This window comes from Bartonella tribocorum (assembly GCF_002778015.1).
Taxonomy (GTDB): domain Bacteria; phylum Pseudomonadota; class Alphaproteobacteria; order Rhizobiales; family Rhizobiaceae; genus Bartonella; species Bartonella tribocorum_B.
In genome coordinates, this window is sequence record NZ_NJPP01000004.1 from 1 (window position 1) to 57,671 (window position 57,671).

General features: G+C 38.9%; 42 protein-coding genes, 1 other RNA gene and 1 pseudogene (1 of these 44 running past the window's edge). 15 read left to right on the forward strand and 29 right to left on the reverse strand.

From position 1 onward, the window contains the following. Positions 1-285: 285 nt before the first annotated feature. The gene (locus tag CEV08_RS02450; protein ID WP_100130209.1) at positions 286-1,677 is read left to right on the forward strand and encodes an amino acid permease; all 1,392 of its coding nucleotides are present in this window, start codon (positions 286-288) and stop codon (positions 1,675-1,677) included. Between the two features lie 124 nt (positions 1,678-1,801). Here CEV08_RS02450 and ilvC read toward each other — a convergent pair whose 3' ends face one another. The 3 genes from ilvC to CEV08_RS02465 form a co-directional block, all read right to left on the reverse strand. Next, entirely contained in the window at positions 1,802-2,821 is a 1,020-nt protein-coding gene (ilvC, locus tag CEV08_RS02455; RefSeq protein ID WP_100130210.1) for a ketol-acid reductoisomerase, read from the reverse strand. 1,281 nt (positions 2,822-4,102) lie between these two features. Continuing rightward, positions 4,103-4,837, reverse strand: a complete 735-nt coding sequence (locus CEV08_RS02460) for a pyridoxine 5'-phosphate synthase (RefSeq protein ID WP_100130211.1) — start codon at positions 4,835-4,837, stop codon at positions 4,103-4,105. An 84-nt stretch (positions 4,838-4,921) separates the two neighbouring features. Further along, entirely contained in the window at positions 4,922-6,043 is a 1,122-nt protein-coding gene (locus CEV08_RS02465) for an ATP-dependent DNA helicase (RefSeq protein ID WP_100130212.1), read from the reverse strand. Between the two features lie 1,031 nt (positions 6,044-7,074). Between CEV08_RS02465 and CEV08_RS02470 the strand changes: the two genes are divergently transcribed. The 3 genes from CEV08_RS02470 to CEV08_RS09790 all read left to right on the forward strand — a co-directional run bounded on the left by CEV08_RS02470 (position 7,075) and on the right by CEV08_RS09790 (position 10,420). Further along, positions 7,075-8,001, forward strand: coding sequence for a D-2-hydroxyacid dehydrogenase family protein (locus CEV08_RS02470; protein ID WP_100130213.1), 927 nt, complete (start codon positions 7,075-7,077; stop codon positions 7,999-8,001). Between the two features lie 230 nt (positions 8,002-8,231). After that, a complete protein-coding gene (locus CEV08_RS09785) occupies positions 8,232-8,777 on the forward strand; it encodes an MFS transporter (RefSeq protein WP_245407015.1) in 546 nt (181 codons plus the stop codon). 1,370 nt (positions 8,778-10,147) lie between these two features. Further along, a complete protein-coding gene (locus tag CEV08_RS09790; RefSeq protein WP_245407016.1) occupies positions 10,148-10,420 on the forward strand; it encodes a TauD/TfdA family dioxygenase in 273 nt (90 codons plus the stop codon). A gap of 617 nt (positions 10,421-11,037) precedes the next feature. Here the strand turns inward: CEV08_RS09790 and CEV08_RS02485 are convergent. The 7 genes from CEV08_RS02485 to CEV08_RS02515 all read right to left on the reverse strand — a co-directional run bounded on the left by CEV08_RS02485 (position 11,038) and on the right by CEV08_RS02515 (position 20,155). Beyond that, positions 11,038-12,840, reverse strand: coding sequence for an acetolactate synthase 3 large subunit (locus CEV08_RS02485; protein ID WP_100130290.1), 1,803 nt, complete (start codon positions 12,838-12,840; stop codon positions 11,038-11,040). Between the two features lie 235 nt (positions 12,841-13,075). Further along, the gene (gene miaA, locus CEV08_RS02490) at positions 13,076-13,948 is read right to left on the reverse strand and encodes a tRNA (adenosine(37)-N6)-dimethylallyltransferase MiaA (protein ID WP_100130214.1); all 873 of its coding nucleotides are present in this window, start codon (positions 13,946-13,948) and stop codon (positions 13,076-13,078) included. A 984-nt stretch (positions 13,949-14,932) separates the two neighbouring features. Continuing rightward, positions 14,933-16,465 (reverse strand): Do family serine endopeptidase, encoded by a 1,533-nt coding sequence (locus tag CEV08_RS02495; protein WP_100130215.1) that lies wholly within the window; start codon positions 16,463-16,465, stop codon positions 14,933-14,935. Between the two features lie 190 nt (positions 16,466-16,655). Continuing rightward, positions 16,656-17,591 (reverse strand): protease modulator HflC, encoded by a 936-nt coding sequence (gene hflC, locus CEV08_RS02500; RefSeq protein ID WP_100130216.1) that lies wholly within the window; start codon positions 17,589-17,591, stop codon positions 16,656-16,658. A 2-nt stretch (positions 17,592-17,593) separates the two neighbouring features. Next, positions 17,594-18,739 (reverse strand): FtsH protease activity modulator HflK, encoded by a 1,146-nt coding sequence (hflK, locus tag CEV08_RS02505; protein ID WP_100130217.1) that lies wholly within the window; start codon positions 18,737-18,739, stop codon positions 17,594-17,596. A 115-nt stretch (positions 18,740-18,854) separates the two neighbouring features. Continuing rightward, positions 18,855-19,364 carry a dihydrofolate reductase gene (locus tag CEV08_RS02510; RefSeq protein ID WP_100130218.1) on the reverse strand — a complete coding sequence of 170 codons (510 nt, stop codon included), beginning with the start codon at positions 19,362-19,364 and terminating at the stop codon, positions 18,855-18,857. Then, on the reverse strand, positions 19,361-20,155 hold the full coding sequence (locus tag CEV08_RS02515) for a thymidylate synthase (protein WP_100130219.1): 795 nt from the start codon (positions 20,153-20,155) through the stop codon (positions 19,361-19,363). Before CEV08_RS02515 ends, CEV08_RS02510 begins: the two co-directional genes overlap by 4 nt. A gap of 223 nt (positions 20,156-20,378) precedes the next feature. On the opposite strand from CEV08_RS02515, the gene CEV08_RS02520 reads away from it, so the two are divergent. The 3 genes from CEV08_RS02520 (at position 20,379) to CEV08_RS02530 (ending at position 26,361) form a co-directional block, all read left to right on the forward strand. Then, on the forward strand, positions 20,379-21,686 hold the full coding sequence (locus tag CEV08_RS02520; protein WP_100130220.1) for an MFS family transporter: 1,308 nt from the start codon (positions 20,379-20,381) through the stop codon (positions 21,684-21,686). A gap of 1,338 nt (positions 21,687-23,024) precedes the next feature. Further along, the gene (locus tag CEV08_RS02525; protein WP_100130221.1) at positions 23,025-24,341 is read left to right on the forward strand and encodes an MFS family transporter; all 1,317 of its coding nucleotides are present in this window, start codon (positions 23,025-23,027) and stop codon (positions 24,339-24,341) included. Between the two features lie 712 nt (positions 24,342-25,053). Then, on the forward strand, positions 25,054-26,361 hold the full coding sequence (locus CEV08_RS02530) for an MFS transporter (protein WP_100130222.1): 1,308 nt from the start codon (positions 25,054-25,056) through the stop codon (positions 26,359-26,361). A gap of 69 nt (positions 26,362-26,430) precedes the next feature. Here CEV08_RS02530 and CEV08_RS02535 read toward each other — a convergent pair whose 3' ends face one another. Next, positions 26,431-26,736 carry a DUF2853 family protein gene (locus tag CEV08_RS02535; RefSeq protein ID WP_100130223.1) on the reverse strand — a complete coding sequence of 102 codons (306 nt, stop codon included), beginning with the start codon at positions 26,734-26,736 and terminating at the stop codon, positions 26,431-26,433. A 97-nt stretch (positions 26,737-26,833) separates the two neighbouring features. On the opposite strand from CEV08_RS02535, the gene ssrA reads away from it, so the two are divergent. The 5 genes from ssrA (at position 26,834) to CEV08_RS02560 (ending at position 30,813) form a co-directional block, all read left to right on the forward strand. Beyond that, positions 26,834-27,190: a transfer-messenger RNA gene (ssrA, locus tag CEV08_RS02540) on the forward strand. A 172-nt stretch (positions 27,191-27,362) separates the two neighbouring features. Continuing rightward, a complete protein-coding gene (locus CEV08_RS02545) occupies positions 27,363-27,908 on the forward strand; it encodes an SspB family protein (RefSeq protein WP_100130224.1) in 546 nt (181 codons plus the stop codon). An 8-nt stretch (positions 27,909-27,916) separates the two neighbouring features. Further along, entirely contained in the window at positions 27,917-28,099 is a 183-nt protein-coding gene (locus CEV08_RS02550) for a DUF4169 family protein (RefSeq protein WP_100130225.1), read from the forward strand. Between the two features lie 13 nt (positions 28,100-28,112). Continuing rightward, positions 28,113-28,364 carry a ribbon-helix-helix domain-containing protein gene (locus tag CEV08_RS02555; protein ID WP_100130226.1) on the forward strand — a complete coding sequence of 84 codons (252 nt, stop codon included), beginning with the start codon at positions 28,113-28,115 and terminating at the stop codon, positions 28,362-28,364. 112 nt (positions 28,365-28,476) lie between these two features. After that, the gene (locus tag CEV08_RS02560) at positions 28,477-30,813 is read left to right on the forward strand and encodes an ATP-dependent helicase (protein WP_100130227.1); all 2,337 of its coding nucleotides are present in this window, start codon (positions 28,477-28,479) and stop codon (positions 30,811-30,813) included. Positions 30,814-30,864: 51 nt separating this feature from the next. Here CEV08_RS02560 and CEV08_RS02565 read toward each other — a convergent pair whose 3' ends face one another. After that, complete coding sequence (locus tag CEV08_RS02565; RefSeq protein WP_100130228.1) at positions 30,865-31,506, reverse strand: DapH/DapD/GlmU-related protein; 642 nt, start codon at positions 31,504-31,506, stop codon at positions 30,865-30,867. A gap of 142 nt (positions 31,507-31,648) precedes the next feature. Between CEV08_RS02565 and CEV08_RS02570 the strand changes: the two genes are divergently transcribed. The 3 genes and pseudogenes from CEV08_RS02570 (at position 31,649) to CEV08_RS02580 (ending at position 34,970) form a co-directional block, all read left to right on the forward strand. After that, on the forward strand, positions 31,649-32,230 hold the full coding sequence (locus tag CEV08_RS02570) for an SCO family protein (RefSeq protein ID WP_100130229.1): 582 nt from the start codon (positions 31,649-31,651) through the stop codon (positions 32,228-32,230). A gap of 27 nt (positions 32,231-32,257) precedes the next feature. Continuing rightward, positions 32,258-33,126: pseudogene (locus tag CEV08_RS02575) on the forward strand (50S ribosomal protein L11 methyltransferase). Positions 33,127-33,143: 17 nt separating this feature from the next. Continuing rightward, entirely contained in the window at positions 33,144-34,970 is a 1,827-nt protein-coding gene (locus CEV08_RS02580; protein ID WP_100130230.1) for an aminopeptidase P family protein, read from the forward strand. 1,058 nt (positions 34,971-36,028) lie between these two features. Here CEV08_RS02580 and ligA read toward each other — a convergent pair. From ligA to CEV08_RS02665, 17 genes are all read right to left on the reverse strand, one after another. Further along, the gene (gene ligA, locus CEV08_RS02585; protein ID WP_100130231.1) at positions 36,029-38,188 is read right to left on the reverse strand and encodes an NAD-dependent DNA ligase LigA; all 2,160 of its coding nucleotides are present in this window, start codon (positions 38,186-38,188) and stop codon (positions 36,029-36,031) included. Between the two features lie 134 nt (positions 38,189-38,322). Further along, positions 38,323-39,984, reverse strand: coding sequence for a DNA repair protein RecN (gene recN, locus CEV08_RS02590; RefSeq protein ID WP_100130232.1), 1,662 nt, complete (start codon positions 39,982-39,984; stop codon positions 38,323-38,325). A 6-nt stretch (positions 39,985-39,990) separates the two neighbouring features. Beyond that, positions 39,991-40,884 (reverse strand): outer membrane protein assembly factor BamD, encoded by an 894-nt coding sequence (locus CEV08_RS02595; RefSeq protein ID WP_100130233.1) that lies wholly within the window; start codon positions 40,882-40,884, stop codon positions 39,991-39,993. Positions 40,885-41,045: 161 nt separating this feature from the next. Further along, a complete protein-coding gene (gene lpxC / locus CEV08_RS02600) occupies positions 41,046-41,930 on the reverse strand; it encodes a UDP-3-O-acyl-N-acetylglucosamine deacetylase (protein ID WP_100130234.1) in 885 nt (294 codons plus the stop codon). A 233-nt stretch (positions 41,931-42,163) separates the two neighbouring features. Further along, on the reverse strand, positions 42,164-43,936 hold the full coding sequence (ftsZ, locus tag CEV08_RS02605; protein WP_100130235.1) for a cell division protein FtsZ: 1,773 nt from the start codon (positions 43,934-43,936) through the stop codon (positions 42,164-42,166). A 63-nt stretch (positions 43,937-43,999) separates the two neighbouring features. Further along, on the reverse strand, positions 44,000-45,301 hold the full coding sequence (gene ftsA / locus CEV08_RS02610; RefSeq protein WP_100130236.1) for a cell division protein FtsA: 1,302 nt from the start codon (positions 45,299-45,301) through the stop codon (positions 44,000-44,002). Next, on the reverse strand, positions 45,298-46,209 hold the full coding sequence (locus tag CEV08_RS02615) for a cell division protein FtsQ/DivIB (RefSeq protein WP_100130237.1): 912 nt from the start codon (positions 46,207-46,209) through the stop codon (positions 45,298-45,300). The genes ftsA and CEV08_RS02615 overlap by 4 nt, the downstream gene beginning before the upstream one ends. Continuing rightward, positions 46,197-47,117, reverse strand: a complete 921-nt coding sequence (locus CEV08_RS02620; protein WP_100130238.1) for a D-alanine--D-alanine ligase — start codon at positions 47,115-47,117, stop codon at positions 46,197-46,199. The genes CEV08_RS02615 and CEV08_RS02620 overlap by 13 nt, the downstream gene beginning before the upstream one ends. 237 nt (positions 47,118-47,354) lie before the next feature. After that, positions 47,355-48,332 carry a UDP-N-acetylmuramate dehydrogenase gene (gene murB / locus CEV08_RS02625; RefSeq protein WP_100130239.1) on the reverse strand — a complete coding sequence of 326 codons (978 nt, stop codon included), beginning with the start codon at positions 48,330-48,332 and terminating at the stop codon, positions 47,355-47,357. Beyond that, positions 48,310-49,734 (reverse strand): UDP-N-acetylmuramate--L-alanine ligase, encoded by a 1,425-nt coding sequence (gene murC, locus CEV08_RS02630; RefSeq protein ID WP_100130240.1) that lies wholly within the window; start codon positions 49,732-49,734, stop codon positions 48,310-48,312. Before murC ends, murB begins: the two co-directional genes overlap by 23 nt. Beyond that, complete coding sequence (murG, locus tag CEV08_RS02635) at positions 49,718-50,854, reverse strand: undecaprenyldiphospho-muramoylpentapeptide beta-N-acetylglucosaminyltransferase (protein ID WP_100130241.1); 1,137 nt, start codon at positions 50,852-50,854, stop codon at positions 49,718-49,720. Before murG ends, murC begins: the two co-directional genes overlap by 17 nt. Continuing rightward, the gene (locus CEV08_RS02640; protein WP_100130242.1) at positions 50,847-51,998 is read right to left on the reverse strand and encodes an FtsW/RodA/SpoVE family cell cycle protein; all 1,152 of its coding nucleotides are present in this window, start codon (positions 51,996-51,998) and stop codon (positions 50,847-50,849) included. The genes murG and CEV08_RS02640 overlap by 8 nt, the downstream gene beginning before the upstream one ends. Before the next feature lie 144 nt (positions 51,999-52,142). After that, positions 52,143-53,537, reverse strand: coding sequence for a UDP-N-acetylmuramoyl-L-alanine--D-glutamate ligase (gene murD / locus CEV08_RS02645; protein ID WP_100130243.1), 1,395 nt, complete (start codon positions 53,535-53,537; stop codon positions 52,143-52,145). A 4-nt stretch (positions 53,538-53,541) separates the two neighbouring features. After that, positions 53,542-54,612: a phospho-N-acetylmuramoyl-pentapeptide-transferase gene (gene mraY, locus CEV08_RS02650; protein WP_100130244.1), complete on the reverse strand. Its 1,071-nt coding sequence runs from the start codon at positions 54,610-54,612 to the stop codon at positions 53,542-53,544. A 15-nt stretch (positions 54,613-54,627) separates the two neighbouring features. Beyond that, complete coding sequence (locus tag CEV08_RS02655) at positions 54,628-56,055, reverse strand: UDP-N-acetylmuramoylalanyl-D-glutamyl-2,6-diaminopimelate--D-alanyl-D-alanine ligase (RefSeq protein WP_100130245.1); 1,428 nt, start codon at positions 56,053-56,055, stop codon at positions 54,628-54,630. Further along, positions 56,052-57,503, reverse strand: a complete 1,452-nt coding sequence (locus tag CEV08_RS02660) for a UDP-N-acetylmuramoyl-L-alanyl-D-glutamate--2,6-diaminopimelate ligase (protein ID WP_100130246.1) — start codon at positions 57,501-57,503, stop codon at positions 56,052-56,054. Before CEV08_RS02660 ends, CEV08_RS02655 begins: the two co-directional genes overlap by 4 nt. A gap of 23 nt (positions 57,504-57,526) precedes the next feature. Beyond that, positions 57,527-57,671: the final stretch of a peptidoglycan D,D-transpeptidase FtsI family protein gene (locus CEV08_RS02665; protein ID WP_100130247.1), read on the reverse strand. The gene runs 1,598 nt beyond the window's last position; only the last 145 of its 1,743 coding nucleotides appear in the window; the start codon falls outside the window, past its right edge; it ends in the stop codon at positions 57,527-57,529.

Consider the following 57,671-nt stretch of genomic DNA (forward strand, 5'->3'; position numbering starts at 1 on the left):
AATCTTAGATTTATTTTATAAAAATATTATATTGTTAAAGTAATAATAGTATAAGTTTTTTGTTATTATATGTATAAAAATATAAAATTTTAATTTTTGTAATAAAGTTTATATTAATTGATTTTAAAATGAAATAACTATATCAGTTATTAATAATTTTTTCTTTTTTATATAAAATAATAGAAAAAAATTCCTTTACTCATGAACCATATCGTGTTCCGATGGAAGAGATTACCTTTTTTAGGGTAATTTTATCTTAAAATAACTAAAGGGAACTTCCCCAAAATGAATAAACAAAATTTAGAAAAAAAGCCTAAGAAGAAATTGCAACGTGGACTACATAACCGCCATATACAACTTATAGCCCTTGGTGGAGCAATTGGAACAGGTCTCTTCATGGGATCAGGAAAAACAATCAGTGTAGCAGGTCCCTCAATCCTCCTCGTTTATGCGATTATTGGTTGTGCTCTATACTTTGTCATGCGTGCTATGGGAGAATTATTGCTTTCAAATACCCAATACCGATCTTTTATTGACTTCTCGACCGATCTTCTAGGGCCATGTGCTGGATTCTTTATCGGATGGACATATTGGTTGTGCTGGATTGTTACTGGAACTGCTGAAGTTATTGCTATTGTCACTTACACACACTTTTGGTGGCCTGAACTCAATCCATGGATTCCTGTTATCATTGGTCTTATGTCCTTTTTAATTCTTAATCTCGTTGCCGTAAAACTCTTTGGCGAACTTGAGTTTTGGTTTGGTTTTATTAAAATCGCAGCAATTTTAGTCTTAATTGTTGTGGGATTTTATATGATCCTCACCGGTTTTGTCTCTCCAAATGGCACAGTTGCTTCCCTTAGCAATATATGGAATGGTGGAAATCTTTTTCCACGGGGGATTTCTGGCTTTTTTGCTGGATTTCAAATTGTTATTTTTGCTTTTGTTGGCATTGAGCTCGCAGGAACAGCGGCCGCTGAAGTAAAAGAGCCTCAAAAAGCCTTACCACAAGCTGTCAATTCAATACCAATCCGTATTGTATTCTTTTATATTTTCTCTCTTCTTGTGATTATGTCTGTGACACCTTGGGATCAAATCAGTCCAGAAAAAAGCCCTTTTGTAACCATGTATGCACTTATTGGTATTCCAACTGCTGCTGGTTTGATGAACTTTGTTGTCCTCACAGCAGCTGCCTCTTCAGCAAATAGTGGAATTTTTTCTACCAGCCGTATTGTTTATGGGCTAGCAACACAAAAAGGAGCGCCTAAATTTTTAGCAAAACTTTCTCGTAACCACGTTCCAGCCAACGCATTATTCTTTTCATGTTTATGCATTTTATTAGGTTATGCAGTTGTATCATTATCTCAAACTCTCATAGCTGCCTTTACAATTGTTACAACGATTGCCGCAACGTTGTTTATATTTGTATGGTCGATTATTTTGATCAGCTATATCGTCTATCGTCGCAATCGTCCTCTCCAACATACTGTCTCTCCTTATAAAATGCCAGGAGGTGTTGTTATGTGTTGGGTGCTTCTCGTTTTCTTTGCATTCATTATTTATTTATTGTCATTAGAAGCAGATACTGCCATCGCTTTAAAATACACGCCAGCATGGTTTATATTTTTAAGCATTGTATATTTTCTTTTTGGAAGAAAAAATTATGCAAAAACTTAAAAAAATCTCTCCTCAAAAATAAAGCTTAGGCGAAAAAACATATAAAAAAGGGTAACTGTCAGTTACCCTTTTTTGATATTTGTCTATAAAATTGTAAACGTGACAAAATATCTCTTTAGAGACTTCAATTACGTTCTTTATCCACCAAAGCATTCGATTTTATCCAAGGCATCATAGAACGAAGTTTTTTACCAACCTCTTCAATAGGATGATTATCGTTTAAACGCCGCATACTTTTAAAATGAGCAGCACCTGCCTTATATTCTTGAATCCAATTCGATGTAAATTTACCCGTTTGAATATCTTTCAATATACGTTTCATTGCTGCTCGGGTTTCATCCGTAATCACACGTGGACCAGACATATATTCGCCCCATTCAGCGGTATTAGAAATCGAATAATTCATATTTGCAATGCCCCCTTCATACATAAGATCAACAATCAGTTTAACCTCATGTAAACACTCAAAATAAGCCATTTCTGGTGCATAACCTGCTTGTGTTAGTGTTTCATAACCTGCTCGGATCAATTCAACAAGGCCACCACACAAAACCGCTTGTTCACCAAAAAGATCAGTTTCACACTCTTCTTTAAATGTTGTTTCAATCACCCCAGCACGTCCACCACCAATTCCACATGCATAAGATAATGCAACACTATGGGCATGCCCCGAAGCATCTTGTGCCACCGCTATTAAGCAAGGAACACCACAACCCCGTTGATATTCATGACGAACTGTATGCCCTGGACCTTTAGGAGCAATCATCACAATATCAACGATTTTTTTAGGTTCAATCAAGCCAAAATGAATGCTCAAACCATGGGCAAAAGCAATGGCTGCCCCATCACGTAAATGGTCATGAATATGCTCTTTATAGATATCAGCTTGCAACTCATCTGGTGTTGCCATCATGATGATATCTGCCCATTTTGCTGCTTCAGCAACGCTCACCACTTCAAAACCATCGGCTGTAGCCTTTTTAACTGTTTCCGACCCTGAGCGCAAAGCAATTTGCACATTTTGGACACCAGAATCTTTCAAATTTAAAGCGTGCGCACGCCCTTGAGAACCATAACCAACAATAGCCACTTTTTTCCCTTTAATGAGATTCATATCCGCATCACGATCATAATAAACACGCATAAAAACACTTCCTTCTTTTTCTATTTAAACTGGATTTCAGATAATTTTTATTAAATAAGAAACATCATTTTCAGTGCATCACATACTCATAAAGACAAAAAATGCCGCTTATAAGAACACAACAATTGAATAATCTTTAAAGCTCACACATTGTACAGAAAAACCTGTGATCCCCAGACATTCCAAAAACATATACGGACCCCCAATAAACTTCAACCGCTGTCCTATAAAAATGGTACTTACAAAAAACAATATTTCTAAAGAAAATATATCTGCTAAGATTCTATTTTCTTATCGCACAACAAAACATTATATCCTAAAAATTAAGATACAATATATAATTTAACATGAACCAAATTAATATGGATAGCAAGAAAAATTACAAAATAACAAGTATTGCTTTAATACAACCTTCAAAAATATATACAACAATATCTTCAGAAGAATGAAAAAGACGCTTTTAATTTTTACATTCTTTAATATCCACGCCTCTCACGCAGAACAGAACATCCCCATACTGAGCTGATACTACCATTGTATTATTCATTTACGAGGCGCGCTATTATAAAAAAAATTTAATGCGCTCGAAATCTTTTCAAGAAGCCCCTATAATAATCTAAAATTTTTTAATAGCCTAAGATTTATTGCATCCATCCCTTTTTCCTTCATAAAGCTGTGAGACGATATCATCGTTTTATTTGCTTACTCCCAATGTCGCAACAGCTTTTATTGCTTTAAGCCTATTCATAAAAAGTATTTTCTGATTTTAAATCTATTCACGATAAAATCATCATCCCCTTTACACATCACAAGCAGCATTGCACATAGCGTTAACTTATATCTTTATGACGTAAAATGATGATGGCAATAATTTTATATTATCCATGAATGATTTGACGTTATACTATTTACAGGTAACCCGTAAAATGAACTCAAACATATTGAATAATATCTCTTTAAGCTCAAGAAAATTTTATACACTGATCCAGTAAAATCCTACGCACTCCTTTATCATGAAAACACTTTCAAGTCCTTCATTTTATTGCTTCAAAGAAATAATCGTAAAAAAGTTTTAAAACTTCCTCATAATAGATGCTACCAATACAAAACATCCCATAAACTCAAAAACAAAAGATAGAAAGAAATCAATAAACAAAACAACAATAGAATATTTATAATGCACGCTAATAATGCTATTTACCAAACATAGATTATGTTTTTAAGAGACATTGGCAAAGCTTTACAAAAATTGCTCTTCCCATTTTTATAGAGAGAAAAAAGTTACGATAATAACCGGATAAAACGCTGAACAGTCTCATGCATTCCATACTCCAATGCATCAGCAATAAGCCCATGACCAATAGAAACTTCATCAAGCCAAGGAATATTTTTGACCAGAGCAGGAAGATTCACAAGTGTCAGATCATGCCCTGCATTCATACCTAACTGTAACTCTTTCGCTCTTTTTGCAGCTAAAACAAGTTTATTGAGCTCTTGATCTTGTGTTGCTTTGTCCTGAAGTGCTCCACCATAAGGTCCAGTGTAAAATTCCACACGATCAGCTCCTATTGCTTTAGCAATATCAAGACCATCAATAGTAGGATTAGCAAAAAGTGATACGCGAATCTTTCTTTTTTTTAAATGCTGAATAATAGGCGCTAAAAATTCTGCATCATGAGCAAAATTCCAACCATGATCAGACGTTGACTGATCTGGATCATCCGGAACAAGAGTAATTTGGTCGGCATAGTTTTTAGCGATATCCAAAAATTTATCACTTGGATAACCTTCAATATTAAACTCAGCAGTAGGGAAAGTGTTCTTTATTAAACCGTATATATCTGGCAAATCCGCAAAACGAATATGCCTTTCATCAGGGCGTGGATGAACCGTCAAACCCGCTGCTCCAGCGGCAAGCGCTATATGCCCAATATTCTTGATACTTGGCCAGGGAAGGTTGCGTCGATTGCGCAAAACAGCAACAGCATTAAGATTAACTGAAAGTTTTACCGCCATGCCCATTTCCATTTTTCTACAGAGTGTAACAAGATAGAAAAATGGCATTTTCCATCTGAAATTCATATGATACACATATTTTCTCTATCGAACAATCGTTAAATACTCTGCTGCACGGGTAATTCCCGTATAAAGCCAGCGGGCATACATATCACGAAATGCAAAACTTTCATCAAACAAAACAACGTTATTCCATTGAGAACCTTGCGCTTTATGTACCGTCAATGCATACCCATAATCAAAATCATCATAGCGCTTTTTTAATTGCCATGAAATTTCCTGATCGGGGTTTTCAAACGCTGCTTTTAAAAGTTTAATCTTTGCTACCCCACGCTCACTTTCTTCTGGTTTTACAAGAAGATTAATGCTTGGTTTAACTGTCTCCTTCTGTGAAGTCATCACTTTCCATAAAGAGCCATTTAACAAACCTTTGGGAGGATCATTTCGCAAACACACAAGCTTATCTCCCGCTTGCGGATAATCTGCTGTAAATCCCTTTAACATACGTAACCGTTGATTATAAAGGTAGCGTGTACGATTAATCCCTACCAAAACCTGATCAGCATCCAAAACCAATTGTTGATTAACCTCTTTACGTGTAACAACGCGCGCCTCTCCATAGTCACCATAAGCAATATCGCGTCCTTCACGTACATCCATAGCAAGACGTATAATCGGATTATCTCGCGCTTGCCGATGAATTTCTGAGAGAAGAAAATCTGGTTCCCCATTCGAAAAAAAACCTCCACCTGATATAGGAGGCAATTGACCAGGATCACCAAGAACAAGAATTGGTGTCCGAAAGCTCATTAAATCACGTGCCAATTGTTCATCGACCATAGAGCATTCATCAACAACAATGAGTTTAGCCTGTGCCGCAGCACTTCTTCGATTTAATGCAAATGTTGGAGCAATAGACTTTTTTCCCGTAATTTCATCGGAAACTTCCTCTTCTCCACGCGGACAATAAATCAATGAATGAATCGTACAAGCATTGCTTGCACCTTTAGAACGTAAAACCTGCGCCGCCTTCCCTGTAAAAGCAGCAAACTGGACAGAACCATCAACTGTTTCTGCAAAATAGCGCGCAAGCGTTGTCTTACCCGTCCCCGCATAGCCAAAAAGGCGAAAAAGAGGAGAACGCCCTTCTTTCAACCACGCGGCAACAGCCTTCAATGCATTATCCTGTTCCAACGAAAATTGCATATTTTATCAAAATAAGATTCGCATAAAAAGAGCAAGCATTAAAAGCATGATCAAAAAACTGTCGTTAAGAATTTTTCACACATAAGCTCTCTAACAACTTTTGTAGCATGAGTTATCAATTATTTCCCCATTGCCTTTTCAAGATATTGGAACAATCTCAATTTATCTTTACATCAATCTTCAAGGTAAGACCTTATACCTATCAAATAAAATATCATTTTTTACAACAGTAACATCAACAATGGAGTATGCATATCTTAAATTTAAAATAACGCCTCTATACGCTTTTTCTAACCCAAATTTAGAATAAGAAAAAGAGCATCGCAATAACAAAACCATCGCTAGAAAATGCCCTTAACAGGATAAGAATAACGTAATTTTACGAATACTATTTTACACAATCAATGAGCTTTCTTGCTCATGAAAATAAAGTACATCCACTATGGCGAGATAATAATTAAATATATCAAAGACCTTTTGGCAGAAATAGAAAAAGCTCTCAACAAAACGACTTAATCCTATGATGATACACCTATAAAGTTCCTATCGCCCTCCTATCATAATTTTAATAAGTTTACTCTTCATGTTACAGATGAATTATATCTCAACGAATAAAGAGAAACATCACGCTTATATGAAGAACGCTTTATCTCCACAAATATATTGCTTTTTCTGTTTCGACAATAAAATCTGGTTCGCAAATATGGCCTTCTTGCTAGTCTATTATAAGAAAACAGGGACATGATTTCATGTCCAGCATAGCCCTTCAAGTTCGTCTTCCAGAATATGAGAAAAGCGCAATTCTCCATCTGCTAAGTCAAACTTTCTCTTTTCGTCACAATGTGTTAAAGTTTATAAAAACGAACTGATTAATACTATTCTTATTGCTAGAAATAACAATGAAATCAAGGAGGATAATTTATTAAGAGACTTGGCGTTATGTCAAAATATCAGCGCTGAGATTGCTTTTGGATTGTTTTAGAAATGAAATAATGAGCGCCAATATTGATGAATGAAATGGGAGGCTTAAATTGAAAATATTAATTCCAAATGACTATCAAAAAGCCACCCTAACATTACAGTCTATTGCAAAATTAATGAAATCGCATGAAGTGCTGGTTATCAATAATTTAGCTAAAGAATGTGATTTAGAAGATAAGCTCAAAGAGATCGATATTCTTATCTTAATCAGAGAGCGAACGATAATTGATAGAAATCTTCTCTTAAAACTACCAAATTTAAAATTAATCTGCCAAACGGGCCCTATAGGTTCACATATTGATATAGAAGCTTGTAGCGACTTAGGAATTGAAATATTCGATGGTGGTGGAGATGCAACTTCTGCTGCTGAATTTGCGTGGCTCTTAATGATGTCGGCGCGTAGAAAACTGTGTAAATCTGTATCTGATATGAAAAAAGGACGATGGCAAACAACATTTGGCAACCAAATGAAAGGAGCTACTCTTGGAATCTTCGGGTTTGGGCATATTGGTAAAATGGTTGCTCAATATGCTCAAGCTTTCGGCATATCCATTTTAGTTTATGGGAGTAAGCGTGTAACGCAAGAAGCAAAAAATTTAGGTTATCATTTTACGCATTCAAAAGATGAATTTTTTACACGTCCTGACATTATATCCATCCATTTACGTTTAAGCGAGAAAACCAGAGAAATCATAAAATTAGATGATCTATTGCGTATGAAACCTCATGCTATTTTTGTTAACACAGCACGTTCAGCTTTGGTTGAAAAAGGGGCGATAGAAAAAATACTAAGTTTGGAAAATTCAATTTATTTTGCACTGAATGTTTATGACAGCGAGCCAGTATATGAGAGCAAATTATTGCAATCAGATAGAGTTCTTTGCACACCGCATCTTGGCTATGTGACTGGAGAAAGCTTTGAAAATTATATTGAAAAAGCTTGCCAAAATATAGAGTCTTTTATGAAGAGCGCTTAATGCCGGCTGAGCTAATGTCTGTAAAATTTATCTTATAGCGCTAGCGTATCAAATTTGCACGACACATAATAGCTTATTTCCTTCAATTAGGCATATACCTTAGCTTTCATATTAATAATAATCGTATTGACAGATTTTTATGTAATCAGCATAAAATACTTAATTTATTGTCGCAATCATTATTTAAAAAGGCTATTTTATTAGGATACACTTTAATTGGAGGGGGCATAGTGAGCAATAATAAATTTATAGAAAAGAATTATTATAGATGGATTGTATTGCTTGTTGCCACTATCGTTCAAACATCAGCCTGCTTCTTTGTTCAAGGGCTTGGTCCTTTAGCTGAATTTTTTAAGAAGGATTTCTCGCTTAGTGACTCTCAGATAGGTTTGTTGTCTTCAGCAGCGCAGCTCCTACCTATTATTGGGTTACTTGTAGCTGGCGAATTACTAGACAAGTTTAACGAGCGCTATATTGTTGGAGCTGGTGCGATCGGTGTTTCTGTCGCTCTTTTGTTGGAAGCAGTCGCAGATAACTATATTTCCCTTTTGGTTTGTTTGCTCATTGTAGGGGGATTTTACAGTTCTGCTCAACCTGGTGGCGCTAAATCTGTTGCTTCATGGTTTCCACAATCGCAGCGTGGATTTGCAATGGGAATAAGTCAAGCAGGACTACCGTTAGGGTGGAGCATTAGCTGGAATAGTTCTTCCTGCTCGTGCGTTTGTCTATGGCATACAAGGTGCATTTTTGGTCGGTGCCATAGTTTCTTTTTTTAGGTGGCTGTCTATTTATTATTTTTTATCACTCACCAGCAAAAGTTGTAGCTATCGTTCCAGAAAGTAAGGCAAGAGCTTCGTTCTATGCAAATGTAAGATCTCGTCTTGCGATGTTGGCTGCGCCGCATATGAAGAATATTATTTTTTCAGGCGTTTCACTTGTGATCGTTCAATATGTATTAACCATTTTTATAACGATTTATTTTTATAGAATCTATTACCTATCTTTAGATAAAAGTGCTTATTTATTTTTTGTCTCACAAGCTGCTGGTGCCTTAAGAAGAATTATTTTAACAGCATGGAGTGATCATTATAGAAAAGGATAATTTTTTTCCTTCCTTGTTTTGCATGATTACAGTCGTTTTTGGATTTTTAATATTAATTTTGGGCATTAGTGGATCCATAATTTATTTAACTATTTTATCTGCTTGGTTAGGTTTTTTCGGATTGGGATGGTATGGCCCGTAAGTTGCTTATATTGTAGATACTTCGCCGAAAGAAAGCGTTGGCTTTTCTCTGGGTTTAGCCATGTCTGTAAATCAAATCGCAATTATTACGGCTCCATCATTATTTGGATTCATCCAAGATTTTACAGACACTTATTTACGAACATGGCTGATTTTACTTATTGTTTTTTCACTTTTCTTAATAAAAAAGTAGAAAGATATAATTGGGGAGGAAATTATCATGAACAATGAAAATACTTTTGAGTTGAGAAATGTCGAAAAAGACAAACTTTGGGAGGCTTTAGAGCATGTTATTTATAATCCGCACAGTATATTGAATATTCGCTTGAGCTCAAAAAAATAGCATTGTTGCTATTACCCCATAGAATATTGACAATTCTTATGAATCAAAAGATGCCTATTACCCCTAGAGCGTATTTAATCTTTGAAACCCTTCCAATTGATAGACAAATTAATACGTCACCTAATCCTTATAATTTAGATGCGTCTTGTAAAAGTAGCTATATTAGCGAAAATTTAATTATGATGTTTTCTTTATTAATCGGAGAGCTTTACTCAATTAAATATGAAAGCGAACATATCGTCGATAACCAAGTGCCCTTTAGAAGATAATAAAAAAGATTATACAGGATTAGGATCTGAAGTTGAGTTAGATTTTCATAGAGAAAATACTGCACTAAAATTTATAACGGGTTTAAATTTATCTCCCAAAGGGATTCTTTACCTAGTGTTCGCAATGATGTTGCTGGCCCGTTAACGAGAATATCTGATGCACATCTCGCTTTAAAACTTTTAAGCGAAGAGAATCTGAAGAGCTTAAATGAGGGGAACTTTACAAATAAAGTGCCCCTCATTCAAGGGGACAGTGAATTTCCAGATATCAGCGCTGTTTTTTATCCGGGCATGTTAGAGCCACAGTCAAAAAAAGCCAAGGAAGCTTTAGATCATTTTTATGAAGCTATTAAGGCTGTATCTTTTGGAATTGATGTACAACCAGGAAGATTATTATACATTGATAACAGAATGGCTCTACACTCTAGAGATAAATTTGGGGGATCATTTGATCATTATAAAAATCCAATGCGGTGGATTCAAAGAGTGTTTGTGTCTGCTGATTTATGGAATCATAGATATGTAGAACAAATAAAAGAAAGAGTATTTGATTTTCAATGTTAATACCTGATAATGATATGATGTTGAATATTATTCTGATTTACATATTGACAACACATCGCATATGTATAGATTTCCCCCGCATCATCAGGTAAGGTTACGACCTAATTATAAGCTATGCTGGCCAATTGATTTTCTATGGCTGCATTTGATCTTTGTTACTTTTGCTCTTCCTTTCAAGCCGCTAGGGGGATTCTCCGATCAAGCCCTTAAAAGAGCGATTTGAAGTCATTTCATAATGCTAAATCAAAACGTAGTGACAAACTTTTCTATTGTTTTCATAAGCATGACGGTTTGCATGGTTGCACCCTTCAAACACGGTGGCTTTTTTCTTGCACACATATATTATCTAAAAAATGCAACGAAATCGCTATTAATCTAAACATATGAATTAAAAAAACAAACATCGCGTACAAATAAATTCAAACATAATTGGGCATACGACTTATAACATTTTTGAGATGAAACAATAATAATACACCCCATGCCTTTAAACAAAGAATGAAAATCATAAAATAAGCTCTAGGAATAAGAGGAACCCTTCACAAAGAAGAGACGGAGATGAAGACTCCAAAGACGTCATCATCACCGTCCTACACTATTTTGTTAACACATTCATTTTATACAAGAATTTTCCCCTCAGAAGATACAGCATTGGCAACAGCTTCTTCGCTTGCCTCATCGGGTAATAACATCTCATTATGGGCACATCCCGATGGGATCATAGGAAAACAGTTTTCCAAATGATAAACACGACAATCAAAAAGAACAGGCTTATCACAGTCAATCATCTGCTGAATTTTATCATCAAGTTCATCGGGTTTTGAACAATGAATTCCCACAGCTCCATAAGCTTGTGCCAATTTAACAAAATCCGGCATAGATTCCGTATAAGAATGAGAAAGACGATTACCATGCAATAATTGCTGCCACTGGCGAACCATCCCCATGTACTGATTATTTAAAATGAAAATTTTCACAGGTGTGTCATGCTGAATGGCTGTTGCAAGTTCTTGAATATTCATCTGAATGGAAGCATCACCCGAAATACATACAACAAGTGCCTCAGGATGAGCTATTTGAACACCAATCGCGGCAGGCAGACCATACCCCATCGTTCCAAGACCACCAGAAGTCATCCAGTGTTTTGGTTCATCAAAGTGATAATACTGCGCTGCCCACATCTGATGCTGTCCAACATCTGTTGTAATATAAGCACGAGCATCTTTGGTCAAAGTATAAAGCCGTTCAAGAGCATGTTGTGGCATAATAACATCTTTTTTTTCCATATATGCCAATGACTTGCGCGATCTCCAGCGATTAATTTGCATCCACCATGTTTTACGACTTTCTTGATCAAACTTTGATTGATGCTCATGCAAATGTTGCATTATATCTGCCAAAACATGCGCTACATCACCAATAATTGGAACTTCCGCTTTGACAATTTTATTGATAGAAGAAGGATCAATATCAATATGAATAATACGTGCATGAGGTGCAAATGCATCAAGTCGCCCCGTAATACGATCATCAAACCGAGCTCCAACAGCTAACATGACATCACAATTATGCATGGCCATATTCGCCTCATAAGTGCCATGCATTCCAAGCATTCCAAGCCAATTTTTCCCAGAAGCAGGATAAGCACCAAGTCCCATAAGTGTTGAAGTAATCGGAAAATCTCCCAACTGAACTAAATTCCGCAAGAGCTGGACAGCCTCCCCTCCCGATGAAATGACACCACCACCAGAGTAAATAATAGGACGTTTTGCCTCAACTAAAAGAGAAACGGCAGATTCAATAGCCTCACGATTATCCCTTTTCAACGATGGTAAAGAATGTAAAGACTCCTGAACTTGAGGTACTCTATAAAATCCCGAAGCAAATTGAACATCCTTTGGAATATCAATCAAAACTGGTCCTGGACGCCCAGATTGAGCAAGAAAAAAAGCTTCATGAATAATGTCTGCAAGATCATTGACATCTTTAACCAGCCAATTACCTTTCGTACAAGGTTTTGTAATTCCAACTGTATCAGCCTCTTGAAAAGCATTTGTTCCAATCAGCGTTGTCGCTACCTGACCAGAAAAACAAACAAGAGGAATAGAATCCATGAGAGCATCTTGCAAAGGTGTAACCACATTCGTTGCCCCTGGACCAGAAGTTACAAGCATAACCCCTACCTTTCCAGTACTGCGTGCATAACCTTCAGCCGCATGGCCTGCGGCTTGTTCATGGCGCACCAAAATATGCCGGAGTGTATCTTGTTGATAAAGAACATCAAAAATAGGCAAAACAGCCCCACCAGGATAACCAAAAATATGTTCAACACCTTGATCTATAAGAACCTGAACCACTATTTCAGCCCCCGACATTATTTTTCCATCTAAACACTCTTTCTGTCTTGGATCATTTCTCATTTTTCCCACTCACCTATTTAATAGGACAATAAAAAAGCCCCTAACGGAGCCCATAAAAAAAAGACTCTCAAGGAGCCCTCTACACAACACATATTGTATAATCACCCCCCATTATTCCAACACACAAAATATATAAAAAATCCTTTATAGAAAAATCTCTAATTCCATTGATACCATTCGTCAATAAAAAATTAATATTTTCTAAAAAATTCTTCTTAAAGCTCCAGTTATTTCATCAAGAGACAAGCACCCACTCTTCATCAAATTGATGACGAAACCAAGTCATTTGTCTTTTTGCATATCTCCTCGTTTGAGTTTTTACCGCTTCTAGAGCATTTTCAAAGCTTCTGTGTCCATCCAAATAAGCCATAAATTCAGGTACACCAATCGCTTTCATCGCTGGCAACGAAGGAGAAAGCATAAGTTTCTTCATGGCCACCACCTCTTCTAAAGCGCCTCTTTCAATCATAGAGTCTAGGCGTTTATGAATACGTTCATAAAGAAGAGCACGAGGTTGCATCAGAAGAATTTTTTCAGAACAATGAGGCGCAATGAGAGGCGTTGTTTTTTGCTTCTGCCACCAACTAAGCTTCTCGCCAGTTGCATCATAAACTTCTAAAGCACGAACAATACGTTGTCCATCTTGCGAAGAAATTTTTTCAGCAACAACAGCATCAATCTGTAACAATTGACGATAAAGATTTTCAGCCCCCTCTTTATCAAGCAGCAAACGCCATTTCTGCCGCACAACATCTGAAACATGAGGGATTTGCGAAATCCCCTCCAAAAGAGCACGAAAATACAGTCCTGTTCCACCAACAAAAATAACGGATCTCGACGTAAAAGTAACCAACAGCTTTTCAACATCACACAACCATTGTCCTACTGAATAATTCAAAGTAGGACTCACATGACCATAAAGGTAGTGGGGAACAATCGCGGTATCAGCCTCTTGCGGTCGTGCTGTTAAAATATTTAAAACGTCATAAACCTGCATTGAATCAGTGTTAATAATGAGAGCATTTCTTTCTTGAGCCATTTGCAAAGCAAGTTCTGATTTCCCACTTGCTGTGGGTCCTGCTATCAATGTCATTGTTCTCTGGATCATGAAGAGCTATTCCTACCAATCAGCAACCTATTGCAACAGGCATGACTGCCCAAAAAGCTTCTGTATTTTTTCTCCATTATCATAAAGTAAAAACTTTAAACAAAAATACGAACAAAACTTCTCCTTCAAGATAAAGCTTCCCTTATGAAAATTATAAAAAAGAAACTCAATAACAACATCAAAGGAATTTCAAAGCATTTTTCGCTATCATAATTCAACCAAAAATCACAGTCCTTAATAATTCTGTCCGTTAAGCCATTTAAAATAGGCTCTTTGTCATCATTTATGAAAATAATACTGAGCGTAACCTATACAATCAAATAGCTTTTTCCCTATAAAAACAGCATGCAACTCTGATTGAGAATAAAAACCTTAGAAACTTTCTTCTTCATACTCTTTTTTATCATTATTTTTTCATCCATCACAAAGAAAGATCTCAATATACAGATAACTATTTGATTAAAATATAATTTTCTCTAATAGCTCTTTCAAACTAAAGAGAAAAACGCCCTCTACAGCATACAAAGTATAATCTCAAAGCGCTAAAAATCTCACGCACATAAAACATTATTTATAATAATAATTAAAAGCTTGATTTATAATCGTTGAGCGTTTTGCAATTTGCATGTGAGCCTCCATCAATCTCCTAAGATTTACTCATTTGGCTCCCTCTCTCAGGCATTATATCAATACCATTCACCTGCACAATCCAAAGATATCAAACTCACCGTAAGAAAGATGGAAAATATCTCACCCATAACATTTAAAAGAAAAAGCGATTACAATATTGAAAATCAGCAAAGACTATTCAACTTGTACTTTTATTGAGCGCAAAAATGAAACCGTCCAATGGATTTTATGTTAATAATCCATACTCTCCATCATGCAATCGGCTTTTAAAATACGAGATGTTTTACACAGCCAAGCGACCTAAATCCCCATATATTAAAGCTTATAAAAAACAAAAAACGAATTCTTCAAATATCAATCCATTGGGATCGTTACGAACCGTAACTCTCCATCTGGGCGCGCTACAATGAATAGAGCATTTTTGCGTCCAGCTTCCCGTAATTTATGAAGACGTTTTTTAGCCTCATCAATTGAGGTAACAGCACTCTGATTGATATCAACAATCACTTCACCAACGCGGATACGTTTTCTGTCCGCAGCACTATTTTGTACAACAGATGTCACCACGAGTCCTTGAAGTTTATCTGAAATTGAATAATGATGATGCAAATCCTCTGTCAATTCAGATAACGTCATGCCCATCAATTGCATTGTTACATTTTTCGGCAGATCATTATTTTTTTTATCATCGACTTCTTCTTCTGTCTCTTCATTGGTATTGGTATCGGTCTCAATCAAATGCCCAAGCTTAACTTTTACTGTTTTTTCTTGCCCATTCCGTAAAATAGTAACATCCACAACTTTCCCTTCTGAACTCTCCGCGACTAAACGTGGCAAATCGCGTGCATGCTTAATTTTAAAACTCCCAAAGGAAAGAATAACATCTCCTGTTTGCAACGCACTATTATCGACATCGCTTTCTTCTGTCTGTTCTATTTTACCAGCCACCAAGGCTCCTACAGCTTTGTCTAGTTTTAAACTTTTTGCAATATCCTCTGTCACCGGTTGAATACGAATCGCCAACCAACCACGTCTTACTTCTCCAAAATCACGCAATTGATTAATAATAGAAAGTGCCATATCCGATGGAATAGCAAACCCTATACCTATAGATCCTCCAGAAGGTGAAACAATGGCTGTATTAATGCCAATGACTTCACCCTTTCTATCAAATAATGGACCACCAGAATTTCCTCGATTAATCGCTGCATCTGTTTGAATAAAATTATCATAAGGACCAGCATTAAGATCACGGTTCCGTGCAGAAATAATACCAATCGTCACACTCCCACCAAAACCATAAGGGTTACCAATCGCCATAACCCAGTCACCAATTCGTGCTTTTTCTGAATCGCCAAACCGCACAGCTTTTAATTTTTTGCTTCCCGCATCCACTTGCAGCAACGCTAAATCCGTTTTACTATCCTTGCCAAGGAGCTTTGCCTTGAGTTTTGTACCATCCGTAAAATTCACTTCAATATCATCAGCATCAACGATAACATGATAGTTTGTAACAATAATCCCTTTTTGCGCATCAATCACAAAACCAGACCCTAAAGAACGAACCTTTTGAAATTGACTGTCTTTTTGCCCATCTTTGGGTGTAAAAAAGTCATTAAAATATTCCTCCAACAATGAATCTTTGGGGATAACAGGTACCAAAGTATTTTCATCCTGTTCTGTTCCTTCAACAGTCTGTGCCGTAGAAATATTCACAACCGTCTCCAAAAGCTCAGAAGCTAAATCAGGAATAGAAAGCAACGCCTCGCTTGTCTCAGCCCCCCAAGACAAACGCATTGATCCTGATAGGAATAAAACCACACAAAAAACAATTCTTGTAATAAAAGATTTCAAAAACCCACTTTTACTCACGACACTACCATCCATGACATGCCTTTAACCAAAGTCGTAAAGAATCTTACTCAATTTATTATGTAAAACTTATTATGTTATTATGCACAACTTATTATGCAAAATCCGTACGGCTTAGCACTCTCTTACATTTATCATAAAAACAAGCAGCTATAGAACATACTTCTTATTATACAAAATAGTATCCTCAATACATTCGTTTCATTTATTCTCCACCAGATTTTGAATCCGTTTTGCTCAAACTAGGACTCATTGTTGATGAAAGTTTTCTCTTTGCTTGCGGGGAATTTCGAAAATAAAAAAAGAAAACTTCATTTGGTGAAATGACCATCGGTGTTTTCTCTAAATTCTTATACTGTTCCATCGCTAACCAAAAATCGTAAAAAGGTGGATTAGCTTCCCGCGCATTTAATAAAATGCGAATACTTTCAGCTTGTCCTTCACCGCGCGTAATTTCAGCATCACGCTTTGCAGCCGCCACAATTTCCTCATATTCACGATTTGCCTCTGCTACAATACGATCGCGCTCTTGTTGACCTCGAGCCCGAATATTTTCTGCAACCGCTTCCCGTTCAGCTGCCATTTGCCGATAAACATCTTCTGAAACAGCATCCGTTAAATCGGTTTTTCGAATGCGCACATCAACAATCTTAATACCCAGCGAACCTGCATCTATAGAAAATTGCTTTTGGACCTCAGCCATCATCGCGCCTCGTTCATCCGATAAGGCTGCTTTAAATTCTCGCTTACCATAAACAGCCCGCAAAGCGTCAATAAAGCGTGGTGCAAGATTTTCACGCGCTGCAATTTGCGGGCGCCCTGACGCAATACGCTGTAAAAACAATTTAGGATCCGTAATACGATAAATAAAGAACGCATCCACTTCATAATAAGCCCCCCCACGAACTTGCACAGATTGTGTAGGAACATCGTAACGCAACAACCGATTATCCACCACAACCATCTTATCCACAAAGGGCATTTTAAAATAAATTCCAGGATTAGATTCTACCTTAACAATTTGTCCAAAGCGCTTAATGGCTACCTGTTGACGAGGATAAACAATAAAAAAGGACATCCCCAAAATGATCAAAAGAATCATGATGGTACTAAAAACAAATAAAAAACGAGACTGCTGCATTATTAACGTCCTCCAGAAAACTGATAATCCATAAGCGATGTAGAACGTGCTGACGATGTCTTTGTTTTTTCTGATAAATTGTTACGCAGCAATTCGTTTAGAGGAAGATAAGGCACCGCAGGAGAATTCATTTGATCGAGAACTAATTTATTGGGTGAAGAAAAGATACGCCCCATCGTCTCCATATAAAGACGATAACGCGCAGCCTCTGGTGAAACTGCAGCCTCACGAGCTATGGCTTGAAAACGTTCAGCACGCCCTGTTGCCTCTTCAACCATTTGTGCTTTTTCACCTTTTGCGATTTCTCGTGTCCGTGAAGCTTCACCATTTGCTAAACCAATCTTCGTAAAACGCACACGATTTCCTTCTTCAATCATTCGTCCCCGCTCTTGCTCTGCCTGCTGAACAGAATTAAACGCCGCAGCAACTTTGGTAGGAGGAGCAGCTTCACTGATCGATACACGGCTTATTTCGACCCCGAGTTGATATTTATCTACAGTCAATTGAGTAATCTTTCTCACATCGTTAGCAACTTCCTCTTTTTTATCACGTAAAACATCATCAACAGGTCTTGAACCGATAACTTCTCGCATCGCGCTTTCAGCAACCTGACGAACAGTTCCTTCTTGATCACTCACATTGAATAAAAATTGTCCTGGATGTGAAATGCGATAGTAAACAGAAAAATTGACATTCACAATATTTTGATCACTCGACAACATCAAACCTTCACTTTGTTGTTTCTGTCCAGGCTGCCCACCAATTGCAATTGTTTTTTCCGTTAAAGGCACTTTCATGTAAGTCTCAATTGGCCAAAAGTGAAAATGCAAACCATCCCCGATAATTTCTTCCTTAGGCACACCGAAACGCAATTCTACTGCTTGCTCATTTTGTTGAACAATATAAAGTGACTGATAGAGCCAAAAACACACAGCAAGCAGAAGGAACAAAATAAATACGCCCCCTCGACTAAATTGCTTAAACTGATCCTGCCCTCTCCGCAAAATATCATCAAGATTGGGACCATTTCCGCCACCACTATTGCCACCAGAACCAAAAAAATTCTTAGCCGATGTTTTTTTGTCACCACTGTTATTCTTTTTATCGCCACTCCACGGGCCACCACCATTTTGATTTGTCCAGGGCATTATCACCTCTTTAATTGACTACCATTCATCAAATACCAACCCTTCACTTAAAGCTTATAGGGTTCTTCTTAATCTCAATTACACAACGGATAAATCTTTTCTACTTTACAAAAAATTATTTCCGCTTATAAACAGTAAACCGTGTCGGATGACTATCTTTATCGCCTTTTGGAATATCTTGTGTTTGCATAATAGTCCACTTTTCTTTATCAAAAACAGGAAAAAAACGATCGCCCTCTATAGAGGCCAAAACTTCTGTAAGGAATATCTTATCAGCAAGACTAAATCCTTGTTGATAAATTTCTCCCCCACCAATAATAAAAATTTCCTCTACATCACTTTGAGAAGCAACGCTTGTTGCAAAAGAACAAGCCTGCGATAAAGAGTGTGCAACAACTGCTCCTTCAGCACTGAAGGTATCATCACGCGTAATAACGATATTTGTGCGCCCTGGTAAAGGTTTCCCAATAGAATTCCACGTTTTTCGCCCCATGATAATGGGCTTACCCAACGTTAACGCTTTAAAGCGTTGCAAATCTGTCGATAAATGCCAAGGCATTACTCCTTCACGACCAATAACACCATTTTCTGCAACAGCAGCAATTAAACAAATGGAAATCGTCATACTGCTACCGGCGCTTTAATACGGGAATGTGCTTCATAATTAAGCAATTCAAAATCCTCAAATTTAAAAGAAAACAGATCTGTTACCGCTGGATTTATGCGCATACATGGCAAAGCATTGGGTATACGAGACAATTGATATTCTGCCTGTTCAAAATGATTAGAATAAAGATGAGCATCTCCCAGCGTATGAATAAAATCACCAACTTTAAGGCCACTGACTTGCGCAATCATCATCGTTAACAATGCATAGGATGCAATATTAAATGGAACGCCTAAGAAAATATCCGCCGAACGCTGATAAAGCTGACAGGATAATTTACCCTCAGCAATATAAAATTGAAAAAGACAATGACATGGAGGCAAAGCCATTTCCTCTATTAATGCAGGATTCCAAGCTGATACAATTAAGCGACGAGAATCTGGTGTATTCCTAATCATCGTTAAAAGATTTTCAATTTGATCAATATGACGTCCATCAGGAGTAGGCCAAGAACGCCACTGATACCCATAAACAGGACCAAGATCTCCCTTTTCATCAGCCCATTCGTCCCAAATAGATACACCATGCTCTTTCAACCACGCGATATTTGTATCGCCTTTAAGAAACCATAAAAGCTCATAGATGATTGAACGTAAATGCAATTTCTTTGTCGTCAACAATGGAAATCCCGCTTGTAAATCAAAGCGCATCTGATACCCAAAAATAGATCGCGTTCCAACGCCCGTTCGGTCTGTTCGATCAATCCCCTGATTTAAAACATGAGATAAGAGAGCAAGATATGACTTCATAGAGTTATTATGTCCGATTCTTTTCATTATAGAAAATAAAAACTGTAAAATCCGAACAAAGATAATTCAAATCTTTTTCCAAAAACATCTTACACAAGAAAATTATCATGATCTGACTAAATTTTTCATGCAAAAGATAAAATACTATAGACAGCTTCTTAAGAAAAGAACATAGAGTGATAAATGAACAAAAATGGATAAACGTGAAATGAAGGGATCGACTATGGAAAAACAAGAATCTTTAGCACCACATGATACAAGAAAACGTATCTGGGCTATTGTGTCCAGTGCATCAGGTAATCTAGTAGAATGGTATGATTTTTATGTTTATTCTTTTACATCGATTTACTTTGCATCACAATTTTTTCCCTCAGATGGTGATGTCGTTGCACAACTTTTAAAGGCCGCTGGTGTCTTCGCTATTGGTTTTCTTATGCGCCCAATCGGTGGATGGCTCTTTGGCTTCATTGCTGACCGCTATGGTCGTAAACGCTCAATGCTTATTTCTGTTTTTATGATGTGTGGCGGTTCTTTCTTAATCGCCATACTTCCTACTTATGAAACTATTGGAATGGCAGCAGCAATTCTTTTACTTTTACTCCGAATGCTTCAAGGACTTTCTGTCGGGGGTGAATATGGTACGACAGCCACTTATATGAGTGAAATTGCCCTCAAAAACCGCCGTGGATTTTTTAGCTCTTTTCAATATACCACACTGATTGGTGGACAACTTCTAGCCAGTCTCGTTATCTTTATTCTAGCACTTTATCTCACAGAGGATCAACTAAAAGCGTGGGGATGGCGTATTCCATTTGCCATTGGTGGGTGTGGCGCAATTGTTGCAATTTACCTCCGCCGCACACTTCATGAAACAACCACAGAAGAAAATCGTTCTAAAAAGCAAGCTGGTAGCCTTTTAGAGCTTCTACGCAATCACAGGAAAGCTTTTTTTCTAGTTGTTGGCTTTACAGCTGGGGGGTCGCTCACATTTTATACCTATACAACTTATATGCAAAAGTATCTAATCACAACCACCGGCTTTGATAAACATACCGCCACAACAATCATGACAGCTGCGCTCTTTGTTTTCATGTTAGTTCAACCTGCATTTGGTTTTATGGCTGATAAAATTGGAACAAGAACTTCACTCCTTATTTGGAGTGTTTTATCTATTATCTTTACGATTCCTGGACTTCATGTGATTGGTAACACTGATAAAACATGGATTGCTCTATCAGTCATTATTGGAATGCTATGCATTATGAGCTTTTATACGTCCATCTCTGGTATTGTAAAATCAGAAATGTTTCCCGCTGCAGTGCGCGCAACAGGTGTTGGTCTCTCCTACGCTATTGCCAATGCACTGTTTGGCGGTTCTGCTGAATATGTCGCGCTTGGATTAAAAGATCTTGGATACGGATCTGTCTTCTATTTTTATATAACCGGCATGATGATTATTGCATTCATTGCAGTTCTCTTGATGCCCGATGCTCGCAAAAAAGGATATTTACAAGGAGACGATATCCATTAACTTTTGATGTTAACAAAAAGCCCAAAATATTGGGCTTTTTGTAATTTTTTCCTATAGGAGTTTAAAACTTACAATTTTTTATTTTTATCCCTTCAAACATTCTCAAACAGAAATTTGCTCTCCTGCATAGATCGCTTAGCAAAATAAACAGCTTCATATTGTTATGAAAAAATGCTTCTTTGGCTCAATTGTGTGCACTGAAAATAAAGAAGTCTGATTTATTTTAATTACTTCCATTCTTCATCAAAACCGAAGCAAAACAATTATTTTTTTAAAAGATTTTATCAATAATAAATGTCACATTGTCTCATATTTTTATTTAATACGTTCTTTGATGGATCTCACGTGTAAAACCAAGCCCTCATGAAAAATAGAAAACACCACGATGTTATGAGTTCCCTCATTTTTTAAAAAACATTTCTCAAATGTACCCAAATCCATTGCACCATAATGCCCGTGAATGGCATAACGATAAAGCCTCCCGTAAAGCATAAACATAGCACATAACACTGATTTATAATGATATATCTAGCATCATTCAACTTAAATTAAAACGCTGCATAGGATTCTCTCCTTCCAAGCTGATCCTATATTCAATCAATCAAAATTACTTACACATTACAAACAACCAAGTTATGTAGAATGAAACTGTACAAGAAAAAGCTAAAAATGCCTCTTATAAACCATCTCAATGGCTCAAAAGCTGTGTAACATTGTGGATCACCGTCTTTACGCTTATTAAAAAGGCAAGCCGCTATTATACTGTTCTTTAGCCCTTAATATTGCACACTTCCTTGATACTTAAGATAGTTCATCAAAAGATTTTTACGCACATACCAACCTTGCATATATAATAGCCAATAACACCATTTTACGACGCAATATTAAATTTATAAACCAAAGAGTATCATATCCTCACCACCACTCTCGTATGCAAATCATTCACCATGAAACAAAAAACAGCATTGATTGCTCTAGAAAAAAATCTTACAGTAAAACCACTAAACTTTAAGTGTGCAAACGCATTCTTTTACCATCTCAAGTTTTTAGCCTCTACAAAAAATAAAAGACTATTTAGCGCTGAATAAAATCACGCTTCCTACCACAATTCAATTCAAATTTAATTGCTTTATTTATTGATAACATAAACAAAATATATACAAATATTGTTTATTTTGTTTAAGCTCCAAAGAAAAGATCTTAAAAAACTAAAAATATAACAAATCTTCTCAAAGTGTTTTCCTAAGAAATTATCATGATACAATTGCGTTTTTATGCTATACATCGTTAACAACTTTAACGAGTAGAAAAATTATTAATCTAAAAGGGGAATACTTCATGAACAACCAAAATAATCAAACAACGTTAGAGCCACATGATACAAGGAAACGTATTTTTGCTATTATATCCAGTGCATCAGGAAATCTCGTAGAATGGTACGACTTTTATGCTTACTCTTTTGCATCGGTTTATTTTGCCTCACAATTTTTTCCTGAAGATGAAGATATTGTTACACAACTGTTAAAAACTGCAGGAATCTTTTTTATTGGCTTTCTTATGCGTCCAATTGGCGCATGGCTCTTTGGCTTCATTGCTGACCGCTATGGACGTAAACGCTCAATGCTTATTTCTGTTTTTATGATGTGTGGCGGTTCTTTTCTTATTGCCATACTTCCCACCTACAAAACCTTGGGAATAACAGCAGCATTTCTTCTTCTTTTAGTCCGTATGTTTCAAGGGCTTTCCGTGGGTGGTGAATATGGTACAGCAGCCACTTATATGAGCGAAGTTGCGCCCAAAAATCGTCGTGGGCTCTTTGCTTCTTTTCAATATGCAACAACAATCTCAGGTCAACTTCTTGCGAGTTTTATAATATTTATTTTAGCCATGTACCTTAACGAGGATCAGTTAAAAGCATGGGGATGGCGTATTCCTTTTGTTATTGGTGGCTTTGGAGCAATTGTTTCAATTTATCTACGCAGCTTGCTTCATGAAACAACAACCATCAAAAGTCGCTCTGAACAACACGCCGGTAGTCTTAAAGAACTTTTTCGCAATCATAAAAAAGCGTTCTTTTTGGTTGTTGGCTTTACAGCTGGTGGATCACTCACATTTTACACATACACCACTTATATGCAAAAATATCTGATCACAACCACCGGCTTTGATAAACAAACCGCAACAACAATAATGACGGCAGCCCTCTTTATTTTTGTGTTATTCCAACCACTTTTAGGTGCCCTCGCCGATAAAATTGGAGCAAGAGCTTCACTCATTAGTTGGAGTGTCTTATCCATTCTCTGCACCATTCCTGTCCTTAAAATGATTGGCAATGCCCATAACCCATGGATAGCGCTCTTAATCATTATTGGAATACTCTGTGTTATGAGTTTTTATACGTCTATTGCCGGTATCATAAAAGCAGAATTGTTCCCTGCTTCAATCCGAGCAATTGGTGTTGGATTTGCTTTTGCTATCGGCAATGCACTCTTTGGCGGTTCTGCTGAATATGTAGCGCTTGGATTAAAAAATATGGGGTATGAATCTGTTTTCTTTTTTTACATCGTTGGTATGATGATCATTGCCTTTATCTCTATTCTCCTTATGCCCGATATAGATAAAGGAGGATATCTCGATAAAGACGAACTTCATTAAACTGCCACTTTTGTTAAACTGCCACTTTTGTTAAACGGATTGACTAAATGAAAAAGCCTAAGAAATTAGGCTTTTTTATAATTATTTACCCCAAAAAATTCATTTTTTATATTATAAAATCTCCGTTCTTTATCTTACTTTCAATAAGAAAAATTTATCGAATACTTTCTGTGATTTTCAAGGATCATTTTCATAACATATTGAGTTATAATTGCTGTTTCATATTTTGTATATCAAATGAAAAACCTAAATACCGCAAGACTTTCTCATTTCTACCCTTTTGATAATATTATAACCCCCTCCCCTCACAACGATACCTCTTGCAATACATAAAAAGAATGATTCTATAGATAAAAATTATTTAATAAATTTAAAAAATCCGCATATTATATATTATATAAAATAAAAATTTAATTTGTTTTTATAAATTCGTTACAAATAATAAATTATACGTATCAATTCGATAGTAACTTCATTAAAAATTATTAAAATTACTTTAAATTGCATTAAAAATATTACCAATAGAATTTAATTATTTAAAAAGATTAATAAAACTATTTATACTCTATAGTAAATAGATAAAATATTACAGCAATATGTTATTTTAAATATTTTTTATGAAAAATAATCATCATACAATTGACTTTTCCTAGAAATCATAAAAAACTAAGTTTACAAGATATGGATAATAAATCCAAAAGGGGAACAATTCATGGAAAATGAAACAATTTCAGCATCACAAGATGCAAGAAAACGCGTTTTTGCTATTATCGCAAGCGCCTCAGGAAATCTCGTAGAATGGTATGATTTTTACGTTTACTCATTTGCATCGATTTATTTTGCATCACAATTTTTTCCTTCAGATGGTGATACGATCACACCACTGTTGAAAACTGCGGGTGTCTTTTTTATTGGCTTTCTTATGCGCCCGATTGGCGCTTGGTTTTTAGGGTTTATCGCCGATCGTTATGGACGTAAACGCTCAATGCTTGTATCCATTTTTATGATGTGTGGTGGCTCTTTTTTCATCGCTATACTTCCCACCTATGAAACCTTGGGAGTAACATCAGCAATCCTTCTCCTTTTAGCTCGGATGATGCAAGGACTTTCAGCGGGGGGCGAATATGGAACAGCAGCCACTTATATGAGTGAAGTTGCCCTCAAAAAGCATCGTGGGCTTTTTGCTTCTTTTCAATCTGCCACCCTTATTACAGGTCAGCTTCTTGCCAGTTTCATTATATTTATTCTAGCAACTTATCTTTCTGAAGATCAGTTAAAATCATGGGGATGGCGTATTCCTTTTTTGATTGGTGGATGTGGAGCACTCATTGCGATTTATCTACGTCGTGCGCTTCACGAAACAACCACCCACGAAAGCCGCTCTCACAAACACTCTGGTAGTCTTAAGGAACTTCTCACCAAACATGCAAAAGCCGTTGTCGTGATTGCCTGCTTTGCATCAGGAGGGTCACTCACATTTTACACCTTTACGACTTATATGCAGAAATATCTGATCACAACCACCGGCTTTGATAAACATACCGCAACAACGATTATGACAGCTGTACTGTTTATTTTCATTCTGTTCCAACCCATAGCGGGTATTATTGCCGATAAAATTGGAACAAAAACTTTACTTATCATTTGGAGTATACTCTCTGCCATCTTTACATTTCCAGGACTCTGGATAATTGGGAACACCCATAATATATGGGTTGCTGTATGCGTTATTATTGGCTTACTGTTCATTATGAGCATGTATACATCCATCTCTGGTGTTGTAAAATCAGCTATGTTTCCCTCTTCCATACGGGCATTAGGTGTTAGCATCTCTCATGCCATTGGTAACGCCTTATTTGGTGGTTCTGCTGAATACGTCGCACTTGGATTAAAAAAGTATGGTTATGAATCACTCTTTTATTTTTACATAACCATCGTGATGATCATGGCCTTCATTGCGCTTCTCTTTGTCCCAAGTATGCGTAAAGGAGGGCACCTCCAAGACGATGAAAAACGTTAGCCCACTCTATATAAACAAAAAAGCCCAAGAAATTGGGCTTTTTTATCATTATCGTAAATTTAATATTATTTAAATTTTATCAAGTGCATTAAGTTGCTTAGCGACTAAGTAATAAAAAGTCATACGACTTTTTCGACGCTCTCCAGCCATCATCTGAGCAACTTTTGAAACCGCCATTTTAGCACTCTGCTCATCAGCTTCTAAAACGTTTTGAACCCATTTTTCAACCCGTTCTAACTCTTTTGGATCCGATATCGCAACAAGCGCTGCATCCTGCTTTTTCATCACCAAAGCTAAACGATGCTCAAGTCGTTCAACTGCTGCTGCATCGGGGTTTGAATCATATTGTTTAATATCTGCTAGATTATTTGTCATTTTGCATCATCTCCTCTCCAAAAATAAGCGGTCTATACTTTACAGCCGCCTCATATAGCTCCATAAATAATTAGAGGATTAAAAATATTAACAACCCCCCCTTTTCCTAAGACTGTTCTTCATCTATATTTAAAGAGCTGGCTTTTCAGCTATGGTAATAAATGGACGGTGAAATAAACCTATTGGACCCGGGGGCGGTACCCGGCGCCTCCACCAAAATATAAACCACAAAAATTATATTTTGGTGGGGGCGAAATAGGATCGACAAGGGTGTAAAGATCGCTCTTTTACTCGGCATTGTACCACCGTTATCGGGCTAAATGAGTAGTTGCAAATGACAACTATGCGGAAGCACGTCTCGCTGCTTAAGGCAGTGTGAATGTTTCAAATTGACTCTTAAACCGTCGCAGGTTTAAGCGGGGTTCGGAGGCACCTGGCAACAGAAGCCTTCACTTTTTTAAATGTTATTGATTGATCTTTCAGACATTATCAGACATTATTTCTCGTGTTTTTTCGATTCAATGAGGTACCTTATAGACAAAATACTGTCCATTTTTAAATACATTCTCTTAACACAATATCAATACGACCCATTCTGCTACGCGAAATAAAAGGAATAAACTTCAATGATTAAAGATCAAATCCGTTACGATATTCTCGTTCAGGATGCGCTTCGTGGAGTTATCCGTCAGGTTTTATCGGAAGTTGCGAAAGTAGGACTTCCAGGAAATCATCATTTTTTTATAACTTTTTTTACAAACGCTCCAGGCGTTAAAATCTCTTCACGGCTAAAGGATCGCTATCCTGAGCAAATGACAATCGTCTTGCAACATCAGTTTAGAGATCTCAGTGTTTCAGAAACAGCCTTCGAAGTAACCCTCTCTTTCAGAGAAATTACTGAAAAACTTGTGATTCCTTTTACATCCATTCAAGTCTTTTACGATCCTGTAGCAGCATTTGAAGCAGCATTTGATCTGCCCTCAAAACTTCCTTCTGTAGAAAGTGAGAATTCAGAACAGACTTCATCTGCACCCATCACTTTATCAAACGAACAAAAAAAAGAAAATACACCCACAAAAGAACAAAATCTTAATACCAATAAAGAATCTTTAAATAACGATACAAAACAAAGTGCTGATGTTGTCTCTTTAGACTCTTTTCGGAAAAAATAAACTTTCTCATGACTGAACCGATAAATCTTCGCCAATTTCGCAAACAAAAAAAGCGTGCAGAAAAAGCGCTTCATGCTGATGAAAATCGCTATCGTTTTGGACGAACAAAAACTGAAAAACTGTTCGAAAAAAAAGAAGCTTTAAAGGTACAAAAGTTTTTGGATCAAAATCGTTTGCAAAATGACGAATAAAAAGGGGGGGGAAATGAACGAAAATAATTCGATCGATTGGTCAAAAGTCACCCCACAAAAGATATCTGTTCGCGTTGATGGGCATGCAACAAGTGTCTCTTTAGAACCGCCATTTTTAGATATTCTCAAAAATATAGCCCGCAAAAAAGGACAATCTTTAGCCTTTATTATCACTGATATTGATAGCCAAAGACCACAACAAGTCAATCTTTCGTCCTCGTTACGCGTTTACGCACTTCAAAGTGTTCTGACAAAACGTCTTTAGTCCTTGCTTTTGTTTTAACATCTCTTGTTCAGTGTAAGTCTGTTGTAGTTTTTAAAAGAAAAGTTTTTTAAACCTAGAACTTTAATAAAAAAAAGATTACAAAAAAGGTATAATGAATAATTTTTCTGATCACATACCTTTCTTTGAAGAAGATGCCCCCCCACTCCATGATAAGGAAAACTCTGGGGTTTCTTCCCCTGTTCTAAAAGAAAAAAAATCATATAACACAAACTATTTAGAACAGCTTAATCCAGAACAGCAACAAGCTGTTATGAATACTGAGGGACCTCTTTTAGTTCTTGCTGGTGCTGGTACTGGAAAAACACGTGTTTTAACAACCCGCATTTCTCACATTCTGCGCTCTGGACTTGCCTCCCCCCAACAAATACTTGCTGTCACTTTCACCAACAAAGCAGCCCGTGAAATGAAAATACGTATTGGTGAACTCATTGGTGAAGTTGTTGAAGGGATGCCTTGGCTTGGAACTTTTCATTCCACTGGTGCTAAAATTTTACGCCGCCATGCAGAGCTTGTTGATTTAAAAAGAAACTTTACAATTCTTGATAGCGATGATGTTCTTCGACTTTTAAAACAGCTTATTCAAGCTAAAGGATTAGACGATAAGCGTTGGCCCGCACGAAACCTTGCCATGATGATTGATTCTTGGAAAAATCAAGGACTTTCACCAGAACATATCTCAAAAAGTGAGGCGTATTCCTTTGGCAATGGCATGGGACGCGAACTTTATCGCAGTTATCAAAATCGATTAAAAGATCTTAATGCTTGTGATTTTGGCGATCTTCTGCTTCATTCTATCTCTATCTTCCAACACAATCCAGATATTCTTCGCGAATATCATTCTCAATTTCGCTATATTCTTGTCGATGAATATCAAGATACAAATACAGCACAATATCTCTGGCTTCGCCTTTTGGCACAACATCCTCAAGGTCAAAATGTTAATCTTTGTTGCGTTGGCGATGATGATCAATCTATTTATGGGTGGCGTGGTGCAAAAGTCGAGAACATATTACGGTTTGAAAAAGATTTTCCTTCTGCCAAAATTATTCGTCTAGAACGCAATTATCGCTCAACATCCCATATTCTTAAAACCGCCTCCCATCTGATTGCTCATAATGAAGAAAGACTGGGCAAAGTCCTTTTTTCTGCTCAAGAAAAGAGCGAAGAAGAAAAAGTAAAAATTCATTCAGCATGGGATTCGGCAGAAGAAGCACGAGCAATCGGAGAAGAAATCGAACGCGCCCAACAAAGCGGTCATGCATTAAATCATATGGCTATATTGGTACGCGCCTCATTTCAAATGCGTGAATTTGAAGACCGCTTTGTAACACTTGGCCTTAACTATCGTGTCATTGGAGGTCCTCGTTTTTATGAGCGAATGGAAATACGTGATGCCATGGCTTATTTACGCGTTGTTGTCCACCCCGCTGATGATTTAGCTTTTGAACGTATTATCAATACACCTAAACGCGGCATAGGCGATGCAACCTTGCGCATTCTTTATGAAAGTGCACGCGCACGCTCTATTTCTCTCTTTTCTGCTGCTGCTGATATCATTGAAACAGATGAACTCAAGCCTAAGGCACGCAGTGCTTTACGAAGCCTTATTGAACACTTCCGCCGCTGGCAAAATATGCTGCAATGCACCCCCCACAGAGAACTTGCCGAGATCATCCTTGACGATTCTGGTTATACAACCATGTGGTTAGAGGATCGCTCACCAGAAGCGCCCACACGATTAGAGAATCTTAAAGAAATGGTCCGTTCCATGGAACAATTTGAAAACATTCAAAGTTTTTTAGAACATGTTGCACTGGTTATGGAAACAGAAAATAATGAAAACATGGATGCCGTCAACATCATGACACTTCATTCCGCTAAAGGGCTTGAATTTGAAACAGTTTTTCTTCCAGGCTGGGAAGAAGGACTTTTTCCCCATCAGCGCTCATTAGATGAAGGCGGACGTTCAGGCTTAGAAGAAGAACGGCGTCTTGCTTATGTGGGGCTTACAAGAGCAAAAAAATATCTGCATATATGGTTTGTATCCCACCGCAGAGTTCACGGACTTTGGCAATCTGCTCTTCCCTCCCGTTTTCTAGATGAATTACCAGCAGAACATATAGAAGCCATAGCCATGGAAACATCTTATGGTGGTTATGGAACATACTCTTTTCAACATCAAGACTCCTTTTATAAGGACTATGCAACACCAAGACAAAAGCGTACACAAAAAAACAAAAATATTGAAGGAAAAGTTATCGCTCACTCAGTCTCTGAAGCAGCATTAAATTTTGCAATCAATGATCGAATTTTTCACATAAAATTTGGCTATGGTCATATTACAGCGATAGATGATCATAAATTGACAATCATGTTTGAAAAAGCTGGAGAAAAGCGTGTATTGGATAATTTTGTCGACAAAGCTTAACCAAAAAACCACAATCCGCTTGATCAAAGGCCGTTTTATCAAAGAACCATTTTATTCTGAATGTCCTTTCCATTTGCGAACAAAGGCTTCAATGGACAAATTTTGCATATCAGGCAATGCGTTGTGAATTTTATCAAGCGGCCAATCCCACCAAGCCATCTCTAAAAGATCTTCTATTACATGATTGGGAAAACGCATCCGCAATTGCTTAGCAGGAACCCCAACAACAATCGTATAAGGCAAAACATCTTTTGTTATAACAGCATTGGCTCCAATAATTGCACCGTGTCCAACTGTTACCCCAGGCATAATAACCACACCATGCCCAATCCACACATCATGCCCAATCATAACACGTTTTGCACAACGTCTTTCACGAAAAGAATGATCGAGAGCCCTATAACGAAAATATTCGTTTGGACGATAGGTTATTTTATGGGTTGAAACACGCTCCATAGGATGCTCCAACGCATTCATCCGTACATGAGATGCAATAGAACAAAAACGACCAATATCGCTATAAATAGCCTCACTGTCATGTTCTAAATAAGAAAAATCCCCAACGGTTACATCCCGCAAAATCACCCGCTCATTAATTTCTACATAGCGCCCTAATTTACAACCATGCAACCGTGCCGTCGTATGAATACGCGGTTTGCTTTCATGAAATCGAAGATCATTCTCAACATTCATAATATTGTCTTCCTGCAATTGTTTCATCAAGAGATATGAAAAGACATACCAACCAAACCCACAAAATCAACCGTGAAACAAACATTGCAAAACAAACCAGCCAATGCTAGAATTTTTTGACACGTTTTAAAAGAGACAAGCTATGAAAAATGTAATCCGCATCTTCAGCCTAACAGTTGTATTTCTTGGGGGGATTTTTATTTATGATACATTGATCAATAAGCCTTTAGGTGATGACTTTACGCTCACCGATTCAAATGGACAAACAGTTACCGAAGCTGATGTTCGCAGTAAACCTTCAATTATTTTCTTCGGTTTTACGATGTGCCCTGAAACTTGTCCTACAACATTGATGAATCTTGATCGATGGCTTACAGCCCTTGGGCCAAAGGCTGATAAATTAGGAAAATGGTTTGTAACTGTTGATCCGGAACGCGACACCCCCGAAGTACTTCATGAATATCTCAGTAATTTTTCCAATAAAATTATTGGCATTAGTGGAGATCCTGAGAAAGTTTATAAAATGGTCAATTCTTTCAATATTGTTGCTGAAAAAGTGCCAGGGACAGATGGAAACTATACTTACGACCATACGGCAGCAATTTTTTTACTCAAAAAAGGTGGAAAGTTAGCAGGTGTTATCCGTTATGAAACGGAAGAAAATGACAGCGAATTAAAAGATGAAATCGCCATTGAACGGCTCAAAAAGCTTGTTTCAAACTAAAAAAGCCGATTATAAAGAAAGAACAGCATGTCGCAACAAATTCGCCTCTATTATACTGCTTTAAAAAATGAAGCAGAACGGTTTTATACACTTATAGAAACAGCTTTTGACGAAGAAGGGTATCCTTTGGCTCTTACCGAGATAGACGAACAAAATGCTGTTTATGAGCTTTCTCTATATGTCGATCAAGACAATCACGAGAAGACATTGAAGCGTTTTGCGAGCATTCTTTCTATAGATTCTAATAAAATTAACCATGAAATTTTGCCCGATATTGACTGGGTACAAAAAAGCCTAGAAGGACTAAAACCAATCCATGCTGGTCCTTTTTTCTTCATGGAAGTCACAACCGAGATGCCATTCCTGCAAATGTTCTCCCTATTGAAATTGAAGCAAATCAAGCCTTTGGCACTGGACATCATGGAACAACAGCGACTTGTTTAGAAATGATCGCCAAAATCATGAAACACGAGAATCCACAAAATGCCCTTGACCTTGGAACTGGCAGTGGAATCTTAGCCATTGGTATGGCAAAACTCAAGCCTATTGCTATACTTGCATCGGATATTGATCCAATCGCTATCAAAGTTGCACAACACAATATTGCACTCAATGGCGTAGAAAAATATATTACAACAATTACAGCAACAGGTTTTACCCATGATGAAATTACATCACGGGCCCCCTTTGATCTCGTTGTTGCCAATATTCTTGCCAATCTTCTCATTGAACTTGCACCAGCAATGGTTCAAGTACTTCAAAAAGGGGGATCACTCATACTCTCTGGAATCCTTGAAGAACAACATGCTGATGTCCTAAAGGCTTATGTAAAACAAGGGCTGAAACACATTGAAACATTCCACCGTCAAGGATGGGTTACAATACATCTAAAATAAATGAAAAGGACGTTGTTATGTATCAATCTTTTGAGGCAACAACAAACCCCACCCATGCCATCGAGCGTATTTCCTCTCTTCGTAAAGAACTCGATCGCCTTGGACTCGATGGTTTTCTTGTTCCACGGTGCGATGAACATCAAGGAGAATATGTTCCTCCTCATGCTCAACGCCTTAGCTGGCTTACGGGTTTTACTGGCTCAGCAGGGACCGCTCTTATTTTAAAAAATAAAGCCATCATTTTCACAGATGGACGCTATAAACTCCAAGTTCGCCAACAAACTGATCCTCATATTTTTGAATATGAAGATCTAATGACCTTTCCTCCTTCACAATGGCTTGAAACAAACGGAAAACAATTGTCTATTGGTTTTGATCCATGGCTCCACACCGTTGCCGCTACAGATTCATTGAGAAAATCCTTAGAGATAAAAGCAGGTGGAAAGCTTATAGCCGTTCAACAAAATCCTATTGACCTTATTTGGTATAATCAACCATCATCACCACAATCTGCTTTATCGATTCATCCTCTTCAATACGCAGGCTGGGAGAGTGATAAAAAACTATCTTTAATTCGCAAAGACATACAACAATCCCGTGCAGATGCTTTTATTTTTACAGATCCCTCCTCTATTGCATGGATATTCAATATACGAGGCAATGATGTTTCCAATACACCTTTTTCTCTTTGTTTTGCTCTCATACCCATAGAAGAAACACCAGCCTTATTCATTGATAGCAAAAAGCTTGGTGAAGAACAAAAACGATATCTGGAACGTTATGCAAAATTATATGAACCAGAACAGTTTATTGTAAAGGTCAAAAATTATAGTCAAAAAGGCATGGTTTTTGCCTTAGATCCACAGTTAACATGCGAAAAGTTACGCACTGTACTTGAAGAGGATGGAAAATCTTTCATCACACTGAGCGACCCAGCTTCTCTACCACGCGCTATTAAGAATGACACAGAGCTTAATGGCGCACGAGAAGCCCACCTGTGCGATGGTGTTGCTCTTACCCGTTTTTTTGCTTGGTTAGACAAACAAACACTAGGCACAATAAATGAAATTTCTGCTGCTCAGAAATTAGAAGAATTTCGCATAAATACAGCAAAAGAGATGGGAAAAAAGCTTGAAGATCTCTCTTTCGATACGATCTCAGCAGCAGGAGCAAATGGAGCAATTATCCATTACCGTGTAACGAATGAAACCAATAAACCACTCAAAGCTGGTGAACTTTATCTTGTTGATTCAGGTGGACAATACCGTGATGGTACGACAGATGTCACACGCACGGTAGCAATTGGGAATATTGGAGAAGAAGAAAAATACTGTTTTACTTTGGTTCTTAAAGGCATGATTGCTCTTTCAACCGCAAAATTTCCCAAAGGAACACGCGGACAAGATATTGATGTTTTAGCACGCATTGCCTTGTGGAAAGCTGGTTTTGATTATGCCCATGGCACGGGTCATGGCGTTGGATCTTATCTTTCTGTTCATGAAGGACCACAAAACATTTCCCGCAAAGGATGCCAAGAATTGATCCCCGGGATGATTCTTTCAAACGAACCTGGATATTATCGCGAAGGTGCTTTTGGTATTCGTATTGAAAATTTACTCATTGTGAAACCAGCGCAAAAAATTGCTGGTAGAGAGAAAGAAATGCTTTCGTTTGAAACACTCACCCATTGCCCTATTGATCAACGATTAATCCTTCCAGAGCTTTTAACACAAGAAGAACGACAATGGTTCAATGACTACCACGCCCGTGTTTATCAGATGAATGCCCCTTATTTAAATGAAGAAGAAAGGCAATGGGCAGAACAAGCAACAATGCCCCTTTAAATGAAGCAATACAACAGTATATGTATCTTTCAAAACTATTTTTTACAAAATATCATATTTTCTCTTTTGAAAAGAAAAACGCGTCTTTACCATCAACAAATACAAAAAATACTTCTATAAAATGATACAAGTTTTTCGCTACGACAAACGCTCTCCCGGACTGAAACAGAATGGGAGGCCTTTACAAAGAGTAATGCTTATCGCCTATTCTCCACCGTCTCCACATGCGTTATAGCTTTATTTTCTTAATATAAAAACTTTTATTATATTTTGTAATCTTCGACTTAAGCTCTCTTAAATCTATTATAATCAATTTATTATGGCATTTGGGATTAAATTCTACATATTTTCTCAAAGTTTTTACCTTGCCTCACAAGGATAATCTATATTAAAAAGCTTGTACATTCTTCACCATAAAAGTTGAAATATAACATTAAGCGCAACATCAATCATTTTTAATGACGTAATAAATATCAAGTGAATAGCGCTCTATTTTTGCAAAAAATATCCCCTGTCGTTCCTCATTTTAGGGATAATCATCAAGAGCAATACAAAAGCTTTCATACAATCGAGGGGCCCCACTTCGAAATCATATTCAATAAAAATAATATGTCTCAAAAAAACTCTACCAAGATTTCTGCTTTATTACTTCTTCAAATTTTAAAGATGTAGACAATATATGCATTTCTTTACCGATAAAAATGGAGCGCTTCAATTGCATCTGTGATAAGATTTTTTGCTTTATCCGAAATAGAAAAACTTCCTCAAAACCAGAAAATGGAATACCAAAGGCTATATCTTTTTTCTTTATGAACGAGACAAAAGACGCTTCATTACACGTCCTAAATAAAGAAAGAATGACAAATACTTGTTAATTCACCATGCTTGAAGAATCTCCACCCTACAATATGGCTCAAACAGCTATCACCAAGCGAATAACCTCAACAGCTATTTTTTAGCTTTACGCCATTTTGTTCTCATCAAAAATCCAATCAACCATAAAAATGGCAGAAAGATAACCGCACGAACAGCATACACATCTTCTAGAAAAGATCCTTTTAAACATTATGCCCTTCAATCAGCTGTAGCCAAGCCTCTTCATCAATAACCTCAACACCTAATTCTTCAGCTTTAGTCAATTTTGATCCCGCTCCAGGCCCTGCAACAAGAAGATCTGTTTTTTTAGAAAGCGAACCCGATGTTTTGGCCCCTAATCGCTCTGCCAATGCTTTTGCTTCATCGCGTGACATATGTGCTAGAGTTCCTGTAAAAACAATAATCTTCTCCGCTATTGGTGAAGAATCTGTCATGATAGGTACCTCATCAAGAGGTGTTACTTCTTCAAGCAAAACAGACAAAACCTCACGGTTATGTGCTTCCTTATAGAAATCAACAATTGCGCTCCCTACCTGTGGTCCAATTCCTTCAATATTGGTAAGTTCCATCCAAGCTTCATTGCTTTCTTTATTTTCCTGCTCACATGGCATAAGTGCTTCCATAGCCGCCATTTCAAAAGCTCTATAAGTTTGATAAGCCCGTGCAAGGCGGCGTGCATTCACCTCTCCAACATGACGAATCCCCAATGCAAACAAAAAACGGCTTAAAGGAATTTTGCGGCGTGCATTAATGGCATCATACAATTTCCGAACTGAAACAGTACCAAAGCCTTCTATATTTTCCAAACGTATCAAAGACTTTTCTTGGCGCCGTTCTAAAGTAAAAATATCGGCTGGTGTATGAATACAAAGTGCCTCATCTTGAGCATGGAAAAAAAACTCTACCTGTTTTTTACCCAAGCCCTCAATATCAAAAGCATTGCGTGCAACAAAATGACGAATACGCTCAATCGCCTGAGCTGGACAAATAAGCACCCCCGTACAGCGGCGCACAGCTTCTCCCTCTTCACGAACAGCATGACTCCCACAAGCTGGACACAAATGAGGAAAAATAAAAACAGCAGAATCTTTTGGACGTTTTTCAATGATAACATCAATGACTTGAGGGATCACATCACCAGCACGTTGTACAATCACGCTATCCCCAACACGAATATCGCGCCCTTCACGAATGGGCTCTCCTTTATGACCAATTCCCTTAATATAATCCTCATTATGCAAACTGGCATTGGTCACCACCACTCCACCAACAGTAATAGGCGTAAGGCGTGCAACAGGTGTCAAAGCTCCCGTGCGACCAACTTGAATATCAATATCTTCCAAAAGCGCTATTGCTTTTTCTGCTGGAAATTTATGCGCTATCGCCCAACGTGGCGAACGAGAAACAAACCCTAAGCGCTTTTGAAGCAGCAAATCATTCACCTTATAAACAATACCATCAATATCATAGTTTAAAGAATGACGGCGTTCTTCGATATCGTGATAATAGGAAATAATTTCTTCTAATGTCTTAAAGACTTTTGTTAATGGGTTGATTACAAAGCCATATTCTTTTAGCTTTTTCATCATCTCCATTTGACTTTCTGCAAATACTTCACTCACCTCACCACAAGCATAAGCAAAAAATTGCAGCTTTCTACGGGCAGTTATCCGTGAATCAAGCTGACGGAGAGAACCTGCCGCTGCATTTCGAGGGTTAGCAAAAGTTAACTTTCCCTTCTTTTGTTGGTTTATATTAAGAGCTTGGAAATCTTCCCGCCCCATGTAAACTTCACCGCGAATCTCAATGATATCAGGAAAATCACCTTGCAAAACTTGTGGAATATCAGCAATTGTCCGAGCATTCGCCGTCACATTTTCACCGACAGTTCCATCACCCCGCGTTGCCGCACGTACAAGCCGCCCCTTTTCGTAGCGTAAAGACAACGACAAACCATCAATTTTGGGCTCCGCCGTTATTTCCAACACTTGTGTTTCTGAAAGCCGTAAAAAACGATGAATACGCTCAACAAATTCACGAACATCTGCAGCACTAAAGGCATTATCAAGTGAAAGCATCGGTTGTGCATGAACAGATTTTTCAAACTTTTCAGAAATTGGTGCCCCAATTTTATGTGAAGGGGAATCCACACGAATAAGCTCTGGAAAGAGAGCTTCAATTTCCGCATTACGACGGCGTAAAGCATCATATTCTGCATCAGAAATTTCAGGCTGATCATCACGATTATAAAGTACATCATGACGTGCAATCTCTTTTGCCAACCATTCTAATTCACGTTCTGCTTCAACAGCAGTAAGGTTTTTAATTCCGTCCTTGTTCATAAAATCTATTCCAAATAGTGGGCCATAACCGCAAAAATCTCAACTTTTTCATCATGAAGTGAATTCAAATGAACAAATGATTACCAGTAAAATAATTGATAAACGATATTTTTATCGTTGAATCACTTCAACCTTTATGCCAAAAGCTTTTGAGCAGCAGCCCGTGCTTCCTCAGTAATCTGTTCCCCTGCCAACATACGAGCAATTTCTTCTGCACGCTCCTGCTCTTCCATTTTATGAATAGCCGTAATAAAATGCCCTTTATCATCACTTTCAATTTTTGAAATAAGAAAATGACTATGCGCTTTTGACGCAACTTGGGGGGCATGCGTAATAGCAAAAACCTGAATCTTTTTCGACAAACGTTGCAACCGTTGCCCAATAGCCGCCGCAACAGCCCCCCCAGCGCCTGTATCAATTTCATCAAAAATCAGCGTGGGAGCAGATCCTCGATCAGATAACACAACTTTTAATGCTAATAAAAAACGAGATAACTCACCACCAGAAGCCACACTCAACATGGGTCCAGCACGTGTTCCAGGATTTGTTCGAACCCAATATTCAATACGATCACACCCTTCTGCATTTCGCCTTTCAACATCAGTCTGCATTTCAACAATAAATTCTGCCTTTTCTAATTTCAATGCCGGCAATTCAGCCATAACACTTTTAGATAAATGCTTTGCTGTTTCCCGACGCTTTATTGTTAAAGCTTGTGCCAAGGTATCATAATTTTTCTTTGCCTGCTCTGCCTCATCTTCAAAACGTACCAATATGGACTGAGCTTCTTCAAAATCAGCCAGTTCGGCATCCATTTTATCGCGTAACTGAACCAATTCATCAGCAGATACTTGATATTTACGAGCAAAACCGCGAAGAGCAAAAAGACGTTCTTCTATCCGTTCCAATTCATCAGGTTCAAAATCCAATGCCCGCATTGCCGATTCAATACCTTCTTGTGCTGTAGCAAGAGCACACAATGCCTCATCAATAGATTTCACCACTGGTGCAATAAGCTCTTCTGCCTCAGGAATTTTCCGCTCCAAACGCCTTACCAAATTAGAAAGAACCGGAATTGGCGATTTTTGACCCGTTAATAGATCATCTGCTTCTTTAATATCCGTTGCTATTTTTTCTAACTTAAGCATATCGGCACGACGAAGAGAAAGAGCATCCTCTTCACCAACTTGAAAATCAAGCTTTTCAAGTTCTTCTAAACATGCACGAAGATAATCAACCTCACGGACAGCACTTTGTACTTTAAGATGTTGTTGTTGCAAACGCTCCTCAAATTCACGCCATGTGTGATAACACCGACGCAATTTTTCCACCTCATCTTCAAGCCCGCCAAAAGCATCTAATAATTGGCGATGTGCCGCAACATCAACAAGCGCACGATCATCATGCTGTCCGTGAATTTCAACCAAGTGACGACCAACACTCCGCATTAAGGAAACACTCGCCACCTGATCATTGATAAAAACACGACTGCGTCCATCACTTGATTGCACACGCCGTAAAATGATATCGCCTTCCTCATCAAGACCATTCTCACGAATAAGCTGACGCGCAGGATGTGAGATAGGGACATCAAAAACAGCCGTAACCTGCCCGCGGTTAGTACCATGACGCACAAGCGAAGCATCACCCCGTCCCCCAAGAGCAAGCGACAAAGCATCAAGGAGAATAGATTTTCCTGCCCCTGTTTCTCCAGTTAAAACCGTCAACCCCGCCGTAAAATGAATATCGAGCGCTTCGATCAAAACAATATTATGAATCGAAAGCTGTACCAGCATAGAGAATCAACGCGCTCTCTTTTTATCACCACCTAAAGCATTTGAAATCCAAGAAGATTTATGCTCATGGGGCGATATTTTATTCTTTTGCAAGAGATTATAAGAAAATTTATACCACTCACTTTTGGGATAATTACGTCCTAAAATAGCTGCTGCCGTCTGCGCTTCCGCCGTCAAACCAAGAGCAAGATTAACTTCCGTTAAGCGGAAAAGCGCTTCTTCAATTTGATTTGTATCGGAATACTCCTCAACGACGGTACGAAACCGTCTACTTGCAGCAAGATAGCGTCGCCCCTCTTCATAATAACGGCCAATCTGCATTTCTTTACCAGCCAACTGTTCGCGCCCGAAACGTATTTTATCCTTAGCATCCTTGACATATTCAGAATTCGGATAACGCTCTATAAGGAGCTGCATCGCAGCAATAGCACGTTTCGTATCACGTTGATCACGTGTAATATCAGGAATCCGACGGAAAGAAGAAAGACCAATAATATAGTACGCATAAGCCGAGTCATTAGACCCTGGATAAAGAGTAATATAGCGTTGAGCCATACTAATTGAATCATCATACTTTCCAAGTCGATAATTTGTAAAAGCCCCCATGACCAAAGATTTACGGCCCCAGTCCGTATAAGCGTACTGTTTTTCAATCTTCAAAAACTTCTTTGATGCATCCGCAAGCCGCCCACTCTCAAGACTAGCAAGTGCTTGATTATAGAGAACATCTGGTGGATCTATTTTCAAAACATAAGCAGATGGATCAAGGGTATTCTTCTCTTTAAAGAGGCATCCTGCTAACATACAAGTGCTTCCCAAAAGTAGCCCCCCCAATATCTTGCGTACAATGTCAGATTTTCTATATGCCATATTTCTAATGCACACACGAGATTTTTTCATAGTTTTTCCGGCCTCCCGAGAATATCACCTTGTAGCAAAAATAATTTGTTAAAAGTTTTTATACCATATCACTTTAAAATGCACATAACCAATTTAGTCGTTTAGGTCAATCATCCCCTTAAAAATCAAATAAACGATAAAAAAGTCTTGTCAATTTTCTTTTATTCTTTCTTTAAAGAGCTCTTTTCATAACATGATTCTTCTGCCAAAACTGCTCTCACCAATTGTGCATTAATTCTATGCCCACTACAATAAGAACGAAATAACCCAATAAAAGGGCACCCGAGTAAAGCAGTATCGCCAATCGCATCAAGCATCTTATGCCGAACACATTCATTTTCCCAATAAGGACCATCGGGATTTAAAATTTTGTCATCAAAGCCAATAACAAGAGAATTTTCCAAAGAAGCGCCTCTCGCTTTTCCAGAAAGCCGTAACTTTTCCACATCTTTGATAAAACCAAAAGTACGTGCACGAGACAAATTATCTCGAAATCCTTGGCTGGTAAGATCAAAACTAAAATGTTGTTCACCAATAGCAGAAGAAGGAAAAGAGATCGTTACATCAAAACGACGTCCATCAAATGGCAAAAGCTCTGCAAAACCATGAGCCCCTTCAACCCGCAACGGCTTTTTTATAATGCAATAAGAACGGTATGCATCTTGCTGAACAATGCCTGCCTCTTCAAAAGCTTGGCAATATTGCCATGCAGAACCATCTAAAATAGGGATCTCATTGTGCGACATTTCAATAACAAGATTGTCCAAATTATAAGCAGCAATGGCTGCCATTAAATGTTCAATGGTTTCAACCCTTATCTCTCCATCTCCAAGCACTGTTGATAACTCAGTTTCTCCTGTTTGCGATGCATGAGCTTGAAATATTTTTTCTGTTCCATCTAATCCACAACGTTTAAAAACAATACCACACCCCACATCAGCTGGACAAACCTTTACCACGGACAAACAGCCACTGTGAACGCCAATCCCCTTAAATGTTACTGCTTTTTTAAGAGTAGACTGATATTTTTGCACAAAATTCATCACATCATTTTACCAAACTTGCTATATCATTTTATTGCATTTCTTTTACATTTTTTAATAAAATGTATAAAATCATAAAGAAATATTCACAGTAAATAATAAAAAAAACCGCTTATAATTAAGCGGCTTTTTTTTAGCAAAGTATTTTATCCAAAACAACAGTATATTTTACTGTATAATTTCTAAGTCATAGTCAAAGAGATCATAACATTTCTTACTGCCTCACCTTTTATTAATTAATTTGCCTGACGACGTAAAAATGCTGGTATTTCCAACTGATCTTCTTCACTGATAAAAGTACGTTGATCTTGTGGTACCTGAGGATGCAACGCACCAGAACGACGAGGAACATAAACAGAAGCATCTTGAGAAAGTGCCTGAGAATTTTTATTGTAAAGGTGAGACTCTTGCAGCTGTGATGATCTCACAGCAGGCTCCAATCTTGCTTCTGGCTCTGCTTCCTCACGATGTGTCAAACTCTGCTTTAATCTCTGCCAAAGATTACGAGGACCTTGATCAGTCGCAGATGTTCTTTGACTTTGTCCATGAGCAACAGGAGGAAAATCCTTTAACTCAGGCATACGCATTGGAGCACGCGCCTGCATCTGTTGCATTTGTTTTGGTTGCACTAGCTTTTCTTTTTGCTTCACAATCTCTGTCATCTCATCAAGAACATGCGCTGTTGCCTCCATGCTTACGGGAGCCGCCATAGCTTGTTGATAACCTCGACTTACTTGCATACGTGGACCATTTGATATCTGATCCTGCACAGTATTGGAACCATAAGCAACAGATTTTGTCGCACTTCGTGTCGCCATTGCTTCTGCAGGCTGTGCAAAAATTTGACTTTTTGGACGAAACTGTTCTCCTGCTGGCTTCCCCTTTTCTATTTCAAGTGACTCGATGACTTCTACCATTGATTCAGAACGCAAGGGTGATGACTGAACATGAAAAGAACTGTGTGGCGTTCCAGGATCGTTCTTGCGTATTGAAGAGCTTGGCCTTTGAAACTGAGGCTGAGAAGATTGAACCACATCACTAACCTCACGATCAATACCGGTAGCAACCACAGAAACGCGAATAACACCTTCCAATGACTCATCATCAATGGCCCCAAAGATCACATTCGCATCAGCATCCACTTCTTCACGAATACGATTAGCAGCTTCATCCACCTCAAAGAGAGTCATATCACGCCCCCCTGTAATAGAAATCAATAAACCACGTGCTCCACGCATAGAGGTATCATCCAACAACGGGTTTGCAATAGCAGCTTCAGCAGCAGCCAAAGCACGCCCTTCACCAGATGCTTCACCCGTTCCCATCATAGCACGGCCCATTTCGTGCATAACAGAACGAACATCAGCAAAATCGAGGTTAATCAAGCCCTCTTTAATCATCAAATCCGTAATGGAAGCAACACCAGAATAAAGCACTTGGTCAGCCATAGCAAAAGCATCAGCAAATGTTGTCTTATCATTTGCAATACGGAAAAGATTCTGATTAGGAATAACAATCAATGTATCAACAGACTTTTGTAACTCTTCAATACCAGCCTCTGCCGTTTTCATACGACGTGCCCCTTCAAACTGAAATGGCTTTGTCACAACACCAACGGTCAAAATCCCTTTTTCACGCGCTGCACGAGCCACAACGGGCGCAGCCCCTGTTCCAGTTCCTCCCCCCATACCAGCAGTAATAAAAACCATATGAGAGTCTGCAAGGTGATCGATAATTTCATCAATACATTCCTCTGCCGCCGCTTGTCCCACTTCTGGTAAAGCCCCAGCACCCAAACCTTCTGTCACAGCTGCACCAAGCTGGATAACACGTTCAGCCTTTGACATAGCCAAAGCCTGTGCATCCGTATTTGCCACAACAAAGTCAACTCCCTGAAGACCAGCATTAATCATATTATTCACGGCATTCCCGCCACCACCTCCAACACCAAAAACGGTAATGCGTGGCTTCAATTCCGCGATATCTGGCCGATGCAGATTAATCGTCATTTTCTTTTCCTTCTCATAAGACACCGCAAGCCAAAGCGATGAAATTTATCTAACTAGACTTAACTAAAAACTCTCACGCAACCATTGACCAACACGCTGAAAATACCCACGCGTGCCCATCAATAAATGATTTCCTGCCGCCTGCATTGTTTTTTCTTCAAAACCCACCAATTGCGGATAAATTAACAACCCAACAGCAGATGTAAACGCCGCCCCTTTTGCAAGAGAAGGAAGCCTAGAAATACCTAAAGGCCGCCCGATACGAACATTTCTTCCTAATATAGTACGTGCCACTTCCGGCAATCCTGTTAACTGGCTTGCCCCCCCAGTCAAAATAACACGCTTACCAATGATGTGACCAAAACCTGAACGATTTAAACAATCACGAACCATTTCTAAAATTTCTTCAACACGCGCACGAATGATGCGCCCAAGAACCGCGCGAGGATATTGCGTTTCACGCTGTTCACTCCCGATTTCCGCTACATTAATCATTTGCTGCTCATCAGCACTTGTTAAAAGTGCTGAACCATAAACAACTTTTAAACGTTCCGCCTCTGTTAGAGACATAGAAAATCCGCGCGCAACATCAAGCGTCACATGATGCCCCCCAACAGCAAGAGCATCTGCATGGACAAATTTTCCCTCAAAAAACACTGAACACGTTGTTGTTCCACCCCCAAAATCAATACATGCAGCCCCTAAATGCGCCTCATCATTCATCAAGACAGCAAGACCACTTGCAAAGGGAGTAGCAACCATTGCTTCAACACTCAAATGTGCACGATTAATACAAGTTTCTAAATTACGTAAAGCTGCGGTTTCCGCTGTTACCACATGCACATCGACACCAAATGTTTCCCCTGCCATGCCAATAGGATCAGAAATGCCTTTATCTCCATCCAAAACATAAGAGACTGGAACTGAATGCATAACATGACGTTCCGCATCAAAAGCTTTACGCGACACATCTGAAAAGGCCATACGCATATCGCGCTTGGTGACTTCACGACCATTCAAATGGACCCTTCCATGAAGCAAAGCACTTTGTAATCGACTTGAGGAAAAGTTCACAATCACTGAATCCACCACCAAACCCGCCATTTTTTCTGCCGCATCAACAGCCAAGCGAATTGATTGTTCTGCTGCAAACATATCCATGACAACACCAGATTTAATACCGCGTGAACGCTGTACGCCAAAGCCTAGAATTTCCATAGAATGTGTACGCCCATGTAAATAGTGCGCATGCTTTAAAGGACGCAAACAAGCAATAAGACAAACAATTTTACTAGAGCCGACATCAAGAACCGTTAAAAAACGTGTCTTACGCCCCCCCAGATGATGTGATCTAAGCAACATCATAGGTTTCTTGCCTTTCGCGCTTTTAAAATACGTTCTTCCTCTACAACACCAGCATTATAACGTTCCAATGTTTCATCGGATAAAGAAACAGTAATGCGATCAGCAAGCCGTAAATCAACACTGAGAATATCGCGTGATAAAAGATCTTGCATGGCACCGGACGAAACAAGAGAGGAAAGCCTTTCAAGAGCACCATTTTCAGGCAACATAACGCGCATTCTATTATCCAAAACAAGATCCCAACGCCGATCACCCACCCGCACAAAAGCACGAACACGATCATATACTGGCCGATACACTGACAGCGCTTGAATAAATCCTTTAGCTGCATTTTGCGCACCCTGCCCAACCACAAGAGGCAAACCCCGAACAACTTTTCCTTTAAAGGGCACAATAACACGCCCCGTATTATCAACGATATCCATCATGCCATCATGTTGCCAAATAGCATAAGGTTCACGCTCCACGATGGAAATACGCACCCTATTGGGATAAATCTTCTGAACATTCGCCGATTGAACCCAAGCCTGTTTTTCCAAAAGAGAACGTGCTTTTTCAACATCAAAAGTGAAGATAGAAGGCGCAACATCAAGTTGTAAAATTTTCAAAATATCCTGCTTTGCCAATCGCTTATTACCACTAATATCGACATCGACGACCATAAAACCACTATCCGATATGATCGTGTTAACGACCACAGCCATCTGACCACTTGATGAAAGCCCATAAAAAGCTGTAGCAAAGAAAAACCATACAACAGCAAAGGAGCCGAAATGGCGTGGAATATGAATATTGACAACAACAGTCTCAAACATAAACCGAAGAAAACGACGATAAAGACGTGGAAAAGCCGGCACTGAAAGCACCTCCATCGGAATATTTATTCTATTAACATTCAACGCATACATGATGCATCCTCCACCATCCATTGAATAATATCGCCGTAAGTACGGCCACTCGCTTTTGCAATATCAGGAAGAAGAGACGTCGATGTCATACCGGGTTGCGTATTAATTTCAAGCCAAATCAATTCTCCTGTTTTTTCATCAAAACGAAAATCAGAACGGCTAACACCTCGACACCCTATCGCCTGATGGGCTGCTAAAGACATTCTTTGCACACTTTGGTAAATATTTAGTGAAAGTTGTGCAGGACAAATGTGAAGAGAGCCACCCGTTTTATATTTTGAGTCATGATCGTAGAATGAAAAGTGTTTATCGGGAAGAATTTCACACACATCCAACACTTCATTCCCCAAGACAGCACAAGTCAATTCACGACCAGGAATATATTTTTCAACCATCACCTCATCTGTATACTTCCATTCAGCTCCCCTAATATTATGCAACGATGCAGTTTCATTTTCCTGGACAATAACAACACCAAAACTTGATCCTTCACACACCGGTTTAATGACATAAGGAGGCTCCATAGGATGCGTTTTCCCAATAACAAAGCGGTTCATGATACGAGAAGGCGCAACACAAACCCCAGCATTTGCAGCAATAATTTTTGCACGCCCCTTATCCATGGCCAAAGCAGATGCCATCACGCCAGAATGGGTATAAGGAATTTTCAAATATTCAAGAATCCCTTGAATTCGACCATCTTCACCAAAGGGACCATGCAATGCATTAAAGGCAATATCAGGCTGCAACTGTTCAAGAACAGAAGCAATATGAGCGTCAACATCCACGCGGCTTACGCGATATCCCAGTGCCTCAAGAACATCAGCACAAGCCGCCCCTGAAGATAAACTAATAGAGCGTTCAGAAGAAAAACCTCCCATTAACACAGCTATATGTTTATCTTTCATAATAAATCACCCTCTTTTGCATACTATATGTAGCTCATATGGAACATAGCAGTACCACATACAGGAAAAACAAGGTTTATCCTTGCGAATCAATAACCTAGCATTTTGCATAATGAATCAGACTCAAAAGCTTGATGCAAGAGATTCTTTGTTAATTTATTGATTTTTAATGGAATTTTTTATTATCTCTTTGAAATGACTCAATTTTTTATTTACACTTTTTTAGTGAACGATAATTCAATAAAATGGATCAAAAGAAGAAATACCTCGACCCTGCTCAAATTGACCAATACGCTCGATTTCCCATTGTAAAAGGTGCGCTGAATGTTCAAAAACACGCGCACGCACTGTTTCTCCCAATGCCTCAAGATCATATCCTGTTGCTTGCCCTGTATTAATCATAAAATTACAGTGCATTTCACTCATTTGAGCGCCACCAATTCGTAAACCTCGACACCCTGCTCCATCAATCACGCGCCACGCGGATGTATCTTTAGGATTTTTAAAAGTTGATCCCCCTGTTTTTTCGCGAATAGGTTGCACTGTTTCTCTATGGAGAGCAACTTCATCCATCGCAGCACGAATAGCATCTTTATTACTGGGTTCCCCTTCCAATAAAGCAGCGGTAAAAATAAAATCTTTAGGAATATCACAATGGCGATAAGAATAATGCATATCTTTCAAACTCAAGATATGACGTTGTCCTTTACGATCCAGCGCATAGACCTCAACAACACGCGCTGCGGTTTCAACACCATTCGCACCCGCATTCATTTTGAGAGCGCCTCCAAGACCACCAGGAATACCATGATAAAAATGAAACCCTGCAATTTCTGCCTTTAAAGCAGCAGCAGCTAAATGTTTATCCGCCGTCCCAGCGCCAACGAAAAAGCCTTTTGAAGAAACTTGCTGCACTTGCCCAAAATTTTTGGGTGAAAGACGAATCACAACCCCAGGCACCCCCCCATCACGCACCAGAAGATTAGAACCAATACCGACAATTGTTACAGGAACATATTCAGGCAAATTTCGAAGAAAGAGAGCCAAATCCTCTTCATCAACAGGCTGATAAAAAAGCTCTGCCAACCCGCCCGTGCGAAACCATGTCACCTTACGCATCTCAACATTAGGGGTAAGCTTGCCTCTTACATTCCCCAACAGCGGTTGCAATTGCGCCAATAGCGCCTCACCATCAATGTTTTGAAAATTTATCATGACCATCAAGTCCCAACTGGTGAGGCAACGCACAAGCCCATTGTGTGATATTGCCAGCACCAAGAAAAACAACATAATCCTCTGCCTGAGCAAATTTTGAGACAAAAGACACAACATCTTCCAGACCATGTATCAAGCGCACATCACGATGACCAGCCATTTTAATATGCTCTACCAATTCTTGCGAACCAAACCCTTCGATAGGCTCTTCACCAGCTGCATAAACGGGGGTAATCAACACAGTATCTGCATCATTAAAACAAGAAGAAAAATCATCAAATAAATGATACAAACGCGAATAACGATGAGGTTGTGCAATAGCAATGACACGCCCTTTTGCACTCTCACGTGCCGCACGCAAAACAGCCTTTATTTCAACAGGGTGATGTCCATAATCATCAAATATTTCAATGCCACACCAACTTCCTGTTCGCGTAAAACGCCGTTTTACGCCACCAAATTCCGCCAAACCCTTCTTTATCAATTCATTTGAAATGCCAAGTTCATGCGCAATAGCTATTGCTGCTGTTGCATTGGCAACATTATGCTGTCCTGTCATGGGTAAAAGTAATTTTTTTAACTCAATCTTTTTTCCTGTCTTGCGTGAACGAATAAGAACATCAAAATACGTTTTTTGACCATTCATCGAAAGATTTAAAAAACGAACATCCGCTTGTGGATTTGCACCATAAGTGATCACCCAACGATCATCAATACGGCCCGCCAATGACTGAACTTCTGGATGATCAAGGCACAAGACAGCAAAACCATAAAAAGGAACATTTTCCACGAATTGTCGAAAAGCTGCGCGGACAGCATCAAAACTTCCATAATGATCCAAATGCTCAGCGTCAATATTGGTAACAACAGCAATATCAGCAGGAAGCTTTAAAAATGTACCATCACTTTCATCAGCTTCAACAATCATCCAATCGCCCTCTCCTGTACGAGAATTCGTACCATAAGCATTAATAATACCACCATTAATCACAACGGGATCAAAACGACCAGCATCAAGAAGCGCTGCAATCATTGATGTGGTCGTTGTTTTACCATGTGTACCCCCCACCGCAATTGCACGCCGAAAGCGCATCAGCTCCGCAAGCATTTCTGCACGTCTGACAAGCGGCAAATGTCTTTCTTTCGCCGCGATATACTCAGGATTTGTTTTTTTAACGGCAGTAGAAAAAACAACAACTTCTGCATTCCCTAAATTTTCAGCACAATGACCAATATCAACGTTAATTCCTTTTCTCCGCAAACGTTCAACATTTGCGCTCTCAACTTGATCGGACCCTTGAACTTTATAGCCAAGATTATAAAAAACCTCCGCAATTCCACTCATGCCAATCCCACCAATTCCAATAAAATGGATAACGCCTATATCAAGTGGCATTTTCATCAAAAAGCTCCTCTTTTATATCTGACAACAATCGTCCTGCAATCAAGGCTTCAGCCATATCAGCAAGGCAACGGGTTGCATGAGGTTGCCCAACTTTTTTTGCAGCAAGCGCTTGTTTTTTCAATAAATGGGGTGCATAACAAACTCGCGTTAGAAGAGAAGCAAGTTTTTGTGCATTTAAATCTTTTTCTAAAACAATTTGCGCACCCCCCACACGCGCCAAAAGTGCAGCATTGGCTGCCTGATCATGATCCAAAGCATGAGGATAAGGGATAAGCACAGCAGGTCTACCAATCACCGCTATCTCACAGACCGATGAAGCCCCAGCGCGCGACAAGATCAAATGGGCATGTGCCATACGTTCAGCCATATCATCAAAGAAAGAAGCAACCTCAGCTTGCACGCCCATATCACGATAGGTTTTGATCAACTCTGCTGCTTCACCACGAACTTGCTGTACAATTCGTAAGCGTTTACGGTTCTGATCATCGAGCAAAGCAACCGCTTCTGGAACAATATGTGAAAAAAAAGAAGCCCCTTGACTACCCCCAAAAATCAAAAAATTAAATGGCTCTTCCCCCACTGGCGAATAATAAGGAATTTCTGCCGCCTTCAACACAGCCTCACGCACAGGATTTCCTGTTAAAAGCGTTTTATGAGCATAAGCACCATGTGGCGACAACAAACCACCAGCGATTGCACGCACAAAAATTGCCAATACCCGATTGGCACGCCCCATAACAGCATTTTGCTCATGAATAAATGTTACACGTCGCATTAAGGCTGCCATAAAAAGAGGAGGAAAACTCGGATATCCCCCAAAACCACCAACAAAAACAGGACGTAATTTATAAAATAACGCCAACGATTGCCCCATACCCTTGAGCAAGGACCAAATTGTTTTTATCAAAGCAAAAGGATGGCGTCGTGTAAATGTTGCCGATGAAACGATATGTGTATGCTCTTCATCAAAACTTCGTACAAAAGAGCGCGCTCTTTCATCTGTTATCAAATGAACATCATATCCACGCTGCCTTAATTCAACGCCAAGTGCTTCAGCAGGGAAAAGATGTCCCCCTGTACCACCCGCCACCAAAACAATAACTTTTTTATCATTCATAAGGCGTATCCAAAACAGAAGAAGGAAAAGCTGAAAGACGCCCTTCTGGCCAACGACGTGTTAAGCTGAGTAAAATTCCCATTGAAAACGCAATTGCCACCATCGATGAACCACCATAAGAAATAAACGGCAATGTCATGCCTTTGGGAGGGATTAAGTGAAGATTAACGGCCATATTAATCGCTGATTGAAAGCCAATCATCATGGCTATGCCCGTAACACCAAGACGCATAAAGGAATCACGTGTATTCATGGCTATATACAATGAACGCATAACGATAAAGGCAAAAAGCATCATAATTAACAAACAAAGAATAATACCATATTCTTCAGCAGCAACAGAAAATACAAAATCTGTATGGCTATCAGGAATAATACGTTTTACTGTTCCCTCTCCTGGACCTTGCCCAAACCAACCACCATTCAAAATAGCCTCACGCCCCACATCTACTTGAAAGGTATCTCCTTCTCCTGTCAAAAAACCATTAATACGCTCGCGCACATGATACAAAAAAAGATAAGCGAAAATAATTCCTACAGCACCTAAAATCAGAAAGAGAAAAATAACTGTAAGAGGTACACCAGCAATAAAAAACAGCCCCCCCCATGTTGCACTTATTAAAAGTGTTTGTCCAATATCAGGCTGTAAAACCAGAAGAACACAACAAATGGCATAAAGGAGAGTTGCTAACATATAACCCCAAATTCCCCTCCTGCGTATCTGTTCTGAAAAAAACCAAGCGGACATCACCACAAAAGCTGGCTTCATGAATTCTGAAGCTTGTACAGAAAAACCAAAGAGCAAAATCCACCGCCGTGCTCCCTTTAATTCAGGCCCCCAAAATAAGGTTGCAACCATAAGAGCAAGCGTTACAATAAGCAACAGAGCACATAAACGACGAATATTGGGAAGCGAAAAAAAAGAAATAGTCACCATCGTAAAAAATGCTGCAATGCTAAAAATGATATGCCACCGAACAAAATAAAAACTATCAGCAATTCCGATTTTTTTTGCAATAGTGGGGCTGGCAGCAAAAGACAGCATAATGCCAATCCCCATTAAAATTAAACAAGCTGCAAAAATAGAGCGATCAATCGTCCACCACCAATTCGCAATGGGATCTCTATCTGCACGCGTAACCATTTATATCCACCTTATCTGTTTATAAATTTTCTCAAAGTGATAAGGTTCCCAACCTGTTTGACAAACACTTTAAAAATGAAATTACACAAAAAAAGATTCTGGAGTCTTAACGCAAAAACATTTTTTATAATTGATGTCCCTTTATTATTGTAACTGCATCACCAAAGAGACAAATGCTTCGCCCCGCACCTCATAATTTTTAAATTGGTCATAACTTGCACAAGCAGGTGACAAAAGAACAACCACCTCCTTTGCCTTGCAATGCATTGCGTCAATGGTAGCTTCACGCACCGCATTTTCTAAAGTTAAGCTCATAGAAAAGGGAAGATCAGAACCAATAATGCGCGCAAATTCTTCTGCCGCACTCCCAATCAAATAGGCTTTACGAATTTTAGGAAAAAATTCTCTAAGAGACTCAATGCCTCCTTTTTTCGCCTGTCCTCCAACAATCCAAAAAATATTATTAAAAGCGCAAAGAGCAGGTGCTGTTGCATCGGCATTCGTCGCCTTGCTATCATTGATAAACAAAACCGCCCCCATTTTACGGACCTGCTGCATACGGTGGGGCAATCCTTTATAGCTTGCTAAATGCTTGTTCATAGAAGGATCGGTTATTTTTAAAGCCTGCAACGTTGCCAAGGCCATAAGAGCGTTTTGCGCATTATGGCGTCCGCGCAAAGTGGCCACCAATGCAAGATCTGCAAGCATATGACGCTGTCCTTGACGAACAGAAAAGAGTTTGCTCCCCTCTGCATAAAAACCATTTTCAACAAAATGGTCCTTAGAAATTGCCTCAATTTGATGCCCCTCGTGAAGCAACTGTTGGTACAAAATCTCACAAGCAGCATCATCAACTGAAATAAAAGCCTGAGAAGCCTGAGCAACAAGTTGCCTTTTGGTTTTCACATAACAAGCAAAACTCCCATGGCGATCAATATGATCAGATGTCAAATTCAATAAAAGCCCAATGGTTGGCTGAAGAGAGGGAGTAAGATCAATTTGAAACGATGAACATTCAATCACATAGATACGTTTTTTAACAAAGGGCTTAAGTGTCAATATTGCCTGTCCAATATTTCCCCCCATCTGCACATCATAACCCATTTTTTCCAACAAGTGCACAAGCAAAGCCGTTGTTGTCGACTTCCCATTCGTCCCTGTAATCGCAATGAAAGGAACATCTTGGTCACAAAAACCATAATGCTGTAAAAAATGATGACGTGCACGAACAAATAATTCAATATCACCGATAATTTCTATATTTTCTTTTCGTGCTTTTTCAACAACCCAATGAGGCTTTGGATACATTAAAGGAACACCAGGAGCTAAAATCAAGGCAACAAATTCTGACCAGTCTTCACCGTGAAGATCTCTTGTTGGAATATTTTGCCGAAAAGCTTCTTGCACACTCGCAGAATTATCATCCCATGCCACCACTTCTGCACCGCCATGCATTAATGCTTGTGCCGCTGCTAACCCAGACGCCCCTAATCCAAACAGAGCAACTTTTTGACCTTTATAACACGCAACAGAAATCACAATCTCACCGTAATTTAAGTGTTGAAAGACCAATGAGAGCAAGAACAATTGAAATAATCCAGAAGCGTATCACCACTTGGCTTTCAGTCCAGCCTTTTTTCTCAAAATGATGATGGATCGGTGCCATAAGAAACACACGTTTTTTTGTCAGTTTAAAATAACCAACCTGAATAACGACCGAAAAAGCTTCCACAACAAAAAGCCCACCAATAAAAGCCAAAACAATTTCGTGCTTCGTAGAGACAGCAACAGTCCCCAATAATCCTCCAAGAGCCAACGAACCAGTATCCCCCATAAAAATAGCAGCTGGTGGTGCATTAAACCATAAAAAGCCAAGCCCTGCCCCAACAACAGCGCCCAATAAAACAGCCAGTTCACCTGTTCCCGATACATAGTGTATTTGGAGATAATCCGCAAAATTAATATTACCACAAAGATAAGCGATCAAAGCAAAAGATAAGGCTGCAACCATCACCGGAACAATAGCAAGCCCATCAAGTCCATCCGTCAAATTAACCGCATTCCCCGTTGCGACAATGACAAAAGCAGAAAAAGGAATAAAAAACCAACCCAAATTGATAAGATAATCTTTTAAAAAAGGCAAAGCGAACCCCGATGAGCCAATTTGCAAGATGACAAAAGCAGCAATTGCTGCAACAACAAACTCCAAGCTTAGCCGCGCTTTTCCAGAAAATCCTTTGTCTGTTTGTTTTGTGACCTTAAGATAATCGTCATAAAATCCTATTGCCCCAAAAGAAAGCATAACCAAAAGTGATACCCAAAAATAAATATTCGATAAATTACACCACAAAAACGCCGATACGACAACGCCGGTTAAAATCATTAATCCACCCATTGTAGGTGTTCCAGCCTTTTTAAAATGTGTTTGAGGACCATCGGCACGAATCGGCTGCCCTTTTCCTTGGCGCAATTTAAGAGAAGCAATGATGCTAGGTCCAAATAAAAAAACAATGAGCCCCGAGGTTAACATCGCTGCTATCGTGCGAAAAGTAATATAACGGAAAACATTCACACCTGGAAGCCAATCACTAAACGAAGAAAAAAACAGCATCATGGGACAAAAAACCTCTTAAAACGATGAAGAAACCACTTTATAGCGATCAAGCAATGCAGTCACAAGATTTGATGAACCAAGGCTATTGGATGATTTAATCATAAGTAGATCCCCAGGAGAAATTTCTGTCAAAAGAAGCGGTAAAATTTTCTCAATATTTTCAGCATAATAAACCTTAACATCAGCAGACAAATCATCGACTAAAGACTTCATCGCCTCACCAAATAAAAAAACGGGATTAGCACCAGAAAGACGGATTGGCTTTATTAAATCACGATGAAGCTTTTCACTATACCCCCCTAATTCTAGCATATCCCCTAAAACAGCAATCCGCCGCCCCTCTTCTCCTACTGGTCCTGTAGCGAGAAGTTCAAGGGCAGCACGCATAGAAGCGGGATTAGCATTATAGCTTTCATCAATAAGATAAAATTCACTCCCATTCGATAAAGACAACCGATAACGAATACCCCGCCCCTTTTGAGAAGAAAAATGGCTCAAAGAAAGCACAACAGAATCCAAATCAACTCCAAAGGCATCACAAACTGCAATAACCCCTACACTATTTTGCACAATATGGCGTCCAGGAGCACCAATTTTAACCTTCCTATCCTGTCCTCCAACACGCACCATCATAGAAGAATTATCGGTTAAAAGACGTATATCCCGCGCCTGATAATCAGCATTTTCACTCTCACCAAAGCTTAAGATCTTTTTCACACCGCATTGCTTTGCTTTTTGAACGAGATAAGAAAAAAAAGCACTATCCGCATTTAAAATGGCAATACCTTCCTCATCCAATCCTTCAAAAATTTCAGCCTTTGCCTCTGCTATTTCTTCAAGATCTTTGAAAAACCCCATATGTCCTGCACAAATATGCGTAATGAGAGCAACATGCGGACAAACCAGCTTAACCAGAGGGCGAATTTCATCTTTATGATTCATGCCAATTTCAAAGATACCATAATCACTCTCCACCGGCAGCCGCGCTAAAGTAAGCGGAACCCCCCAGCAATTGTTTAAAGAAGCCAGATTCGCATGAACGTTCCCAGCCGTTGCAAGAACTTGTTTCAAAGCTTCTTTTGTCGTTGTTTTTCCAACCGAGCCTGTTATCGCAATAATTTTAGCGCTTGAACGTTTGCGTGCGGCTTTCCCAAGTTTTTCTAAGGCTTGTAAAACATCCGGAACAACGATGAGTGGAGCCGATATCTTTTCCATATCTCTCAAACGGTGTTGCGCAACAATAAGAACGCCTGCACCTCGTGCATAAGCTTGCGCAGCAAAATCATGACCATCAAGATGATGCCCCTTAATGCAGAAAAAAATATCGCCTTCCGCAAGAGTGCGGCTATCAATGGAAACCCCATGAAAAGTTTCTGGTATGTTTCCAATTACAACACCATCAATAGCAGTGATGAGTTCCTGTTTATTCCACAAAGCTGTCATTTCTTTCGGTCCTCTAGAGCTTCTATCGCTTTCAAACGATCTGAAAAAGGATAGGTTGTCTGCCCTATAATTTGGCCATCTTCATGACCTTTTCCAGCAATGATAAGTGTATCACCAGTTTTCAAAAGCCCCACCGAATAAGAAATAGCCTCACCACGATCTGCTATCTCTATTGCTGTTGGTACCGCCTGCAAAATATCCTTGCGTATTTTTTCTGGTTTTTCTGTACGAGGATTGTCATCCGTTACAATAACAATATCCGCTTTATCCGCTGCAATTTTTCCCATTAAAGCTCTTTTGCCTTGATCTCGATCCCCTCCACAACCAAAAACAACAACCAAACGCCCTTGCGTAAAGGGGCGAACAGAAAGCAAAACCTGCTCCAAAGCTTCTGGTTTATGCGCATAATCAATATAAACAGGCGCATTATTTTCTGTCTTTCCAACAAATTCTAACCGTCCGGGTGCCCCTTGCAAAGTTTCAAGCGCAGAAAAAACCTTATCAGGAGAAATACCCGTTACAATAGCTAATCCTGCCGCCACAAGCGCATTGGCCACCTGGAAATCTCCAGCTAAAGGCAAATCAAATGTATAAATCTTGTTTTCCACACGACACTCAATACACTGTTTTGAGCGTTGATGTTCAACACGATTAATTGTGATAAATTGCCCCTTACGTCCAATTGTCAAACCACGGCGGCGCGCTTGTGTAACAGCATCAATAACTTTTTGTGAATAGACATCATCGGCAAAAATCAAAGCAGGAGAAGATACAGGTAAAAGTGTATCAAACAACCGCATTTTAGCCCGCAAATAATCCTCTACCCTCGTGTGATAATCCATGTGATCTCGCCCTAAATTGGTAAAGGCCCCTGCCGTTAAACGGACTCCATCAAGCCGCCCTTGATCAAGCCCATGTGAAGAAGCTTCAAGCGCTGCATGGGTCACCCCTTCATGAGAAATTTCACAAAGAAGACGGTGCAAAACGACTGGATCAGGTGTTGTGAGAGAACCATAATCATTCCGTTTAGGAGAAACAACACCAACCGTTCCTATACTTGCAGCACACAATCCAGCATGAGTCCAAATTTGCCGAAGAAAAGAGACAACTGATGTTTTCCCACTTGTCCCCGTCACAGCAACAACCGTTTCAGGCTGAGAACCATAAAAACGTGCAGCTGCCAACGCAAGACTATGACGAACATTCAAAACACGTAAAGTCGGAACAGATAAATCCTCAAGAACAGCCTGACAATCCGTAACAATTGCGCATGCTCCACGCTTTATCGCATCATTGATATAGTGTCTTCCATCCCCTTGTTTTCCTTGAACAGCAACAAAAACATAGCCCGGCAAAACTTGTCGAGAATCGGCACTGATTCCTGTTATTTCCATTGAGGAAAGCTTTTGATCTTCAAAACATTCTGTAAAAACTGTTCCAAATAACATAACGACGCACCTTTATTTTCATTTTACCGTTGTTTAACGACACTTGAATTTCTCTTTTTATCTAAAAGAGGCTCATATTCTTTTTTAAAATCGGGCTTTACACCAAGAAGACTCGCTGAGCGACGAACAATATTAGCAAGCATTGGTCCAGCATTCATCCCTGCTGTT

Bases quoted from the DNA above. Each gene is read 5' to 3' on its own strand.
- CEV08_RS02450 (WP_100130209.1), top strand. From the start codon at position 286: ATGAATAAACAAAATTTAGAAAAAAAGCCTAAGAAGAAATTGCAACGT.
- ilvC (WP_100130210.1), bottom strand. From the start codon at position 2,821: ATGCGTGTTTATTATGATCGTGATGCGGATATGAATCTCATTAAAGGG.
- CEV08_RS02460 (WP_100130211.1), bottom strand. From the start codon at position 4,837: ATGGCGGTAAAACTTTCAGTTAATCTTAATGCTGTTGCTGTTTTGCGC.
- CEV08_RS02465 (WP_100130212.1), bottom strand. From the start codon at position 6,043: ATGCAATTTTCGTTGGAACAGGATAATGCATTGAAGGCTGTTGCCGCG.
- CEV08_RS09790 (WP_245407016.1), top strand. From the start codon at position 10,148: ATGTTAGAGCCACAGTCAAAAAAAGCCAAGGAAGCTTTAGATCATTTT.
- CEV08_RS02485 (WP_100130290.1), bottom strand. From the start codon at position 12,840: ATGAGAAATGATCCAAGACAGAAAGAGTGTTTAGATGGAAAAATAATG.
- miaA (WP_100130214.1), bottom strand. From the start codon at position 13,948: ATGATCCAGAGAACAATGACATTGATAGCAGGACCCACAGCAAGTGGG.
- CEV08_RS02495 (WP_100130215.1), bottom strand. From the start codon at position 16,465: ATGGATGGTAGTGTCGTGAGTAAAAGTGGGTTTTTGAAATCTTTTATT.
- hflC (WP_100130216.1), bottom strand. From the start codon at position 17,591: ATGCAGCAGTCTCGTTTTTTATTTGTTTTTAGTACCATCATGATTCTT.
- hflK (WP_100130217.1), bottom strand. From the start codon at position 18,739: ATGCCCTGGACAAATCAAAATGGTGGTGGCCCGTGGAGTGGCGATAAA.
- CEV08_RS02510 (WP_100130218.1), bottom strand. From the start codon at position 19,364: ATGACGATTTCCATTTGTTTAATTGCTGCTGTTGCAGAAAATGGTGTT.
- CEV08_RS02515 (WP_100130219.1), bottom strand. From the start codon at position 20,155: ATGAAGTCATATCTTGCTCTCTTATCTCATGTTTTAAATCAGGGGATT.
- CEV08_RS02520 (WP_100130220.1), top strand. From the start codon at position 20,379: ATGGAAAAACAAGAATCTTTAGCACCACATGATACAAGAAAACGTATC.
- CEV08_RS02525 (WP_100130221.1), top strand. From the start codon at position 23,025: ATGAACAACCAAAATAATCAAACAACGTTAGAGCCACATGATACAAGG.
- CEV08_RS02530 (WP_100130222.1), top strand. From the start codon at position 25,054: ATGGAAAATGAAACAATTTCAGCATCACAAGATGCAAGAAAACGCGTT.
- CEV08_RS02535 (WP_100130223.1), bottom strand. From the start codon at position 26,736: ATGACAAATAATCTAGCAGATATTAAACAATATGATTCAAACCCCGAT.
- CEV08_RS02545 (WP_100130224.1), top strand. From the start codon at position 27,363: ATGATTAAAGATCAAATCCGTTACGATATTCTCGTTCAGGATGCGCTT.
- CEV08_RS02550 (WP_100130225.1), top strand. From the start codon at position 27,917: ATGACTGAACCGATAAATCTTCGCCAATTTCGCAAACAAAAAAAGCGT.
- CEV08_RS02555 (WP_100130226.1), top strand. From the start codon at position 28,113: ATGAACGAAAATAATTCGATCGATTGGTCAAAAGTCACCCCACAAAAG.
- CEV08_RS02560 (WP_100130227.1), top strand. From the start codon at position 28,477: ATGAATAATTTTTCTGATCACATACCTTTCTTTGAAGAAGATGCCCCC.
- CEV08_RS02565 (WP_100130228.1), bottom strand. From the start codon at position 31,506: ATGAATGTTGAGAATGATCTTCGATTTCATGAAAGCAAACCGCGTATT.
- CEV08_RS02570 (WP_100130229.1), top strand. From the start codon at position 31,649: ATGAAAAATGTAATCCGCATCTTCAGCCTAACAGTTGTATTTCTTGGG.
- CEV08_RS02580 (WP_100130230.1), top strand. From the start codon at position 33,144: ATGTATCAATCTTTTGAGGCAACAACAAACCCCACCCATGCCATCGAG.
- ligA (WP_100130231.1), bottom strand. From the start codon at position 38,188: ATGAACAAGGACGGAATTAAAAACCTTACTGCTGTTGAAGCAGAACGT.
- recN (WP_100130232.1), bottom strand. From the start codon at position 39,984: ATGCTGGTACAGCTTTCGATTCATAATATTGTTTTGATCGAAGCGCTC.
- CEV08_RS02595 (WP_100130233.1), bottom strand. From the start codon at position 40,884: ATGAAAAAATCTCGTGTGTGCATTAGAAATATGGCATATAGAAAATCT.
- ftsZ (WP_100130235.1), bottom strand. From the start codon at position 43,936: ATGACGATTAATCTGCATCGGCCAGATATCGCGGAATTGAAGCCACGC.
- ftsA (WP_100130236.1), bottom strand. From the start codon at position 45,301: ATGATGTTGCTTAGATCACATCATCTGGGGGGGCGTAAGACACGTTTT.
- CEV08_RS02615 (WP_100130237.1), bottom strand. From the start codon at position 46,209: ATGTATGCGTTGAATGTTAATAGAATAAATATTCCGATGGAGGTGCTT.
- CEV08_RS02620 (WP_100130238.1), bottom strand. From the start codon at position 47,117: ATGAAAGATAAACATATAGCTGTGTTAATGGGAGGTTTTTCTTCTGAA.
- murB (WP_100130239.1), bottom strand. From the start codon at position 48,332: ATGATAAATTTTCAAAACATTGATGGTGAGGCGCTATTGGCGCAATTG.
- murC (WP_100130240.1), bottom strand. From the start codon at position 49,734: ATGAAAATGCCACTTGATATAGGCGTTATCCATTTTATTGGAATTGGT.
- murG (WP_100130241.1), bottom strand. From the start codon at position 50,854: ATGAATGATAAAAAAGTTATTGTTTTGGTGGCGGGTGGTACAGGGGGA.
- CEV08_RS02640 (WP_100130242.1), bottom strand. From the start codon at position 51,998: ATGGTTACGCGTGCAGATAGAGATCCCATTGCGAATTGGTGGTGGACG.
- mraY (WP_100130244.1), bottom strand. From the start codon at position 54,612: ATGATGCTGTTTTTTTCTTCGTTTAGTGATTGGCTTCCAGGTGTGAAT.
- CEV08_RS02655 (WP_100130245.1), bottom strand. From the start codon at position 56,055: ATGACAGCTTTGTGGAATAAACAGGAACTCATCACTGCTATTGATGGT.
- CEV08_RS02660 (WP_100130246.1), bottom strand. From the start codon at position 57,503: ATGTTATTTGGAACAGTTTTTACAGAATGTTTTGAAGATCAAAAGCTT.